A 41,485-nucleotide genomic window follows, 5' to 3' on the forward strand; every position below is an offset into this window, starting at 1 on the left:
CATCCTGTTCGATGTCTCGGAAGAAAATAATGTGCCGTGGAAGCTTATTCTGGAATGTCACTTCCTAGATGATATTCATCGGGTGATCACCCAGAAGCTGGATGAGCTGAAGCAATCCTTCAGGGAACGTGGGAACGGGACCATGTCATCTGCCAGCTCGCGGATCATTCGTTACATTCATCTGCATTTTGCTGAGGATAACTTGTCTGTTCAAGATGTAAGTGATCATATGCAAATGACTGCCTCGCATCTCATCTCGATTTTCAAAGAAGCGACTGGCAAAACCATTAAGCAGTATGTCACCGAATACCGAATGGAAAAGGCGAAGGATTTGCTCCGAAATAATCGATTGAAAGTGCTTGACGTCGCTTCACAGGTGGGGTTTAAAGATGGAGAGCATTTCGCGAAAATATTTCGGAAATCTACAGGGATGACACCTTCCGAGTATCGGGAGCGATGTCAAGTATGATATTCACTTTTATTCAAACGATACGAAAATGGCTGTACAATGCGAAATTACGGCATAAAATCATGGTTACTTATTTGCTGCTGATCATGATTCCACTTGGCTTCTATCAATTCATTGCTTCTGATAAAATGTCAGCCATCATCATTAATCATGTGACATATTCGGCCAAGCAAGGCTTCGACCAAACCTATTCGTTCCTCAGCTACCGCGTACAGCGAATAGCGGAAACGACGAATATTCTGGTTTCGAATACAACCATTTCTGGCATTTTAATGGACACGAGTATCACGGAAAATATTAATCGTGAGCTGCAGGATTACAGCAATCTCAAGCAGCTCCTCCGATCTATGCAGGACAGTCTTGATATTTCTCGGGTCATTCTGTATGTGCCGAAGGCGTTTATTTTCTCCAACGAAACGGAGAATTTCCTGCCCCTCGACCAGACAGTTGGCAGCCCTTGCTTTGCTCGTTTAAACGAACTGCATGCCAAATATTTATGGTGCTCGCCATCGGAATTAGGTTCTCATGCTACCCATGATAACTCCTCCCTCTATGTGGTTAGGAGCATTCTGGATCCAAACAATTATTCAGTGCCCATCGGCCAGCTACGTGTGGATGTACAGGCGGAGACACTGCGCTCCATGCTAAAAAAAGCCAATGTCGTGAAGAAAAGCGCCACCTTCTTAGTCGATCAGAACCATCAGATCGTGCTTGCCTCTGAACCTATGACCCTTACCGACTTTACCCTGCCGGATATGGCCAGCGACGCAGTTACGATGAATTGGCAAAGCAACAATAACTACTATTTATACCGGCAGCTTCCATCGAATTGGGGTATGGTGACAGTCATTCCGTTGGATGAAGTCGTACAGCAGAGCCATGAGCTTCGCAATGACTTGCTAGTTATTTTGCTTATTGTCAGCAGCGTTGCCTACTTGTTAGCCTATCTGCTCTCCTTCTCGGTCACACGTCGCATTTCACAATTGACGAGCCGTTTGCGTGATGTACAGAAAGGCAATCTAATCGCACTGGCTCAAACGCAAGGGAAAGATGAAATTGGAGAGCTGATTCAGACCTACAACTACATGATTGAACAAATAAGCACTATGAATAAGGAGCATTACCGATTAGGACAAGAAGTAAAAAACGCGGAGCTGAAAGCACTCCAATCACAAATTAATCCTCACTTCCTGTATAATACGCTCGACCTTATTAACTGGATGGCTGACAGCGGTCTTAACACGGACATCAAAAAGGTCGTCAAGGCGCTAGCTCGCTTCTATAAAGTCAGCTTAAGCAGCGGGAAAGATATTATTTCGCTTCGCGAGGAATTAAAACATGTTTCTTTTTACGTACAGATTCAGAATATCCGATTTGAAAATAAGATCGATTTTCAGATCCATGTGCCAGAGGAACTGTTAGATAACGCGATTCCGAAGATTACTCTGCAGCCAATTGTAGAAAATGCGATCCTACACGGTATTCTAGGACGTACTCACCGCGAGGGTACGATTACGATTAGTGGCACAAGGGTGAATGATAACATTCACCTGATCATTATGGACGACGGCGTCGGCATGCGCGCTAATCAGGTCGAAGACATCATGACGGGCACGAGCCGCAGCAAAATCAGCGGCAGCGGATACGGCGTCAAAAACGTCATCGAGCGCATTCGCCACTATTTCGGCGAGCCAGCGAATTTGACGTATCGCAGCGTACTCGGCGAGGGCACGGAAGTGGAGATTACGATTCCGGTAACATCGGGATCAGAGATGCAATGATAGAAATAGAAAGAGCCAAGGCAACTGCTTCCCTTGGCTCTTCTTCTATCTATTTCAAATAAAACACTTCACGCATCGGTTGGATTGGCACCGCTTCGCGGAAGTCGAAGGAACCGACGACCATCTTCGAAGTAATCGCATTCCATCGATTACAAGCTTCGCTTTCTGCTAAATAAGCGAAAGCAGCTTCTAAATCATCGCACAAGAAGCAATAAAAAAATTGTGCACCATTTTGAAAGATCGAGTAATCCCTAATCCCAGCTTTCGTGTGCTCTTCCATAATTTCCGGCCATGGAGCCAGATGCATACTCACGTATTCCTCTAAATCTTCTTCACGTATCGTCCATGTCCATGCGAATTTCCCACTACTCGTCATACGGTCACCCTTCCCCATTAACATTCAATCAATTGTACTTTACCGCGACAACATCGTCGCGTCAATAAACATCATCGCCCTAGTATGACTTTGGGACAGCCCCTCTTGTTGCATAATGTTTATTATTCAATTTTACGGGATGCGCCAATGAACCAAACGAGAAAAGCGTAGCATAGTAGTGCAATAAAGCCATAGCCGCCGAACACATCATACTTTGAAGCGAAGTAGCCGAAGCCAAGACCTGCGAGCGTGTGTACTAGATTCTCCCCTAATGACTGGAACGAATCAATCGTTGCTCGCATTGAGGAATTAAAACGGTGATGCAAGTAGCCGGTGGCGATAGGCTCCATCACGCCAGAGAACAAGCAGATGATGAGCATCGCTGTGAGGCCGATGAAATCCTTACTAATGGCAACATAGGTGAAGCCGACGGCGAATACAACCATAATAATGAAAATCAGCGTTCTATAGCTTAACCAACGTATCAGCACGTGTGCCATCAGATTGCCAGGGAGCTGCAGCAGCATGATCGCGGCGGATAACACGCCGAAGTATACAACCGGTATACCCAATCTACTCACGTATAACTGCCAGAACTCTTCGATGTAGCCCATGGCAGCACCTGTCACCATGGCTGAAAGCATCACAAGGGTGACACTTGGATTCGTTCGGAAAAAGCGCAGTGACACAGCGACATATGCCTTAAAAGGAATAACTTCCTCGAGAGAAGTGCTGTCTTCAGCAGCAGGCTCGATCAATAGCAATGAAAGGGCCAGGGCGATCAACGCACTCCCGAGTGATATCCAATAGTTCAGCTCAAGGCCGTATTTACTTGCGAGCAAGCTTCCGCACAAGGCCGCGAGTATTGCAGATACGAAGTCGCAGGCATTCAATCTGCCAAGTTGTTTTTCGAACGAAGAGGCCTTCCCTTGCAGCTTTAAGGAATCGTAAAGCAAAGCATTTTCTGATCCGCTGCTGGCCGATCTACTCACGCCCGCCAAGAAAACGACCAAAGCAAAGTGCCAGAATTCCGTCGCATACAGTAGAATCAGAAACTCGCTGCACCCGAGCAGGCTACTAAGCACAAGCATCTTTTTCCGGCCCCACTTGTCGGCCATAATGCCGGTCGGAACCTCCAGAAGGACAATTGTCAGGGCGTAAATAATTTCGGTATACACGACCATCTGAATGGTCATACCCCGCTCCTCCCAGAAAAGCCTCTCGATGACGTAGGCTGGTATAAGGCTGGAAAAGAAGCGGAGCACATATAGTTTTTGAAGATTGGCTGTGTAGTCCATGAAGGAGCTCCTCTCCTAAATCTGATTGGCTAATTAGGCTCAATCAAATAAGGGGGCGCTCGCGGTGGACTAGCGGTTACGTCTTAGCAAGGGGGTCGTGCGAAAGCAATCATAGTAGGGTCTCTCCTTTCATTCAGATCGTGGTTATCCCCATCATAAGTTGCGATGTGAGGCACGTCAATGTGATTATTTAAGCTGCTCTTTAATGCCTTTTAACGGATTATCATCAGCATGATGTCTGTGTAAATACCATGCAAGCATGCCCATTGAAATAACCGCTCCGGCTAATCCAAGTCCCATGTCTTTTTGAGTATCAAAGACATCACCTTGCAGCCCGACATAATCCACTCCCTTTTGCCCAGCTACAAAAGCAGCCCCCATCTCTATGATTTCGAAACAGGCGCTGCAACTGAAAACGACTGCCGCGGGAATGGCAAATGACCAAAAACCACGCTGTGCGGCGGCCCGGGTTAGCAAATCACGGAATGGATATGCCAAGAACAAACCGAATGCGAAATGAACAACCCGATCGTAGTAGCTTCTCTGGGTATGAAAAGAAGCTTTCAGGCACATGTCGAACGGTGTACCCTGATAGGTATAATGAGCCGCATAAGTATGTAAGCAAAGAAAAATAAACATGAGTAAATAGGAAACGTTAGAGAAACGGAAAACTTTATAAGTAAAAGCCAGAACAAGCACGACGATAACGGGAAGTATGCTCTCCATAAGCCATTGTATCCGGTCCGTGGGTGCGATGGCCGTGAATCCCCAATACACAGCAAACACGAAGATCATCAAGTGCAAAGGCCAATTGCGGGAAAACGGTATGTACGGGTTCGTCAGCATGTTCGTCCGTTCCTTTTACACAGGCTGCTAATCATGTAGAAGTCAACCTTTCTGCTTGTTTGTTTTTTATCTGGATTACATATAACAAAATCCCGTTAGCCATTTTGGCCAATGGGATATTTATGAATGACTTTAGTCTTCTGGTGTACGGTCCAAGTATAAACGAGTCACTGAAGTAGCATCGCCCTTTTCAATATCTTCTTCCGTTGCTTTTTTCTCAAGAGGATCATGCGTGTTCATACCCGGTGCAATCGTCGGCTCGTTATGGTTGGATTGGGACTTGTCTTTCAAATTAATCACCTCCATCAACCATAGTTTGGATAAATATGCCGATTCTATACTTGGACTATAAATTCTTTAAACAATTCCTTGACCTTTAATACGCGGAACGTCGATGCGTTATTTCGGGAAATCTGCGCTTCAAATCAAATAAGAGGAACGTGAATACGTTATTTGATCCATAGGAACGACCCTGAGGCAAAAAACAACGAAATTACGCATCGTCGTTCCTCTTCCTCATGATTTCGGGTGTTTTCATCCAAATAGCGGATCGAAGTTCTTTTGGGCAAATTCTGTACAATAAAGGGCAGAGAAATATAACATCCAAAGTGGCTTTTGGGCATCCCCAACAGGATGGTTGGGGTTAGGGTTGGCTCTCGACAAGCATAGATGTAAAAAGTACATCAAAATTTGTTAAAAGTGACTCATCTGGCGAGTATTCATGCATTTTGTACATCAAATTCAGGCCAAATCTGACCTTCGAGCCTGAATCGGTTAATTTTGATGTAGTTTTTGCAGCTTCTGCCTACCGAAGCTAGTTTGAGCTGAAATCAACTGCACTTTTTGCATGAAAGTTACAAGCTGCGGATGGCTCGGGAGGTTACCTGCTACGGTATAATGGGATACCAGCTTCCGAATGCCGCGGTTGTCGCCGGCTGCAGTTTGCTAGGCGGGCCGCAGCGAAAGCAAAGTTAACTTAATACAGCAATCTCTGCCGTTTCACGGACGAGCGCGTCGAATTGACTAATTGCCTTGGACAAATCAGAACGCTCAGCTGTCAAACAGGCGAAGCCTTCCTGCACGCGTGACTCGAAATCAATTGGAGCCATTTGAAAACGACTGCACTGAGCTACCGCCCCTTTTTCGTTCAGGAGATAAACCCCATTGCATGCAAACAATACTTGAGTCAAACAACTTACGGTCCGAAAGAGATGACCTGCCGCATAAGAAACGTCCTTGCGGCTCAATGCTTTTTTGGCATTCGATACGGAAAATTCAGCTTCCCACATAAACTTCGAGACTGTCGCTTGCCGAAGGGTATCCGGATACTGATCTGTCAACGTCTTCATTTCAGCGACTAGGCCATCTGGATCCCAGAGAGGTCGGCAATACGCCGCTTCTCCCATGTATATGGATGTGCAAAATCCATGAGGATGCCCTGGTTGATAATGGATGTCGATCCGCCCTTGGCGGCAATCGTTGATCACTTCAGTTACGTTCTCAGTATCGCGGTAGAGGAGGTCCATTGAATATCCCCCCACCTTTAACCAGCCGCCGCCGTTAATCCAGGGCCCCCATCCGCCTAGTGGCGTAATTAGTCCACTACGACCTTCGTCGTCTAGTGCCGATGCTAATTTATCAAGAGCCTCTGTGTCGATCGGGTATCCAGATTGGTAGTAGAGTCCAACGTCAATGTCGGATTCCGGTGTTTCTGTACCACGGGCCCGAGATCCGCCCAACACGACTGCCCTTATTCCCGGGACATTACGTAATTGCCCAACAACCGATTCAATTACATCTTTTGCATCCATGTTCCAAAGCCTCCATTCCATATGAAAGCCAGCCCAACAAAATGAAGGGCCAACTCCGACACATGTGTATTAAAACTGTAGGACAAGTATGGTTTGCGGTTCAAGAACTATTTTTTCTTTCCATATCAGATTTCCCTCTGTCTGTTCGAAGGAGACACTTTTGCCGCCAATCATTACACTTTTCACGTCTCGCCCAACTAACAGTCCACTTTCAAAGCTGGACAACCTTAGTTCCCCCATCATTACCTCTAACTCCAGCTGTCCATCACTGCTGCGAAACTCGCCCCAACCATCGTTCAAGCTCCAGAAACAACGAAAATCATCTGCTTGCCATCTCGGGCTAAAGCCGATATGTCCGCCTACCATATCATATTCGAAACCGCTTAGAGCAAGAAGCAGGCCATAGGACGCCATGGAACGAGCATAATTGCTGCCGCATTCGAATTCGTTCCATGGGTTGCGGCGCTCTCCATCATATCGGTCACGGATGGACTTAACGGCACTCAATCCTTCCATTACTAGTCCTTCATAAATCATATGACAAGCAGCTTGATATTCGAACCCATTCATGCATTCGTCTGCATAAGGAACCGGCACTATCGGGCTGTTCTCTTCAGGCCAAGTACAGATCATCAGGCCTGACTCGTCATTCAATCCATAGATGCGGCAGGCGTTCGGAAAATCACGCAAATTCTCGATATAATTATTGTCATAAATCGATTGAACCGCTCGTTTCACTTTCACAGGATCAAGGACATAGCCGAGACCAACAAGATGAGCAAACCATTGACCGAGTACTTGATCTATGCCGCACCCCTCACCAATCTGGTACTTATGTTCTCCTGCCTCATCATTCCAGTACACTTCTTCCGCTCCATATTTTCCTAGGACTGATCGATCTTTGAGATCGACCAACTGATGGAAGTAGCTGCCATTGAACAGATGCTCGTTCGTCCAAGCGGACCCTTTGGCGCAAAGCGCGTCGTACTCTGCCGCAATCTCCTGTTCACCGAGAGCTTTTGCAATCTCTGCTGCCGCCTTCAACGCAGTCAAGTACATGCTCGTCAGCCAAGAATTGGGGCCGAACAATTCCATGTCCAGCGTATGATGCTGGCGCCCTTCCATGACACCGTCCTTGTCAGCATCCCATTGGTCTTCGTTTGTAGGATCCCAGGCATATTCGAGCGCTTTTCGAACATTTGGCCATATCGAGCGCAGCCATTCCGTATTGCCTGAAATTTTCCACTCCCTATAGGACTTAATCACGCCTCCCATTTGACCGTCGGCAGCCGCCCTGAAATTGTTATCACGAGTCGTTCGCTCGGCCGGCAGCATGAGGCGGAACGCCATTTTTCCATTCTCGAACTGGGCGTGTTTGTACTCGATGTTTCGCATCGAACGGGCAAGTGCCGGGAACAAGAAGGCTGTCGCCTGCTCGTAATTCCATACATGCGTGCAGGAACCTTCACATGAGCCTTCGTTCGTATGAACGCCCTCGAAACCGTAAAGTGTCCCGTCAGTCAAACGCAGTACTGTAGGGGATTTTAGGATCGAAATATTGCTGCTAATTGCGTCAATCACAGTGTCGGGAAGTGTAGAACGGAACAGTGTCTCTTGGAACAACCGCGTCTCCTTGTTCAATCGGTCATAGTGTTCCATGATATAATTTGCCGTATCGGTGGAGTCACGGAACACCGTCGAGTAGTAATTTTTCCAAGAAGGTAGTCGGCCGCTATCATCCCCACTGCCTGGATTCCAGAAGTTGACGCAATTCGGAAAGTTCCAGGCAAGCACGAAGCGGAATTTAGCCTTCCCACCAGCCGCTATAGTGCGATGCCCGCTCAGCAGGCCAACATCTTGATGCTTTTCATGCAGCCTTTTCGCATCCAGCTCACGCGGTCCTTCGTAATTTCGCTCCTGAAAGCAGCCTGGCCGACGGAAATCCTTCCAGAATACGGTCAAGTTATCGAACCATCCACCACGATACCAATACGATTGGTAGCTGACGTCATCATTGTCAGTCATCAACGTCAGATCGCCGAATTCCGCTTCATCCGCTTCATACTGTGTGGAAGACATACGGATGGCACTTCGTCCGCCGAATTCCACCGCTTCGTTGACGGCTCCCTGACGAAACGGATTTGACACATTGCCGACCACACTGATCTCCAACTCATCCGCTGACCGATTAGTCACCTCATATTCGAAAATGGCACAAGGTATAGATGAATCCCGATCATTCAGAGGAATGAATGGATTAAAGGCTGTCAGTTTGACCGTGATCGGGTCATCAGCATCGTCGAAGTTCATCTCTGCGAACGGGAATTGTCCACGGAACGATGTATTCGTAAAGTGCGGAAATCCGGCCATGTTTTCCCGTCTGGGTCCGTACCCATAACCCTCGTATTTGCCTTTCCCTTCTCCTGTGTACGGTGCCTGCATATCCCCATTGAGCACTTTGGTCAGTTTGACCTCTCCCTTGCATTCCGCCTTTACGGCAAAGAAAGAGAATCCGTTAAAACTCAGCTTGTTGGGCCGGTTGAAAATCTCCCAATCAATTAGCCGTCCGTTGCCGGCGAGACCGATACTTCCCGTTCCAATCCCGCCAAGCGGAAAAGAGATTTGGCTCGTTTTGGCTCCTGTATACATAAAATCTTTGTCCATACGAAACTGTTCGTTTACTATATTGTTGCTCATTTCTTGGCCTCCTTAAGTTCCTAACTGATTTCATGAATCCTGACAGACACTCACAGTTTAAGTCCACCCGCAGTAATGCCATCAAGCAAGTATTTTTGTCCGAAAATATAAAAGAGCAGCGGAACGATAAGCGACAATGTCACCCCTGCCAGGATAGCTGATAAATTCCCCGTTCCGAACGCTCCCGTTAATGCCGTCATACCGATCGGCAGCGTCATTTTTTCGAAGGAATTTAGAAAAATTAAAGGGCGGAAAAAATCGTTCCAATGCGCGATGAAACTTATTACCGAGGTAACGGCAACCGCCGGAAACGACATGGGAAGGATGACTTTAAGGAAAACCCATAATCGGCTAGCACCGTCCATATAAGCGGCTTCGTCATACGTATAGGATATGGACATCATGGTTTGCCGAATCATGAATATTCCGAACGGGTTGATAAGCCCCGGCAAAATGAGCGCCAAGTGCGTGTCGATCAAGCCTAACTTCGACATCAGAATGAACTGAGGAATGATCGTTACCTGCCCTGGGATCATAAGTCCGGAAAGAAAGACGAGAAAGAGGACGTTGCGTCCCGGAAAAGCAATACGAGAGAAGGCAAAAGCCGCCATGCTTGAGATGAATATATGCCCAATCACGATGATCAAGCAAATTTTCAAACTATTGAAAATAAAATCGGAAAACGGTACCTTTGCGAACACCTCTGCATAGTTGCCGATGTGCCACGCTGTCGGAAAAATGGCAGGCGGCAGTGAGAACGAATCTTTCGGCAGACGTAACGAGGTGGAGAAAATCCAAAGGAAAGGGGTGAGCATGAGAAAAGAGAATACAAGCAAAGCGCCATCCAGTATGATGCGTTCTAGTTTGATTCGCCTCACGGTTCTTCTTGCCGTCCCTGCAACCCGCAGCTTGGTAACCTCCACAAGTATCAACTCCCTTTTAGTCCCGATCGTAATTTACCCACTTATGGCTGATGGAAAATTGTAAGATCGTAACGCACAGAATGATCAAGAACAGACTGAGTGAGAGCGTAGATGCATACCCCATCTCATGATGTTGGAAAGCGACCTCATAGATATACATGTTCACCGAACGCGAAGCATCGCCAGGGCCGCCCCCGGTGATAAGGTACGGTTCATCGAATATTTGAGTTGCACCAATCAGCGTAGTAACCAAAACGAAGAATATGGTAGGGGAAAGCATCGGCAGTGTGATGAAGAAGAATCGCTGCATTTTGCTTGCACCATCAATTTCGGCTGCTTCATAGAGCGGCTCAGGAATGCTTTGAAGGCCGATCAAATAGTAAAGAAATGCATTTCCTATAAATTTCCAAAAACTATAAATCGCAACGGCCAGGTAAACCCACTGAGGCGATTGCATCCAAGGAATCGGGTCAACACCAAACTTACTAAGAAAGTAATTTAGAATGCCGAAGTCCTTGCTGAAAATGAATTGCCAAGCGACGGCGACCGCAGCAGAAGTCGCTAATACCGGGAAATAGAAAATCGTACGGTATAGATATTTCCACCCTTTGGCTATATTCCGGTTAACCGCTAACGCAATTAGCAGCCCGAAAATAACGTGCATCGGCGTTAAAATCGCAACATACTTGATCGTATTGCCATATGTAAGCCATAACCGATCATCAACAAATAAATGTTTAATGTTGTCAAAACCGATCCATTTGGCTGGCGTGATTATGTTGTACTTGGTGAAACTAAGATAAATGGTTGCCACAACCGGTTCGCCGATAAATATAATAAAAAATAGCAAAGCAGGCGACAGAAATAAGAACCCGACAATAATGTTGGACATTTTACGATTGGCTGCCACGTTTGATCCCTCCATGAACCGGGGTGCCGACGGCGATCCGATTGGACCGTCGCCAGCATACCGCGAGTTAGCGTCATTTTTTCAGGATGGCATCGATTTCTTGTTTGGCTTTCTTCATTGCCGTCGCTGCATCGGACTGGTTAGACAGGATCTCCGATACATGCCGATCGAATACTCCCTGGATTTCACCATATTGCATCGGAGCTTCTACCGCCTTGGCAATATCGGCGCTTTCTGCATATACCTTCCAATTCTGCGCCGGTGTCTTCGGCAATACTTCGTTCATGACAGAGATGCGGGTTGGAATAGATGTGTTGGAAAGCGTCGTTTTCTGCGAATAGACGCCGCTGAGGAAAGCTGCGAGTTTATATGCCGCTTCCGGATATTTGGTTGATTTGAGCACAGGGAACGCCCCTGAACCGAAAATAACTTTGTTCGTCTTGAACGTCGGCAAAAACTGTACATCAATGTTCGTGAATTTATTTTTGTCATAGGTGCCGAATGGCCATTTACCTGCTGATATCATGGCAATCTGACCGTTGATCAACATCTGGATTTGGTTATCTTTGGGGTCAGGAACCGGCGCAACTTTATATTTGTAAATTAGGTCCTGAAAAAATTGCATCATCTCGATCGCATTCGGATCATCTAACTTACTCGTGGTCATATCGTCATTCAGAACACTCGCATTATTATTAAATAACCATGCAGACGCTCCAAAATAATAATTAGGAATCGCAAAGCCGAATGTTTTCTTGCCATCCTTCTCCGAGGTCAACTTTTGAGCGTACTGGAGAAAGTCATCCTTCGTCCAGCCTTTATTTGGTACGGATAGCCCGGCTTGCTTGAGAAGATCGGTATTGAAGTGCATAACAACGTTATTCCAGTCCCAAACAAAACCGTACGTTTTATTGTCAATAACGAAAGGCGATTGAAGCTTTGTATGCAGATCACTATAGTTTTCCAAAGCACCGGGATCTGTTTTCATATATGGATCCAGCGGGAGAAGAAGGTCCTGTTTGGCAAACATCTGAATGCCTTCGATGGCTACGCGAATAACGTCAGGCGATTTGCCGCCAGCAATCATTGTCTGAATCTTATTAAAATAATCGGCCCAACCATTGCTGACCACTTCGACCCTCTTCACTGTGATATCGGGGTTTTGCTTGTTGAACTCGGCCAAAATATTCGTAAGTTGTTCATCAGATGCTTCATTCTTGCTCCAGACTAACGTAAGTTCGGCCTTGCCGAGTTTGGTTGCAGTATTATTACCTTCCGAGCTGCATGCGATTAGCGACCACCCAAGAGTAAGAATCAATAATAGGACCCAAGCCTTTTTCATATTCGAGACACCATCCTTTACAGATTGTGGGACGCACTACCGGAACAGCTAGCCCGGTGCAGCCAGATGTCTGTCTATGTTGTTGAATCATGGATCAATTCCGTGCACGTGCACGGAAAAAGCTAAAAAAATTTGTAGCGAAGATAATTACCGATAGGGGCGTCCCCCTCGTCACCGTTCCTGCATCTGAGTGGCAAATTAACAATGTGAGCTCTAATTACGCACATCGTGCACGTGAACGACCTTATCTTATCAAATGCCCTCATGTTTGTAAACGCTTTTATTACAAATTAGTTCCTCTTTCCTATACCTACTCTTTCCTGTATCGTTCACGAGCACGGGTATTGACCAGCCCGCTCTATTAAGCTACGATTAGACCACTAGATCCCATTCTCACGGAGGCCGCATGAACATTACCAGTAAACAAATCGCCGAGCTGTGCGGAGTTACACGGGGAACGGTGGATCGAGCGTTAAACAACCGTCCCGGTATTAATCCGGAGACTCGTGTGAAAATACTACGGGTCGCAGAGGAACTCGGTTACCGCCCCCATTTTTTAGCTCAAAGCCTTGTCAAAGGACATACAAAAACGTTAGGTATCGTGCTGTTTGACATTCATAATCAGATTTTCTCCCAGCTATTCCACGCATTCGAGGCCGAAGCTAGGAAACGGGGATATATCGTCTATCTTGTCCTTTCTAATCGTGACAAGGACCTAGAACTAGAGTATATCAACAATTTGTTAGATCGTAGAGTCGACGGAATCGCACTATTGCCGACCAATTTCAACAAAAAATTTGAAACTCTTTTGACTCGCTCGCGGACACCTATCGTGACATTCGGTAATCGCCTTTCAGGCCTGTTTCCTTATGTTTGGATCGACGACAAGCAAGCTATCCGAGACTCAGTCGCCTTCCTTTCCAGTCAAGGCTATCGGCACTTGATCTACTTAAGTCCGCCTCTGATGCGAAAGGGGAAAGAAAATATTTATGTGCCCGAACAACGATATCTTGGTTTTATCGAGGCATGTGATGAGATCTCAGATATGCAGCATAACGTCATTGCACAGAAAAATTATTTAGCTGAGTTGGAGCAATTGATAGAGAAAACGGACAGCAAAAGCGCAATCTTATGCTCTAGTGACGTGTATGCACTCGAGGTTCTGAAATGGTTGAAATCCCGCAAAATCCGAGTACCTGAACAAATTGGCCTCATGGGTTTTGATAACATTCATGTATTGAAATACATTAATCCCTCACTAACAACAGTTGACTATAATGTGAATGAAATCGGCACTAAACTGGCTGACATACTAATTAATCAAATTAACAATGATGAAGTTCCTGCCGAGACACTTATCGCTCATCATGTCCTTCAGGGAGAATCTGTCACTCTAGGGGCTATCCCAAAAGGGTTATAAATCTTGGGGGGGGGTATCTACCTTAAAGATGGTTACACGTATCCATAAGGAGGACTTCCTCCAGTAGGGGGAGGTCCTTATGGGTCATCGTTGTTCTTAACGGAACGACAAGCCGCTAAAATGGATGAAATGAGCTAAACATTGAAATAGTGGAACGAGAGGGCGTTATTCGAGGATATTGTTGGGACAACCCCATTTCCAGCGTAAAGTGAGTTGTCAACCTGATTAGCTTCAAGAACCATCTGCGAAAGTTTGGCCCTTGGCAGCAAGGGCTTGACGAATCTGATCCAGAGCCTTTGGTCCCATACCATGCAGCTTCATGATCTCGGCCTCGGTGAGCTTGCTAAACTGCTCTAGCCGCAAGTAGCCTGCATTGGCAAGTGCTCGACGAGCTGGACTGCTTAACTTCGGAATGTCAGATTTCTGCTCGTCGATAATTTCCGCATGTTTAGGTTCGATGTTTTTGTTTGGCATATTAAGATCTCCTTTTTGTAGGTCTGTCTATCAACAGCCTTTGCTTAGTTTTTAGTTGATTTTTCAAGTATCTTTTGCAGCGTAGTGTTAATATTCAACAAAGCCATGAAAATGAATCCAAGCATAATAAAAGTAACTATTTCTTGTGTGAAAATCGATACCACCGCTAATATTACTGCATATATCCCATATAAATTATTTTTTGAAAATATCAATTCAAACACTCTCCTCTTATAATAAAATCCACCCAACTATTTTACCGTAATATGGTTGATGCTAGGGGAGCCGCAGCTTTCCTATAGACTCTTGTCTAATAATCAAAAAAGAGCCGCCACGGCAGCTCCTTGATGATGTTTATTTTTTTACACAAATCCTCGTTACTACGAATGGTTGACCAGAAATCCTCTGAGATTCCTCGCTGGCCCAAAACATCGCTGATGGATAACATCAAAGTTCTTTCCCTTTGTCTTATTACCGATTCCCTGCAGCATGCATCTTTTCATTCAATCGCACACTCGCCACAACAGGATAATGGTCCGACGGATAGCGACCATTGTACAGGCTTCTATCGACGTTGATTGAATTCACTTGAATTTCGGGTGTTACGATAATGTAATCTATCGGCTCTCCCATGTCGCCGCCGTTAAAGTCATGCCAGGTGCAGCCTACATCATTGTCCTCGCCATAAGCGTCATAAAGCCCCGCTTGGGTCAGAATTTCGACCACTTTGCTGCTTGGGCCGCAGTTAAAATCACCCGTCAAAATTGCCGGAATCCCGTCTCGGCCGTTCATCGTGCGGATTCGTTCTACTATAAGCTGGATGCCGTTCGTTCTAGCTTCCTCACTCATATGATCCAAGTGAGTATTGAACACGTACCACTCCTGTCCGTCTTGCTGCCTCAGCCGTACCCAGGTACATATTCGCGGACAGCCCGTGTTCCAGCTCAAGTAACCGAGTCGTTCGGGATATTCGGATAGACCGAAGTTCCCGCTCTCGACTGGCTTCAGCAAGCCACGATGATAGAAGATAGCACAATGCTCGTCTTCGTTTCCTCCTTGACGGCCATCACCGAGCCATGCGTAATCCGCTAGCTGCGCCTGCAGATCCTGCAGCATAGTGTGCGTTCCCTCCTGCGTGCAAACAATCCCTGCTCCTGCTTTTTGTATGGCCTCAGCCGCTTCATTGATACGATTCGGCCATGCATTGTTGCCATCCTGCTTGACATTAACCCGCAGGTTAAACGTCATCACGGTTATATCCATTGTTATCCTCCAATAGGGTTACAAATAACCTGCCAACTTCTTAAGAATTTGTGCTTGTTCTGTCGTCATTTTTTTGCCGCTTAAGGCATCCACTTCGTTAAGGAAAGCATGGAGCATACCTTCCTTTGCTTTTAGATTACCTCGCTTCTCCGCTTCCTGCGCATTCAGAAGCTTGCTGCAAAGCCCATTTGCAATCCCCTGGTCGTCCGCCATGAATTGACGAATGAGTTCGCACATCCCGTCATAGGTCACGGAAACCTGGAATGTAAATGTGACGGTACTGGTGTTTCCTGCCCAGTCTGTGGCCGACACTGTAATATCGTGGCTTCCAGGTTCAAACGTAAAGGCAGGTTGCCCAACGAGTGAAGATGAACACGAATTCGTAACCAGTCCGGATAAAGCGTCTGCAGCTGTGCAACCGATATAGACCGCTTGCTGTACAGTATACGAACGTTCGCCTGAGAATTCAATAACCGGCGCCGTTTTGTCGATCCGGATATCCATCGTTCGAGGAATCTCTTTGATACCCGAGAAGTTCGTGGCAGCATACGTTACACTTGTAACCCCTTCTGCAGAAATCGGGAATTGAAGTGATGCTCCCTTTACGGTCGTTTGATCAATCGGCTGTGCCCCCATTGCGGAATAGGAGATAGAGTAGGCATGGTTTGCTTCAATCGTTACGGCAGCATCCTTGTTGATCCAACCGCTTTCGTTCGGTAACGGATTGATGCTTGCGACTGAGATCGGCGGGACTGAATCTTTGACGCTAATGAAAAAATCATCATAATACGCTGATGAAATATTATATCGGCTCGTAACAGCGATTAGACTAGCGTAGGCTGCATTGGCCGGCGCCTTTCCTTTGAGTGTCACCTTCTGCCATTGGGCTAATCTGGATTCGTCCAGATGGATTTCGAGCGTGGAGATCGTCGCGTTGTTCTTGTCAAAGAAGCGGAACATGAATCCCGGTTGACCGGACTCAATGTACAGATTGACACCCGCTTGGTATTCTTCCCCAGGTTTGACCGGAATCTTGTCGCTTTGTACGGCGACGGAAGCAGTACGGAGCTTATCCGTAATCTTCAGGCTTTTGGAGCCTGAGAAGCTGCGCTCGCCGCTGATTTCATACTGGTAATCTGTTCCTGTCGCGAACAAAGAAGTCCAGCCGGGAATGACGCCATTATTTGCATTATCTTCCAATCCGGCGTTGCGGATAGGAACTGGGATGCCCGGTGGCTCCTCCACGATTTCCCCATCTACCTTCATTCGGTATAAAATCGTATTGGTCGCCTGATCGGTAAAGTATAAATTTCCATCCATTCCCAGATCAAACCTTGAAGTGTCCGCCAACGTGCGGAACTCCAACGTTTGCGGATCGATAACAGTCAGTTTGTTATTGAAAAGGACGTAGAGCAGTCCGTCCTCCGACCAGCGAAGCGGATGATGAGCCCATTGGCTGAAATTCAGACTCGGATAGATTTTCTTACTTTTCACAACGTTGTAGGTATTCGGATCTATGGCAAAAATGTATTCGTAAGAGGCGCCCCAGATCAAGCCATCCGGTCCGACGGCCAGATCGCCGATGAAGATCGGTTTCGTCAAACCGGGAACACGGAGTGGGAATTCAGCGATTTTTTGCTCCTTATCGACATCCCATACGAAGATTTTCGCTTCCTCTTCTGTCGGTTCGGAGCCAAGACCGTTCCGGATCGTGGTAGATCCATATATTTTGCCGCTAAGGTAAGCTGTACTGAGTACGCTTTGATTCTGAACAACGTTGCGGTGCACTTTCGTTTCCCCCGTTGCTGGATCATGTACCGTTAAGGAACCGCCTAACGTACCATAACCGGATATTGTGGAAATAAACAGCTTGCCCTGACCGCCTGTGATATTGACAAGCCGCTCCTGATCATCCCCTAACACAGCTAAACGTTTCGGGTTTGTATCGCTCGGCTCTACCGCCAAGTTGTATTCATAAAGGGCGCCTTCCGGGTAAACCCCCATATATACTTTGTTTCCTACAGGGTATACACTGTCCGCTTGACCGATGCTGAAAGGCTTAGCTGTATTATCCGTCAGATTGACAAGAGATGACCGAGCCTGCGAGCCTGTCGTGATTAGCTGTGTTTCTGAGACGCTCTGGAGTCGGTTTACAACCCCAGGAAGTCCAGGAATGACAGGTGGTTTGAGATAAACCTGTTTCGTTTCGATATTCATCAACGTTACGCCGCCGTCATAACGTACCGTTACCAGTGTTTTGCCAGGCAGTTCAGGGTTATTCGGAATCTCCACCCAATCCGCACCGCGCAAGCCTGAAGCATATTCCATTCCAGTCAACGCGACTTCATGCGACGCGAGATCGAAGGTCTTCAGCTTTTTATCGGACATATAGTACAGTTTTCCGTCTAATGAGTCCGTGGCGTGCAATCCCGTTACATTTTCCAATTGGACATCCAGCCAAGCTTCTGTCTGCGTATCGTAGATGTAAGCATCTCCCGGTACCCCACTGCCGTCCGTATATCGGGCAAACAAATAACGGTCATCAATGGTGTCCAAATCATACACCGTATCGTTCTTGACGCTGAGGGAAGCGGCAATATTCGTTTTCACACCCGTTGCCAAATTCACCCTGACGATTTGCTTATGTGCGGTTCCCGCATAGACGTTCCCGCCTTGGTAAGCGATAGAACGTACATATTCTTGATCCAGTGCGCCTATGACTCGGCCGTAATCCTTGGTCATTTTGGAGGCAGGGTCATATTGATATACCTTTCCGCCGGGATATGTCCCCACATAGACACGTCCCTGCTCATCCGTTGTAATACTGTTCGGTACGGATTGCCCATCGAATTGGGCCGCCAGCGTAGGCGTATGTGTCACCGGCGAGTAGCTCCAAAGCTTGGCCCCGCCACCATCAGCTGCTAGGAATAAAGTTCCGTCAGGGGCAACCGTATGCGCCCAGGAACTCTCCGATGGGCCGATTGGAATGCTTCGCAACAGCTTATAATCCTCCAGATCAATGACATTGAGATGTCCCGGCTTCCCTTTGCTCGTCGCATAAAGCACATAATGCCCGTCTTCTCGGCCTACAGTACCGTTAAATACCGCAACCGTATAATTATTCGGAATCAGAAGCTCCTCCGGAGTCCCGTAAGTTTTCTGTGAAAGTCGGCTGCCCTCAGCCGAAACGAAGACTCCGCCCCAACTTGTCAAAGTGATTAATATGATCATCATGAGCACAAAAACACGATACTTGCTGTTTGGCATTACAAAACCTCCTTAGAGTTTTTAGAGATAACTTTCTCTCTCGAAATGTGAGCGTTTTCAATCATACGGATCAGCTTGCTTGTCATTTGCCCTCCTCCCTTTATTTGCAGTTACGCTTTGGGTATTTACTTGTAAGCGCGTTAGCTTCCCTTTTTATATTAAAAGCGCTTCCAACATCCGTAAACAAAACGATTTCCGCCTACTTATATTTTTCTCAGACTTTCCTTCAAAAACAAAAAAAACCTTGTCATATCAAGGTTTTCTGTGTGTGGAGAATGATAAGCAGGTAGAAATTTGTTAAAAATGAGGAATCGCGCAGGCTCTTCTGTCAGCCGATCGTGATCTTCCCCTCCGGGTAACGATAAGCCTCTTTTTTCGGCAATGGCGACAAAGTATATGCCAATGTGACGGGACCAAGACGTCCGACAAACATTAAAATGATGATAAACACCTTACCGAATCCCGAGAGCTGCGACGTTAATCCAACCGACATTCCTGCGGTAGCATACGCCGAAGTAACCTCGAACAAAATGCCTAAGAAATGGAAGTTCTCGGTGATCGAGAGGATCATTGTCGAAAGTACAATTAAGATAAAGGAAAGCAGAGTAAATGTAATAGCTTTATAAATCCGATCCTTCGAAATTCTTCGGTGGAATAGTACAATTTCTTCTCTGCCTCGAACCATTGCGTAAACTGCTCCAACGAGGATTACGAAGGTAGTCACCTTTATCCCCCCACCGGAAGAACCTGGCGCGGCTCCGATAAACATCATGAGAATAATAAAAAACTGCGTAGCTTGCCTCATCGAGGCAATATCGACCGTGTTCACACCAGCTGAACGTGATGACACGGATTGCAGCATCGCGCTGAGCGTTTTGCCTATGGTGGACAACGGCTGCAGTGTGAGGGAATTTGAGTACTCAAACACAAAGATGACCAGTGTGCCTAATAATATCAGAGCGGCGGAGGCGGTTAGGACAACCTTGCTGTGCAGCGTTAGTTTTTTATTCTTAGGGTATGTAAGCAAATCAGAGATAACGATAAATCCAATTCCGCCTAAAATGATAAGCAGCATCGAGACGATGTTAATGAACGGGTCCTCAACATAATGCATCAGACTTCCCAATCTATTAGGTAAACCGCCAAACAGATCGAATCCCGCGTTGTTGAATATTGATATGCTATGAAAAATGCCGAAGTACAACGCTTGGCCGATAGGCATTTCAAAAGACCAGCGAAGTGCGAATAACAGCGCGCCTGCCAGTTCAATATATAACGCATAGATCAACACCTTGCGAATAAGACGGACTATACCTTCCGTTGAATCGTGGTTCATCGCTTCCTGTAAGATGAGACGTTCCTGAAAAGAAATACGGCGGCGGAGTACGAGTGCAATTAGTGTGGACATCGTCATGAAGCCGAGACCGCCAATTTGGACTAGCAAAATAAGAACAATCTCCCCAAAAGCCGATAAATGTGCTCCTGTATTGATCACGGACAGCCCGGTAACACAAGTAGCGGAAGTCGCCATAAATAAGGCGTCAATAAATGTTAATCTGCCTACGCCAACATAGGAAATAGGCATCCATAGTAATACGGCACCGACTAAGATCATCACTATGAATCCGATCGCCATTACTTGAGGCGGACCCCAGCGGAATTTTTTATTGGAATAATTTAACATATAAAGGCTCCATAAGCATATGATAGTGCGATTATTGTATAATCTGGAAGGAACAAAGTAAAGACAGCATGAACAAGATGGCGTGCCCTTAAATAGTCTTATAGAATTTTTTGATAATTATTTCTTCTTTTCATTCGAATTATGGTAAGATATCGTACGATAAGTTTAAGAAGGGAGTTCCAACCGTGTCTCGTATTATTCAAGTAGATGAACGCCCCTCCATAGGCGAAAGTATTCCCCTTAGTTTACAGCATTTATTTGCTATGTTTGGCTCCACCGTGCTGGTTCCTATTTTGTTTCATGTCGATCCAGCTACTATTCTGTTGATGAACGGAATAGGCACCTTGCTTTATATTTTCATCACCAAAGGAAAGATCCCCGCTTTTTTGGGGTCAAGCTTCGCCTTCCTCTCCCCCGTTTTCTACGTCCTCGCTTCCAAAGGTTATAGTTCGGCGTTAGGCGGATTTCTGGTCGTGGGATTGATTTTTACGATCATAGCGTTGTTGATTCGTATCGTGGGGACACGCTGGATTGACGTCGTATTTCCTCCTGCAGCGATGGGAGCGATCGTTGCCGTTATCGGTTTAGAGTTGGTACCTACAGCCGCCTCTATGGCAGGTATTATTCCGCCGGCTAATTTAAAAGAAGCCTGGGTTCCAGATCCTATCGTTATATCGGTCTCTATTTTTACACTTTTGGTAGGAGTAGTAGGCTCCATTGTCTTTCGCGGGCTTTTGAAGGTCATCCCGATTTTGGTAGCCATCGTTGTCGGTTACCTACTAGCAGCAGTGCTTGGCTTGGTGCATATTGGAGAAACATTAGGAGCTGCACAGTGGTTCAGACTTCCTACATTCTACAGCCCAACATTCGATCTGGCGAGTATTCTAATCATCGCTCCTGCCGCTTTAGTTGTCATAGCCGAGCATATTGGCCACTTGATTGTTACCGGGAATATGGTAGGAAAAGATTTATCAAAAGACCCTGGACTTAGTAGATCCTTACTCGGAAATGGTATCTCTACCATGCTGTCCTCCTTAGTAGGCTCAACGCCAAATACAACTTACGGCGAAAACATCGGTGTCATGGCGATTAGCCGCGTATATTCGGTATGGGTTATCGGAGGAGCAGCGATCCTGGCGATTGTGCTCTCCTTTGTCGGGAAAATCTCAGCGTTGATTCAAACCATTCCAACTCCAGTCATGGGCGGCGTTTCCTTGCTGCTGTTCGGTATCATTGCCGCTTCGGGGATCCGCATGCTGGTGGAAACGAAAGTCGATTATTCCAAACCAGTCAATCTGATACTAACAACCGTTGTTCTTGTTATTGGACTTAGCGGAGCAACGCTGAAATTAGAACATTTTGAACTAAAAGGTATGGCTTTGGCTACCATAGTTGCTATTCTGCTCAGCTTGTTCTTCAAGCTGCTAGAGGTTTTTAAGCTTACTAACGACAAGTGATCAAATGGTATAAAGAATGGCTATCCCTACAGTCTTAACAGACCCGAGGGACAGCCATTTTTTATTTTTTTGAATATGAGTCTTCGCTATATCTGCATCAAGCTCTTAAAAACTTGGATGGCATCAAAAAAAGGCTCGCTATACCTACCATCCTCCTGAACTGTCCAACAGGTTGCTAGAACAGAATGTGCAAAACCCCACGATAACATTCTTTTTTTGTCTAAGTTCAACTCTTTAACAAATATATCAATACGCTTCTCAATGACATGTGTTGAATCTCCATTAGGCAATTTATTTAATAAATATTGAATGACATCGTATTCTCTGTCGCCAATCAACCCTTTAGGATCAATCGCTAGCCAAGGTTCCCTAGCCGCCATTAAAATATTGTAATGATGTAAATCGCCATGAAGTAGAAATGGTTTATCCGACATAGCGTTCATTGATCTATAAGTGTCCACTGCTTCTTGCAGTATTTCCTTTGTTATAGGACCGAGACCTTCTGTATTTCTCTTAGAAATATTGATTAATTTCTCTTCCATATGCCTAGTTGTTGGAATGCTAGATGAGTTAGAAGGTACAGGAATCCATAATTTCTTCATTACTTGTGAGGCTATATGTGCAGCTTCCTCCTCGTTTTCTAATGAGGCAAGTGTTTGCCCAGGAATTAAACGCTCAAGAATAAGAATCCCTTTTACGATATCAACATCAATGATTTTAACAATGCCATTCCCATTAAAAAGTTTAAGGGCTGCGACTTCAGCTACAAATTCATCACCTGGAATGACGAGTTTTATCACAACTTCAGTTCCGTCTTTCCGTATGGCAGGAGCCACAAAATTAAAAGATAAATCAAACGGGGGCAACATTTTCATTTGCCAACGCTTTTCGCAATCATAAATAAGCCTGTCAAAATCTCTCAACCATTCTTCGGCTTTCCCCTTATGTACGTCTCTTAATGTTTGAACGAATTGTTTTGGTAAGCTGCTCATTATCTTTGCCCCCACAATAGTCAAATTGTAGTACGATCGATCTCATTATAAGATATATCGTTCAGATTAGGTACTTATCTATATATGAGAATGGTTTCATCTAATATAGGATTTGTTTTTACGTTCATTTTTTATTAAAATAAGTAAATTCGCTAACCATTTTGCAAAGAAGGAACCCATATGCCTTTTCTCAGATTTAAAGGTTTTCAAAAGGATTTCATTGCTTCGATTTCAAGCACCATCATCCAACAATTTTCGAAGTTAACGGGCGTTGTGCAAGAAAAAATAAAAATCGAACTTCTTCTTGTGGAACAATTAAATAACTCTCCCCTATCATTAGAAATATATATGTTCCCAAGAGATCAGGAATTGCATGATAGCATTGTTAAAGAACTCTATACGATTTTAAGTGAGCATGGCTTTGGCGATGTTCATATCTTTTTTATCCTGTTATCCCCTCATTTGTACTATAAAGAAGGACAACCATTAATCACCAATCATTCAGAACCTTTCTTAATAACATGACAATATGGAGTGACAAAAGAACAAGAAAAGGCACGCTTTAAGCGTGCCTTTTCTCTATTTAAACTAAACTGATAAAGCCAAAATCATTTGTGCGTCTCTTCCACGACAGGAAACCAGCCAGGGGCATGCATAATTGCTTGCCACAAAGGTTCCGGAATCACGAGACGCTGTTGATCGTGCTTATTCAGCGTCGTCACGATTTCATTTTCCCGGCCTTCAGCAACCTTTTGGACCCAATCCGGTTCCATGATGAGCTCGCGGCCCAGCGCTACTAAAGCGGAACCAGTCTGTAATACTTCTACGGCCTCGTCCGGCGTACGAACCGAACCAACGCCGATCACTAGTGTCCGTTTGGCAACGGTGTTGACAATCAATTCCAACCTGGACTGACTGTCATCTGCACCGACTCGCGGCTTGGACTGGAAGTCCATTATCGAGACATGAAGGTAATCAAGCTGCTTCTCCGCAAGCACATCCACCAACTTAAGCGTATCATCCATCGTGATGCCGTTCTCTTCCGGCTCCTCCGGTGAAAAGCGATACCCAACCGCAAACGGCTGCTTTGCATGAGCTGTCACAACTCGTTTCACTTCATCCACAATTGCGAGCGGGAAAGTCAGGCGTTTGTTTAAATCCCCACCCCAGCGGTCGTTTCGTTTATTCGTATGCGGGGAGAAAAATTGCTGAATCAAGTATCCGTTGGCACCATGAATTTCCACACCGTCAAAGCCTGCTTCAATGGCTCTTCGTGTCGTTTCACCAAAATCGCGAACGATAGCCTCAATCTCATCTCCTGTCAAAGGTCTAGGTACAACGTTGCCGTTCTGATCTGATGGAACGTCGCTTGCGCTAACGATATCACCACCGGGAACTAGCTCTGGCGGAGCCATGCGTCCACCGTGAAAAATTTGCAGGAGTGCTTTTGCTCCTTGCCCTTTAATCGCGGTAGCAAGCCGACGAAGACTTGGAATCATGTCGTCGGTGTCGCCGCCGAATTCGCCTGCAAAACCTTTACCGTTGCGGGTTACATAGATACAAGCCGTTATGACCATACCGACACCGCTTGAGCGGCGAACATAGTAATTGATCTCAGCGTCTGATACTGTACCATCCTCTTGAGATGACCAATTGGTCATCGGCGCCATAACAATTCGATTTTTCAATTGAATACCGCTTCTTAGGGCGATCTCTTCAAATAATGGTTTGTATTTCGCGTTCATCTGTGCATTCCCTCCATTTCAAATTCTTGATATTAACAGCGAGAAAGAACCATCCATGACGGAAATATTATCTTCAAAAGTAGATCATAATATGAAATAATAGTTAATTTGAACTCAACCAATGGATAATATCTCGTTGATTGTCCTCCGATACCCCATGGTCCGTCGGGTAGGTTCGGAACGTGAACAACGGTGTAAGCTCCTGCAGGTAGGCTGCTGTCTCATGTCCGATACGAACCGGAAATACTGAATCGTATTCACCATGCGAAATAAACACGGATACGTCCTCGATACTTTGCAGCGGGTACTCTATTTTGACAAAGTCGGGAATGTAACCGTTTAATGCGACGATTCCCTTCAATCTATTACCCATCGTCAGTGCAAGTGTCATTGACAGGATCGCTCCCTGGCTGAAGCCGAGTAAATAACGCTGCTCCGCGTCGATAGGATATTTCTCTGTTGCATATTGGATAAAGTCCTGCAGTTTCCGGATAGCCTCGTCAAACGACTCACGAAGAGGCACACCCAAGCTCTTTAACTCGTAATATTGGAAACCCGCCCTTAATCGAAGATCGCCGCGGATTCCGATCACAATAAACTTGTCTGCCAGAGGCTCAATTAAATCAAACATATTCTGTTCATTAGAGCCTCGGCCGTGCAGCGTGAAAATAACAGGATACTTCTTGCTTGGCTCCAGATCGGCAGGAAGATGAACGTCAAATGCGTAATGCCATTTATTCATGATCTTTCCCCCTTCAGATAGTTAAGCGGCAGCTTTACCCTTGTCGAAAAGAACCTTGTCAATCGACAGCGAGCCTGGGCCGGCAAAAATGAAATAAACCGTCAGCATGAGGTAAGCCAAATCCAGCTCATAACCTGCCATTTGCCCGTTTCCTAGTAAACCGAGCGGAAGCTTCATCGTTACGATCGCTCCAAGAAGCATAACTGTGAATAGCACCGAAACATATCTTGTGAAAAGTCCGAGAATCAGCAGGATCCCGCCTATTAATTCAAGCCATCCTGCGATATAAGCCAGGAACCCCGGCGTTCCGGCACTTGCGAACCAAGCTGCCACATTGCCTAGCCCCATTTGGAACTTGCTGATTCCGTGCGCTAAAAATAAAATACCTAAAACTACCCGCATAAGGGTAGCTACCCAAGATGTTTTGACCATGATGATTCATCCTCCAATAATATTAGTAATAAAGATAAAATATTTGTATTAATAATTTACATCAAACCTACTAGCTTGTCAACGGAAAAATTGATAATATAAAATTAAGTTCTGTATTAGTAATATTTTTAAGGGGAAGATTATATGGACATTGGTTCCAGCATCCGGATGATTCGCAAACGGAAAAATATCACAATCGCCCAAATCTGTGAAGAAACTGGCTTGTCTCAGGGATTTATGAGTCAGATCGAAACGAATAAGACGTCTCCTTCGATCACAACCTTGGAAAGTATCGCGAAAGCGCTGAAAGTTCCCCTTGCTTATCTGCTATTGAAAAAAGATGAACGCATGAGTGTTGTCCGAAAAGATGAGCGGAATGTTACGACCAGCGGAAGCGAGCAGCTAAAAGTAGAGCATCTGAGCGCTACAAAGAACATGAGGATGATGATTGTTCAGCTGCCTCCTGGAGCTTCCACTGGGCTAATGCCGCATGCGCATGAAGGCGAGGAGGTTCACGTCGTGCTCAAAGGGACGATTTATGCCTCACAGGGGGAAGATTCTTTTGAACTTCAGGAGGGTGACTCTTTTAGTTGGAATGCTTGTACGCCTCACCTAGTGAAGAATAGTAGTGACGAGACTGCCATTATACTAATTTCCGTCTATAGGGAAACGGAACAGGAAGGTAATTTCATTTCATATTAACAACCAAAAAAATGAAGTCCAATTAGCAACCGCTAATTGGACTTCATTCATGTTCTAGGATTCCGTTAAAATTCTCTTTTGTTCTAAATGATACTATGCGTATCTCATAGCCGAGGACAGATTGCAGCGCTTGAACGTTACCGGCCTTATTCCACATTCTAAATTAAATAATTTATTCATCGTTAAACGCCATATGTGTTTTTTCCTGTTTATAATAATCTAACCTGTCCTGTAAAGTACCTGTATGAAATTCGAACTTATGACCGTCTGGGTCAGTGAAGTAAATAGACCTCTTATCTTTCTCGTCTCTTGGACGACCTGGAAGGATGTTAACATTGAATTTCTTTAGTTTCTCATACAGGTCATCAAAGTCGGCTTCTTCAATTGAAAAAGCAATGTGTGTGTAGGAATGGTTTATTTCATTACGTGGAATATCTTGTTCTACATTCAGGGCAAGCCACATGCCATTCAGATCAAAATAGGCCGTACTTCTTCCTTTAACTAACAGCTTTGCATCAAAAACTTGTTGATAAAACGATATCGAATTCTCTAAATTAGAAACAGAAAATAAGAAATGATTCAAACCTTTAATAGACACCCGATCACCTCGGAATTTATTTATTTTTACTAACCCCAGCTAACTCTTTAATCATCTTCGCCAAATGCTCAATCCCCCATTCAAGCTCATGAAGCTTGGCATAGGCATATGAAATACGCAAGTAACTTCCCGCATTTCTATCATAAACCGAACCGGGGTTCAGCAAAATCCCTGCCTTCAAAGCACGCTCAAACAGCATCTGCATGGGCACATCCACGGTGAGGCAAACCCAAATGTAGAAACCGCCTGCCGGCACTGACCATGAAGCAATCTCCGTAAAATTGGCCTTCAACAACTGAACAGTTAAATCCCGTCTTCGTTTAAGTTGTTCTCTAACATAGACAAGATGCTCTTGATATAAGCCTCTACCAAGCCATTCGGCTGCTGCCCATTGGGATACCGAACTCGAGCCGTAATCGTTCTGCATTTTGATATCAGCCAATCGATCAATAACCGGTTCTGGGGCAACCACCCAACCAATTCTGAGTCCTGGACTTAAGGTCTTCGACAAACTCCCCAAATAGAGGACTAGTGCATTGGGATCCCTAGATTTTAACGGTAAAGGGGGCGGAGCTTCAAACCAAAGCTCCCTATAGGCATCGTCCTCAATGATTGGGAGTCCCTCATCCGCGCAGATTCTCATCAGCTCTTGACGTCTTGGCTCTGACATCAGCGTACTGGTAGGATTATGAAAAGTAGGAATGGTATAAAGCAGCGAAGCGTTATAGCCTTCTTTGTAACGGCTAATCTGATTCGTCTGAATGCCTTCTTCATCCATAGGTAGACCAACTAGCTTAATTGCACTAGATTGAAACACATGGACCGAATACAGATAGGATGGCTTTTCCAAAAGGATGGAAGAACCTCGCTGCAGTAGTCCGATGGATATGAGCTGTAACGCTTGGAGCGAGCCAGATACGATAAGGATATTGGAGGGCGAGGTATGAACGCCAATTCCATGCATGTACGCGGCTACCTGTTCCCGCAAATACTGATTCCCTTTAGGTTCTTCATAGCCCAATGAGAAAGGATTCAATGAACTATTCTCAAAAATCTTTTTCATTTGTTCAGAAGGAAGCAGCTCCGGTGAAAGCTCTCCAGTCCCCAAACGGATAATGCCATCTTGAAATTCCGCACGATTAATATGCTGTATGGCAGGCTGGTTTGGATAATAAGTGCCGGCTTGCACATAAGAGCTCCAGTCAGGGGGAGGTGAAGTAGCTAAAAGGTTCCAAGAGTTATTGATGACTCTAGTCCCCCCTTTGGTGTTCCCCTCCAATAACCCCTCGGCAATCAAATCGCTCAGCGCAGTCACAACCGTACTTCGATTCACATTAAAGCGTTCAGCCAGCGCACGCTGTGAGGGGATTTTGGTCCCAACCGCCCATTCGCCTAACGATATTTTATTTTTAATAAAATCTTTAATCTGACTATATAAAGGGGTTTCCGACGATAAGTCCGGTTTCCATTCCATACTATGATCCTCTCCTAACTAGCTCAAATATAACATTTGGTTGGGTGATATGCCATCCATTTGGAGGGAGACATCCGATTGATTTGCTCTATACTAGTGAAGAATAGTCTTATAGATGGGAGAGATCGTTTTGCTGGAAACTGTTTTACATGGGCTTATTTTAGGTTTTGGGCTCATTCTGCCTGTAGGGGTACAAAATGTTTTCGTATTCAACCAAGGTGCCCGTGGGCCCTCTTACCTTAGATCACTTCCTGTCATCCTCACGGCGTCGGTTTGTGACACGATCCTTATTTTATTGGCAGTCTTAGGCGTTTCTTTCGTCGTATTAACTTTCACTTGGCTTCAAGCTGCGCTCTATGGATTTGGATTCTTTTTCCTGATCTATATGGGGTGGGTACTCTGGAAGAGTAAACCTGGTTCGATGAAATCACAACGGGAAAATGAACCAAAAAAACAAATCCTGTTTGCAGCATCCGTGTCATTAATGAATCCCCACGCTATACTGGATACGATTGGAGTTATCGGTACAAATTCCTTACAATATGTTGGCGGAGAAAAATGGGTGTTCACTGTCTGCGTTATTCTAGTCTCCTGGCTCTGGTTCTTCGGTTTAGCGTTTGCAGGACGCCTAGTGGGTAAGCGTGATCCTAAAGGTCAATTCATTACCAAATTAAACAAGGTTTCAGCTTGTATGATATGGGCTGTTGCTGTCTATATGGGCATGCAATTCATTTAACCGCTTTTTCCCACAAATGAAAAATACTTTCGTTCAATAATGAGCAGGATGTCCTCCGACACCTGCTCATTATTTGTTTCATTCCAACCAAATATCTAAAAAAACTACAAAAAAAACTAAAAACAATGGCATACCTGTGGGTAGAAAGGAGCGCTATACTTAAGGCACACAAATGAAAGCACTTACAAAGATAGAGAGAGGAGGTCCGCTTTACGATGAGAATACTTCGAAAAATTGCTCTCGGTATCGATTCATTTATTGAGTCTGCCGCCCTCATCGGCTTGCTTAGTATGATCATCATCGTCACCGCACAGGTTATGACCCGCAAGCTGTTTGACTTCGTTTTCTTTTGGTCGGAAGAAGTAACCATGCTGCTTCTTGTCTGGTTTTCCTTCATGGGCATTGCGATTGGCTTTCGTGAGAAGCTGCATTTGGGCATCGATTCCTTCACTCACAAGCTCCCAGCCTCCATCAATAAAGTTCTTGATAAAGTCATCGAGGTTGTTATTCTCGCCTTTGGTGCCTATCTCGTGTATTTTGGATGGGACTTCACCGTCATTATGAATGAATCAGAATTACCGGCCACGGGCCTACCTAACAGCACACTGTATGTCATCATGCCGATAACCGGCGTTATGACCTGTGCCTATGCGCTCTTGCAGTTGTTTGGAATCGAGACGAAGCGGCATCACAATATAAAAGAAGGAGGCCCCGAATAATGGATCCGACCATAGCTATTCTCATACTTTGTATCACCTTTGTTGGTCTGATCGTCCTCCGCTTTCCGATCTCATTGGCTTTAGCAGGCTCTTCACTGCTCACCTTACTTTACTTGAAAGTCCCGCTGGCAACCGTGGGTCAAACGATGATTCAGGGGATGAACTCTTACTCCCTCCTGACCATTCCGTTCTTTATTCTAGCCGGGCAAATTATGAGTGAAGGCCAGATGGCACTGCGCCTCATCAATCTCGCTCAAGTTCTCGTTGGAGGCATACGTGGAGGCTTAGCCATGGTCAACTGCGTCGCCTGTATGTTCTTCGGTAACATCTCCGGATCAGCCATTGCTGACGTCTCCTCCATCGGCTCTGTCATGATTCCGATGATGAAGAAGAAGGGCTATGACACCGATTACGCAGTTGGCGTTACGGTCTCTGCCGCCATTCAAGGCGTTGTTGTGCCGCCAAGCCACAACCTCGTGCTTTATTCCCTAGCGGCTGGTGGTGGAATCTCCATCGCTTCCCTTTTCCTAGCGGGCATAGTCCCGGGATTGATCCTATGTGTCTCACTTATGATCACGAGCTATATCATCGCCATCAAGCGAGGTTATACGAAGAGTGAAGCTGTTCCAGTGCGAGAAATTCCGAAGATTGTACGCGATGGCCTGCTTTCCCTTCTGACAGCCGTCATCATTTTAGGCGGTATATTCACGGGATGGTTTACAGCTACAGAAAGCGGCGCATTAGCTTGTTTATACGCTTTTATACTTACCTTTCTAGTGTATCGAGATATTCCCATAAGCCGGATGTGGATTATTCTCCAACGTACATTCCGAACCGTAGCGATGGTCCTCTTCCTGATTGCTGCCTCCGCTACCTTCAGCTGGGTACTAGCCTTTCTCAAAGTTCCCGGCATGTTAACGGATTGGATGCTGGGCATCACTGACAGCCCCATTGTCATTTTGCTGATCATCAACGTCTTGCTGCTTTTACTGGGCGCACCGATGGATATGGCTCCTCTTATCTTAATCATGACGCCTATTTTACTCCCAGTCGTGACGGCCCTCGGCATGGATCCTGTTCACTTCGGCATCATTATGATGTTAAACTTAGGCATTGGACTGCTGACACCACCCGTCGGAACCGTCCTCTTTGTAGGCTCTGCGATAGGAAATATTTCGATTTCTGAAGGCACCAAAGCCATGATGCCGTTCTTTTATGTCATGTGCGTTGTGCTCATGATACTTACCTATATACCTGGTCTTGTCATGTGGCTTCCTAACTTAATGAAATAAGGAAATAACTCAACTAATACGATAAAAAGGGTGAATATTCGATATGAAAATGAAAAGAAAATACATCACGGCTCTAAGTACAGTAATTGGTACTAGTCTCTTGCTTGCAGCTTGCGGTGGCGGCAGTACACCGACGAATAGCGCTTCAACAACAACTCCTGGGGCCGCGAGCCCTGCAGCAGCGACGAAGAAAGCCGATGGTCCTAAACTAAATTTCCGTCTAGCTGAGACACACCCCGCTGACTACCCAACGACGTTAGGCGATAAGAAATTCGCCGAACTCGTCAATCAAGCATCGGATGGGCGCATCAAAATCGATGTATTCCCTGCCTCTCAGCTAGGTGAGGAGAAGGCCGTGATCGAGCAAGTTCAACTCGGCGCTATTGAATTCACACGTGTTAGTACGGGGGCACTTGGCGGGTTCAACAAGCAGTATGAGGTATTCAGCTTGCCCTACATTTTCGATAATGATAATCACCAATGGAAATTCCTAGAAAGCGAGCAAGGAACGAAGCTGCTCGATAGCTTAGAGTCATCACGTATGAAAGGACTGGCGTATTACAGCTCAGGCGCTCGTCATTTCTATTCCAAGAAGCCGATTAAAAGCATAGCCGATCTAAAAGGACTCAAAATACGCGTTATTCAAAACAAGGTCAACATTGATCTCATGAACGCACTTGGCGCGAATGCAACACCAATGCCTTATGGAGACGTCTTCAATGCTTTGCAAACAGGTGTCATCGATGCCGCTGAAAATAACTATCCGAGCTATTTCTCTTCCAATCATTTTCAACAAGCCAAAAATCTCATTCTTGACCAGCACCAACGGGTGCCTGAAGTGCTTTTGATTTCTAAAGTAGCTTGGGATAAGCTGTCTGCTGACGATAAAGCACTTATTAAAAAGGCTGCTATTGAATCCGTCAAAACGCAAAAAGCAGAATGGGATAAATTCGAGAAGGATTCGGAAGCCAAAGTGAAAGCAGCGGGTGTTACGATTACGGACGTATCTGACCTGGGGCCATGGCAAGATGCCGTTAAGCCTGTTATCGAGAAGTATCGCAATGACTACAAGGAAACGTTAGAAGCTATCGAGAAAGCTAGAAAATAGCCATTCAAAACAAAGTAAAAAAGGACATTCTTAAGGGGTGCAATCTCCCCCTCAAGTGTCCTTTTTCACTTGACTTCATTTGGCTTCATCCAGCCTTCCGCCACATTTCCTATATTCCAACGGGGAGCAGCCTATCAGCTTTTTGAACGTACTGCTGAAGTAAGAAATATCCCCGTAACCAAGTCGTTCCGCGATCTCAGAAACACGTAAAGACGTTTTTATCAGCAGCTTCTTCGCTTCCTCCATGCGCATTTCAATGACATAATCGACGAACTTGCCTCCCGTTTGCTGCTTAAAGAGTTGGCTTAAGTAGCTGGGGTTCAAATGGACCAAAGCTGCGGCATCGGTTAAGCTGATATCTCTGGATAAGTTCGAACCGATAAACTGCTGCACTTGTTCAACGACTGACAATTCGTCCGTTCCCATTAGCGGGGAATCCGCCAACCGCCTCGCTGTCTTCGTCGTCCGGTCTTGCATCCATCGGCCCAAACAATCTGCCATCGCCTCCATTTCCACTGGCTTCAGCAAATAGTCCTTCACCCCATAGCGTATCGCTTGCTGCGCTAACTGAAAATCGTCATACCCGCTAACTAGGATTAAATTGGCTGATACCTGTGCCATCTGCTCCGCCAAAGCAATGCCGTCCATGATCGGCATCTTTACATCCGAAATAACCAAATCAGCTCCGTGCTTCTGCAGCGCATCCATAGCCTCCAAACCGTTCGCGCATTCCTGCACGATTTCGAAAGGAAGCTTTGTTTGTTCCACGGCTTTCCGAAGCACGACACGAACCCATCTTTCATCGTCCACGAGAATGACTTTGTACATGACCCACTACCTCCCTTCCTCTCTGTGAGGCTTCAGCGGCAGCTTGATTCTCACCAGAGTTCCTGCATCTGCACTTTCAAGCTCCAGACCATAAGCGTCACCAAACAGATAAGAAATACGCCGATGTACATTGACGATGCCGATCTGTGATACCGCCGTCACCATGTCCTTCTGCAGCAAATCGAGCTGTAAGGCACGGAGTTTCGCAGCTGGAATTCCAACACCACTATCCTGAATCTCAACAACAAATTGATGATCATTTATTTGAACAGCTGAAATGACAATATGAACAGGCTGTGCACTCGTTTCAATGCCATGTATGACACAATTTTCAACCAAGGGCTGTAATGCGAACTTCGCAATGATTTGACCTTCTGCCCATTCAGGGATCTGGAATTCATAGGTGAGTTTATCCTCAAACCGATATTTCTGAATCCGTAAATACATATCGCATATCTGAATTTCCTGCTGCAAGGAGATCGTTGCCCCAGCATGATTCAAATTGTAACGCAGTAGACGAGCAAGGGAAGCAACAAGCACAGAGATGTCGGTCATATCCTTTTCTAGTGCCATCCCTCGCACCGTTTCTAAAGCGTTCATGAGAAAGTGCGGATTAACCTGCGATTGCAGCACTTTCAGTTCTGTCTCTTTTTGGCGCAGCTGAAGATCCTTCTCTCGGAGCTGTGAGTAGTAAATTTCATCGAGCAGTACCTGAAGCTTTTCGACCATTTTATTAAAATCGTTCGTTAGCTGCCCGATCTCATCCTTGGATTCGATATCCACACGAGCCAGAAAGTCGCCCTCTTTCACTCTTTTCATGAAAAATTGCAGCGCCCTTACAGGTCGAACGATACTCGTAGCAAAACCAATCCCAATCAAATAGGCAATCAATAATGTGGCAATGACCGTCCACCAAATCGTTCGCCGAATATACTCGGTTCCACGTGTCAATTCTTCTTCAGGGATCGTTGTCACCAACCGCCAATTTAAATAGGATGACAGGCTGAAGGTGTAGAAAGGCTTATCTCCTGTTTGCGCTTGGTAAGATCCGCTTTCCTGCTGTAAAATCCATTCTAATTGATCCCAAGCCGCCAAATGACCAATTTCCGTGTACTCAGGTGAATAAATATAACGCCCGTAGGAGTCGAGAATAGATAAATACCCTGTTCGGCCAATTGTAACCCGCTCAGCAATCTCTTGAATCCGTTTGAAGTTGATTTCCATAATTAGCGTTGCAACTGGCTCCAATGTATTGGGACTCACTAAGCGCTTCACGATGGAGAGAACAGGCACATATTCCAGTTCATAGCGCTGAGAAGGCGGTCTGATGATCAACATAATATCACTGTTGGAGGGTACACTGGCAAACCATGGCTCCTGTATTAATTGCAGCGCCGGGGTCACATTTTTGTTCATGCTTGTATCCAAGACTGTCTGGTTTTCCATAACAAGCATGATCCGAGAGATGTCAGATCGGGAGTAAGCGGTATCGTTCAAAAGCTGCATCATGGGCTCGCGAATGCCAGAATTCTTCACTTCCTGTTCGCTTGTCATCCTTAGAAACTGCTGCATCGAAGGATGATTCTGCATGCGAATCGAGTCGATCTCGAAATCTCGAATATAGTATTCAATATGCAGCTTGACTTGCTCAATGATTTGCTTGTTACTCAAATTGGCTTCCTCACGCAGCACTTCGGATGATTTCTGGTAAGAAATCAGCCCAACCACAAGCAGCGGAATGACAACCAGCATAGCCGAATAGACGAGCAGTTTCACTGTCAATGGACGATCACGCAAAAATAAGCTTCTGTAGAACCATATCCAAGCTCTACGACCTCTTCTACTCATGTTCAGCCTCCATTCCGCCGAATTTGTAAACGTATTCAATTCTTAGGAAAGAAAAACCAGTTGCATGCGCAACTGGTTACCGTTTTACAAGATCTTCGCGAATCGGTGTGAAGACATCTAACAATGCGGATTCTTCTAATGCTGTAACACCATGCTTGGCGTTACTTGGTATGTATACCGTCTGACCTTGCTCGATAACGGTCACAACACCATCTATAGTAAACTCAATTTTTCCTTTTAAGCAATAGGACATTTGTTCATGCACATGGCTGTGTTGGTAACCAATGGCTCCTGGCTCGAAATGAACCTCCATCATCATTAAACCAACCTCAGCTTTCAGAATACAGCGTTGAACGCCTGGCTCGGCTGCTTCCCATACGCCAATATTAGACATCTGACTTTCCCCTTCCCTAATTAAACGATCTAACGAAAAAATAAAAGGACCGCAAGCGGTCCTTCACTTACTTTTTTTATTATATCTGAAAAGCACCTAAATGAACATACTTGAATCTAAACGAACATTAAGAGTTAACGGCTGCGCGATCCTTCCCTTTGTCCGCTTCTCCTGCATTTTTATTCGCAGCTTCACGATCCTGCTGCATTTCTTCCACCGTTTTCACCTTCAAGCGAGCTGCACCTTCATAGCTGCGCGTAGGAACGAGGTTCCCAGCTGCGAGACGTTGTTTCGCTTCGGCAATTGCCGTGCCATATTGTGGCAGCCATGCCTCTTGTGCGACCAACATTTCATCGACCATCTGCCAGATTTCTTTGGGATTGCAGACGGCTCCTACGAGCGGATCCATTATAAACGCTTGACGAAGCAGCTTATCATCGCCATGCACGGCCGCTTCCACAGCAAGCCGCTGCACAGAAATACTCACATTGCACACCGCTGCCGGTCCAAGCGGCAGGTCCCCAACATGCGGCATCGAGATGCCGTTGCGATCTACATAGCCTGGTGCTTCGATAATCGCATCATCAGGCAGATTCGAGATGACACCGTTATTGACTAAGTTGAAATGTCCGCGATACACGCGTCCTGTCTCAAGACCCTCAATAATATAGGAGCCATGCTCTTCACTGCGTTTCTCGGCTGCGTAAACAAATGCCTTATCCTTCATCCAGTTCGGAAACTCCGTTTCGAACCAGTTGCGTCCCTCCGTGCAAACACGCAGATAGCCGCCTGTTTCTCCATTTATCCAGCTGCCCATGTCGATCCAATCTTGGATTTCGCTAGCACGCTTTCGGTACCAAGGCACATACTCGCTCAGATGTCCGTTGGATTCTGTACTATAGTAGCCAAAGCGACGCAGCATATCAATACGCACTTTCTCTGTTCGCGTGAACTCCGGATGGTTCTCGAAGGCTTCAAGTAGACCGCCTGTCAAATCTTGACCGTTGTGTCGGATCTGTACATACCACGTTTGGTGATTGATGCCTGCGCAAATAATGTCTACTTCCTTTTTCTCCAAGCCGTATACTTCAGCGATTTGTTTATGCCCATGCTGAACACCGTGACATAGACCAATCGTCCGCACACCGCCGTACTTGTTACAAGCCCAAGTCAGCATGGCCATCGGATTCGCATAATTTAACAGCAGCACATCAGGCGCAGCCACTTCCCGAATATCTTGGCAAATGCGAAGCATTTCCGAAATGCCGCGCTGACCATACATAATGCCGCCTGCACATAGCGTGTCACCCACACATTGGTCAACGCCGTATTTCAGCGGAATATCCACATCGGTAGCAAAAGCCTCCAGACCTCCCACACGAATCGTACACAAGACATACTTCGCATCTTTCAATGCTTCTCTACGATCCGTTGTAGCTTGAATCTCTATTTTCAATCCATTTTCTCGAATATCTCTTTGGCACAGCTCGGTAACCATATCTAAATTATGTTGATTAATGTCTGTAAAAGCGACTTGAATATCGTGAAATTCAGATACTGCTAACAAATCTCGAAGTAATCCGCGTGTAAATCCAATACTTCCTGCTCCAATAAAAGCTACCTTAAATGACATATCTATCGTCCTCTCTATCGTTTAATCTACAATTCACATTGTATCAAGCGCGAAAGAGAAAACGTTATCAAATTCCTAACTTCATCGGAGATGATTTGTCAAAAATTCTAACTTTTTTCTGGATATCCCCACTTCTGAGTATCCATTGATTTACGATATTCCGTAGGGGTTAAATCTGTATAATCTTTGAAAAGCATATGAAAATACTGTCGGCTCCCAACCCCGATATAATCACAAATTTCTGAAATCGGCACATCGGTTTCCAGCAGCAGCATTTTGGCTTTTTCCATTCGAATCACGGTTAAATAAGCCATAAGGGTTTGCCCCGTTAACGATTTGAAAATCCGCTGTAAATACCCGGGGTGTAAATTTACGACTCCAGCAATATCCTTCACTTGAATGTCGCGGTCATAGTTCTGATGCAAATAATCCATGCTCTGTTTCACATACCACTCACTTTGTGCCATGCCGCTGCTTTCTGCTTCTTGCCTAAGACGCGCAATACGAATGAGCAGTTGAGCGATGAGCAATTGAACCATCGTTTCACTTTTGGCTGCAGCTTTATCCAGTTCAAGCACCAAGCTTTTCATAATGTGGTAAACCTCATCGGGGTCGCGCAGTACCAAATAAGGAGATTTGACCTCCAGTAAAGAAGCCAATAGCTTGTCTTCAGCAGCCAGTTGATGAATAGATGGAAACACACCCTTTTGCTGGGCGAAGCGGAACTCTACATTTAACATTCTACAGGGGGCAGCCTCGTCAACGATCAATCGATGGGAGACATTTGCGTCCATAATAATGAACTCTCCCTTTTTGAGACTAACACTCTCGATATGTGTAGGCAGTGTTTGGATTTCAATGTCGCAGAAACCTTGTATGGTATACATAATTTCTACCGCATCATGGCGATGAAAGGACATATAGAAACCTTGCCATTGTTTAAAATAATACGCCATCACCTGAGGATGGCAGTGATGCTCGGTTAAGAAGGCGGGGAAAAGGCTACCGCTTTTCTGCATGTGAATCTCCTTTCTCCCAAGAGGAAGTCCTTATCTCTGAAGGAGTTTTACCTGTTTGCTGCTTTACCAATCGCGCGAAGTGGTAACTGGTTTGGAACCCGCTTCGCTGAGCAATTTCCGATATCGATAAACCCGTATGGACTAGTAACTCCATAGCACGCAGTACACGGTAGTACCACACATATTTAATTGGCGTCGTTTGCTCGTATTTACGGAAAAGCCGGACCAAATGCTCATCTGAAACTCCCGCATGCGCGGCTATTAGGGGCAGACTCAAGTTTTCTTTAAATGTTTGATGAATGTATGATTTGGCAAGTAAAACAGAAGGATGAATGTCTTGCTGCAGCTGCGCTGTGGACAGTTCGGATAGAAACAATTGAATCGCTGTGTGACCGAGACTTCGCATGACAGTTCCTGAATCTGCATGCTCGGATCGGATCGATAGCATAAGGTCTGTTATTCGGTTCAAATGTTCAGAAATTGGGAGGCTAAACGGAACCTGTTCCAACGCTTTCACTACATCCACAGATAATGGTTGGACGCTTACGGCTACCCAACGATGCCAGCTTTCATGTTCATCCGCAAATGTAAAATGCTCAATGTGCCCAGGCTTCAGAAGTGCCACATTGCCGGGCTCCAGTCGGAAGAGAACGCCATCAATGGTCACCTCCATAGAACCAGTATGTAATAGAACAAGCTGAATATCTTGTTGGATGCGAGGACCATACCTACCGCCCAGTGGATATACAATCGTACCGACTGTCGCGGAATCGATATGATTAAAACTAAGATGTTCCAACGGATTTGCCATGTGCCTTCATCTCCAGTAAAGCTGTGTCATCATTAAGGCAATTGTAACCGCCTGTAGGTAAAAAGAAAATCCCTTCGTATGGAAGGGATTTGGCACCATATTTATCTTTTAAACAAAACCGGAAAATACTCATTTGCAAAAGCCTGACCGTGATAAGGGCGCGGTCCTAGCAAACGGGAATTGTCATGACGTTGCACGCCTGCGCGATAGCTGGTGCCACCCGGCATCAGATGCGCGACGACAGACATACGAGGCTCATTCGTCTTATTCGCGCCGGACCCGTGGAACGTAAGAGCGTGATGAAAGCTTGCCTGACCTGCCTTCAGAATGCAGGGCTCCTCGACCCATTCGCGGCCTGCCGCATATTTGTTCCTAAGCTCCTCCATGTTCGGATCGAAGAACGTGTTGCTATCAGGTATTAGTCCCCACTTGTGAGAGCCGAGAATGGTCATCATTCCGCCGTTGGTTAGGTCCGTATCCTGAAGCGCGATCCATACGGTTATCATATTCGGATTGCTGGAGCATTGCCAGTAGCCGTAATCCTGATGCCAGCCAACGTTGCCAGACTTCGTCTCCTTGTCGCCAACACCTGGTTTATAAATAACCTGATCGTGCCACAGCCGAATTTCATCGGTCTCCAGCAAATCAGCTGTAAGCTCACCGATAAACGGATCCGTGACGGTGCTTCGGATCTCGTCATTGATCCACCATCCATTATCTAGCTTGCGTAATGCATCAGGGTTCGAGTTCGGACGGTAATGGTTCATCGGAAGCCCATCGCCATCGTAATCGCCTGTCCAAACCCGTTCATGCGCATGTCGCAACCGCGCGATTTGATCATCGTCCAGCAGCTTCGGAGATATCCAATACCCGTCGCGATTGAATGTATCCTTATCCTGAGCCGTAATTTTGTACGTTCTCTCTACTTGCAAAGTCATCGTAAATTCCTCCTTATACGTCTTGCTTCCATCATACTTAATCCCAAGTTTGTTGACGTTCATGGAGCTACAAAGTAGTATGAGAAACATATAAGACAAATAAGAACATCCGAACAATGAGGAGGCCCTCCCCTTGCCTGCGAAACAAAGTCCACGCTGGACTTACGACATCAATACAGAAGATTGCATACCAGGAGTTCCGGAATTGCTCCTTTTCGGCTTCGATGAGATTAGGTCGGCTCTGCCCCTTTCCTATCATAAGCATGCCGGGTACGAATTTGTTTTGGTTGAACGGGGTAAAGCCAGCTGGGAGCTGGACGAGCACGTCTATGAGACAAAAGCAGGTGACGTGTTTCACACAAGTCCAGGCGAGATTCATCGCGGCGGCTTCAACGTGATTGAGCCTAGCCGATTCTGGTGGTTCATCGTCACACCACCGCATTCGGAAGGCTGGTTGCGCTTGCCGCAAGATGAAAGTGAAGGCTTCAGACTTGCATTAGAGGTACTGCCCAGAGTTACCCACACAGGATTGCAGGCCGTTGACGACATTAGAAAGTTGCGAAATGCGCTAAATTCCAACAGTCCATTACGAACCTCAGCTACCCGCCAAGCGCTGCTTGGGTTGCTACTTCGAATTCTTCAGCCTAATCAACAAATGGTTTCTCTCGCTGATGATCTATTACGTCAATTGGATGCACTGATTGGCCGGATCGAGAAAAGACCGCAATGGCGCCCCGCCATCGAAGAAATGGCTGATTTTGTCCGGATCAGTCCCTCCCACTTCTTCCGCACTTTCCAGGAATACACGGGGCTCCCGCCAATGGTATTTATTGAACGTGCACGAATTAAAAGAGCTTGCGGACTGCTGGTAGCAGGCACGGATACTGTCACAGAGATTGCTAATGAATTGGGTTACGCGTCCAGTCAACATTTTGCCACCGTGTTTAAACGCATTACAGGCATGACCCCAATCCAATGGAGAATGAATCAAACTAAAAATGAGACCGTCGATTCATTCGTCTGATCTAGCTCTACATTGAGGTGTCTTAAATCGGGATCAATCGTCATATATACTGGGTTGAGGTTGCTAGATGAATGAAGGAAGGAATGAATCCATGTTCGCGGTTTTATGATAGTGATGTTGCAAAAAGTGCAACAATTGCTGCCTAAATCTCGCCTCTTTCCCTTCGTTGTTGCATTATCGGCTAGGCCCCCTAATTCCGGAGTCTTCCCGTTAAAAAAACCAATTTTCGTAAGATTGCTTCTATTTGCAAACAATTACATCGCTTTATAGAATATCGATCGGTCCTCCAGTGTCATCACCCATTGGGAGAACTGAGTTGGTGGCATCCGTTTTAAGCTACCGTGCATTTTGCGGTTATTGTAGAAGTCCATATAATGATCAAGCGCTTCATAAGCTTCATCAAACGTCATGAAATCCCTTTTCCCGATCAAA

At 45.7% G+C, this 41,485-nt stretch carries 39 protein-coding genes (1 of these 39 cut by a window edge); 12 read left to right on the top strand and 27 right to left on the bottom strand.

Annotated features, from left to right (window positions below; translation table 11 throughout):
- Together AC58UU_RS08985 and AC58UU_RS08990 are read left to right on the top strand one after the other, a co-directional pair.
- A protein-coding gene (locus AC58UU_RS08985) for a response regulator (RefSeq protein ID WP_497314810.1) crosses the window boundary here: on the top strand, positions 1 to 469 show its 3' portion. The gene continues 1,106 nt to the left of window position 1, outside the view; the window shows 469 of its 1,575 coding nt (coding positions 1,107–1,575); its start codon lies beyond the left edge, outside the window; its stop codon occupies positions 467 to 469.
- Positions 466 to 2,250 carry a cache domain-containing sensor histidine kinase gene (locus AC58UU_RS08990; protein WP_497314812.1) on the top strand — a complete coding sequence of 595 codons (1,785 nt, stop codon included), beginning with the start codon at positions 466 to 468 and terminating at the stop codon, positions 2,248 to 2,250. Before AC58UU_RS08985 ends, AC58UU_RS08990 begins: the two co-directional genes overlap by 4 nt.
- A gap of 49 nt (positions 2,251 to 2,299) precedes the next feature.
- On the opposite strand, the gene AC58UU_RS08995 is transcribed toward AC58UU_RS08990, so the two are convergent.
- From AC58UU_RS08995 to AC58UU_RS09010, 4 genes are all read right to left on the bottom strand, one after another.
- Positions 2,300 to 2,626, bottom strand: a complete 327-nt coding sequence (locus tag AC58UU_RS08995) for an L-rhamnose mutarotase (protein ID WP_497314813.1) — start codon at positions 2,624 to 2,626, stop codon at positions 2,300 to 2,302.
- 122 nt (positions 2,627 to 2,748) lie between these two features.
- Positions 2,749 to 3,924, bottom strand: a complete 1,176-nt coding sequence (locus AC58UU_RS09000) for an MFS transporter (RefSeq protein ID WP_497314815.1) — start codon at positions 3,922 to 3,924, stop codon at positions 2,749 to 2,751.
- A 186-nt stretch (positions 3,925 to 4,110) separates the two neighbouring features.
- Positions 4,111 to 4,770: a DUF2238 domain-containing protein gene (locus AC58UU_RS09005; RefSeq protein WP_497314817.1), complete on the bottom strand. Its 660-nt coding sequence runs from the start codon at positions 4,768 to 4,770 to the stop codon at positions 4,111 to 4,113.
- A 132-nt stretch (positions 4,771 to 4,902) separates the two neighbouring features.
- Positions 4,903 to 5,061 carry a hypothetical protein gene (locus AC58UU_RS09010; protein ID WP_171643649.1) on the bottom strand — a complete coding sequence of 53 codons (159 nt, stop codon included), beginning with the start codon at positions 5,059 to 5,061 and terminating at the stop codon, positions 4,903 to 4,905.
- A gap of 552 nt (positions 5,062 to 5,613) precedes the next feature.
- Here AC58UU_RS09010 and AC58UU_RS09015 point away from each other — a divergent pair.
- Positions 5,614 to 5,745, top strand: coding sequence for a hypothetical protein (locus AC58UU_RS09015; protein WP_497314819.1), 132 nt, complete (start codon positions 5,614 to 5,616; stop codon positions 5,743 to 5,745).
- On the opposite strand, the gene AC58UU_RS09020 is transcribed toward AC58UU_RS09015, so the two are convergent.
- From AC58UU_RS09020 to AC58UU_RS09040, 5 genes are all read right to left on the bottom strand, one after another.
- Positions 5,742 to 6,581, bottom strand: a complete 840-nt coding sequence (locus AC58UU_RS09020; protein WP_497314821.1) for a nucleotidyltransferase domain-containing protein — start codon at positions 6,579 to 6,581, stop codon at positions 5,742 to 5,744. The genes AC58UU_RS09015 and AC58UU_RS09020 overlap by 4 nt on opposite strands.
- A 69-nt stretch (positions 6,582 to 6,650) precedes the next feature.
- Positions 6,651 to 9,278 carry a GH116 family glycosyl-hydrolase gene (locus AC58UU_RS09025; protein WP_497314823.1) on the bottom strand — a complete coding sequence of 876 codons (2,628 nt, stop codon included), beginning with the start codon at positions 9,276 to 9,278 and terminating at the stop codon, positions 6,651 to 6,653.
- Positions 9,279 to 9,328: 50 nt separating this feature from the next.
- Positions 9,329 to 10,201, bottom strand: coding sequence for a carbohydrate ABC transporter permease (locus AC58UU_RS09030; protein WP_497314825.1), 873 nt, complete (start codon positions 10,199 to 10,201; stop codon positions 9,329 to 9,331).
- A gap of 16 nt (positions 10,202 to 10,217) precedes the next feature.
- Entirely contained in the window at positions 10,218 to 11,111 is an 894-nt protein-coding gene (locus AC58UU_RS09035; RefSeq protein WP_497314827.1) for a carbohydrate ABC transporter permease, read from the bottom strand.
- A 73-nt stretch (positions 11,112 to 11,184) separates the two neighbouring features.
- Positions 11,185 to 12,453, bottom strand: coding sequence for an ABC transporter substrate-binding protein (locus AC58UU_RS09040; protein ID WP_497314829.1), 1,269 nt, complete (start codon positions 12,451 to 12,453; stop codon positions 11,185 to 11,187).
- A 406-nt stretch (positions 12,454 to 12,859) separates the two neighbouring features.
- On the opposite strand from AC58UU_RS09040, the gene AC58UU_RS09045 reads away from it, so the two are divergent.
- Positions 12,860 to 13,873: a LacI family DNA-binding transcriptional regulator gene (locus tag AC58UU_RS09045; protein WP_497314831.1), complete on the top strand. Its 1,014-nt coding sequence runs from the start codon at positions 12,860 to 12,862 to the stop codon at positions 13,871 to 13,873.
- Positions 13,874 to 14,104: 231 nt separating this feature from the next.
- On the opposite strand, the gene AC58UU_RS09050 is transcribed toward AC58UU_RS09045, so the two are convergent.
- The 4 genes from AC58UU_RS09050 to AC58UU_RS09065 all read right to left on the bottom strand — a co-directional run bounded on the left by AC58UU_RS09050 (position 14,105) and on the right by AC58UU_RS09065 (position 20,561).
- Positions 14,105 to 14,347 (bottom strand): helix-hairpin-helix domain-containing protein, encoded by a 243-nt coding sequence (locus AC58UU_RS09050; protein ID WP_497314833.1) that lies wholly within the window; start codon positions 14,345 to 14,347, stop codon positions 14,105 to 14,107.
- A gap of 471 nt (positions 14,348 to 14,818) precedes the next feature.
- Positions 14,819 to 15,610: an endonuclease/exonuclease/phosphatase family protein gene (locus AC58UU_RS09055; RefSeq protein ID WP_497314835.1), complete on the bottom strand. Its 792-nt coding sequence runs from the start codon at positions 15,608 to 15,610 to the stop codon at positions 14,819 to 14,821.
- Positions 15,611 to 15,628: 18 nt separating this feature from the next.
- On the bottom strand, positions 15,629 to 18,877 hold the full coding sequence (locus AC58UU_RS09060) for a hypothetical protein (protein ID WP_497314837.1): 3,249 nt from the start codon (positions 18,875 to 18,877) through the stop codon (positions 15,629 to 15,631).
- 328 nt (positions 18,878 to 19,205) lie between these two features.
- Complete coding sequence (locus tag AC58UU_RS09065) at positions 19,206 to 20,561, bottom strand: TrkH family potassium uptake protein (RefSeq protein WP_497314839.1); 1,356 nt, start codon at positions 20,559 to 20,561, stop codon at positions 19,206 to 19,208.
- Positions 20,562 to 20,746: 185 nt separating this feature from the next.
- Here AC58UU_RS09065 and uraA point away from each other — a divergent pair, with 185 nt between their 5' ends.
- Positions 20,747 to 22,018 carry a uracil permease gene (gene uraA / locus AC58UU_RS09070; protein WP_497314841.1) on the top strand — a complete coding sequence of 424 codons (1,272 nt, stop codon included), beginning with the start codon at positions 20,747 to 20,749 and terminating at the stop codon, positions 22,016 to 22,018.
- 86 nt (positions 22,019 to 22,104) lie between these two features.
- Here the strand turns inward: uraA and AC58UU_RS09075 are convergent, their stop codons facing one another.
- A complete protein-coding gene (locus AC58UU_RS09075; RefSeq protein ID WP_497314843.1) occupies positions 22,105 to 23,010 on the bottom strand; it encodes an aminoglycoside phosphotransferase family protein in 906 nt (301 codons plus the stop codon).
- 180 nt (positions 23,011 to 23,190) lie between these two features.
- Between AC58UU_RS09075 and AC58UU_RS09080 the strand changes: the two genes are divergently transcribed.
- Positions 23,191 to 23,535, top strand: coding sequence for a DUF1904 family protein (locus tag AC58UU_RS09080; protein ID WP_171642032.1), 345 nt, complete (start codon positions 23,191 to 23,193; stop codon positions 23,533 to 23,535).
- Between the two features lie 83 nt (positions 23,536 to 23,618).
- Here the strand turns inward: AC58UU_RS09080 and AC58UU_RS09085 are convergent, their stop codons facing one another.
- The 3 genes from AC58UU_RS09085 to AC58UU_RS09095 all read right to left on the bottom strand — a co-directional run bounded on the left by AC58UU_RS09085 (position 23,619) and on the right by AC58UU_RS09095 (position 25,929).
- A complete protein-coding gene (locus AC58UU_RS09085) occupies positions 23,619 to 24,755 on the bottom strand; it encodes an NADH-dependent flavin oxidoreductase (protein ID WP_497314845.1) in 1,137 nt (378 codons plus the stop codon).
- Between the two features lie 103 nt (positions 24,756 to 24,858).
- Positions 24,859 to 25,497, bottom strand: a complete 639-nt coding sequence (locus AC58UU_RS09090) for an alpha/beta hydrolase (RefSeq protein WP_497314847.1) — start codon at positions 25,495 to 25,497, stop codon at positions 24,859 to 24,861.
- Positions 25,498 to 25,518: 21 nt separating this feature from the next.
- On the bottom strand, positions 25,519 to 25,929 hold the full coding sequence (locus tag AC58UU_RS09095; protein WP_497314849.1) for a DoxX family protein: 411 nt from the start codon (positions 25,927 to 25,929) through the stop codon (positions 25,519 to 25,521).
- Between the two features lie 144 nt (positions 25,930 to 26,073).
- Between AC58UU_RS09095 and AC58UU_RS09100 the strand changes: the two genes are divergently transcribed.
- On the top strand, positions 26,074 to 26,631 hold the full coding sequence (locus tag AC58UU_RS09100; RefSeq protein WP_497314851.1) for a helix-turn-helix domain-containing protein: 558 nt from the start codon (positions 26,074 to 26,076) through the stop codon (positions 26,629 to 26,631).
- A 172-nt stretch (positions 26,632 to 26,803) separates the two neighbouring features.
- Here AC58UU_RS09100 and fosM read toward each other — a convergent pair whose 3' ends face one another.
- Together fosM and AC58UU_RS09110 are read right to left on the bottom strand one after the other, a co-directional pair.
- The gene (gene fosM / locus AC58UU_RS09105) at positions 26,804 to 27,229 is read right to left on the bottom strand and encodes a FosM family fosfomycin resistance protein (protein ID WP_497314853.1); all 426 of its coding nucleotides are present in this window, start codon (positions 27,227 to 27,229) and stop codon (positions 26,804 to 26,806) included.
- Positions 27,230 to 27,245: 16 nt separating this feature from the next.
- Positions 27,246 to 28,703 (bottom strand): aminotransferase-like domain-containing protein, encoded by a 1,458-nt coding sequence (locus tag AC58UU_RS09110; RefSeq protein WP_497314855.1) that lies wholly within the window; start codon positions 28,701 to 28,703, stop codon positions 27,246 to 27,248.
- 130 nt (positions 28,704 to 28,833) lie between these two features.
- Between AC58UU_RS09110 and AC58UU_RS09115 the strand changes: the two genes are divergently transcribed.
- From AC58UU_RS09115 to AC58UU_RS09130, 4 genes are all read left to right on the top strand, one after another.
- Positions 28,834 to 29,439 (top strand): LysE/ArgO family amino acid transporter, encoded by a 606-nt coding sequence (locus AC58UU_RS09115; RefSeq protein ID WP_497314857.1) that lies wholly within the window; start codon positions 28,834 to 28,836, stop codon positions 29,437 to 29,439.
- A gap of 215 nt (positions 29,440 to 29,654) precedes the next feature.
- A complete protein-coding gene (locus AC58UU_RS09120) occupies positions 29,655 to 30,158 on the top strand; it encodes a TRAP transporter small permease (protein ID WP_497314859.1) in 504 nt (167 codons plus the stop codon).
- Complete coding sequence (locus tag AC58UU_RS09125; RefSeq protein ID WP_497314861.1) at positions 30,158 to 31,450, top strand: TRAP transporter large permease; 1,293 nt, start codon at positions 30,158 to 30,160, stop codon at positions 31,448 to 31,450. Before AC58UU_RS09120 ends, AC58UU_RS09125 begins: the two co-directional genes overlap by 1 nt.
- A gap of 43 nt (positions 31,451 to 31,493) precedes the next feature.
- Complete coding sequence (locus AC58UU_RS09130; protein WP_497314863.1) at positions 31,494 to 32,558, top strand: TRAP transporter substrate-binding protein; 1,065 nt, start codon at positions 31,494 to 31,496, stop codon at positions 32,556 to 32,558.
- A 75-nt stretch (positions 32,559 to 32,633) separates the two neighbouring features.
- On the opposite strand, the gene AC58UU_RS09135 is transcribed toward AC58UU_RS09130, so the two are convergent.
- The 7 genes from AC58UU_RS09135 to AC58UU_RS09165 all read right to left on the bottom strand — a co-directional run bounded on the left by AC58UU_RS09135 (position 32,634) and on the right by AC58UU_RS09165 (position 40,029).
- Positions 32,634 to 33,386 (bottom strand): response regulator transcription factor, encoded by a 753-nt coding sequence (locus AC58UU_RS09135; RefSeq protein ID WP_497314865.1) that lies wholly within the window; start codon positions 33,384 to 33,386, stop codon positions 32,634 to 32,636.
- 6 nt (positions 33,387 to 33,392) lie between these two features.
- Complete coding sequence (locus AC58UU_RS09140; protein WP_497314867.1) at positions 33,393 to 35,234, bottom strand: sensor histidine kinase; 1,842 nt, start codon at positions 35,232 to 35,234, stop codon at positions 33,393 to 33,395.
- Between the two features lie 76 nt (positions 35,235 to 35,310).
- Positions 35,311 to 35,628, bottom strand: coding sequence for a cupin domain-containing protein (locus tag AC58UU_RS09145; RefSeq protein WP_171642082.1), 318 nt, complete (start codon positions 35,626 to 35,628; stop codon positions 35,311 to 35,313).
- A 127-nt stretch (positions 35,629 to 35,755) separates the two neighbouring features.
- Entirely contained in the window at positions 35,756 to 37,261 is a 1,506-nt protein-coding gene (locus tag AC58UU_RS09150; RefSeq protein ID WP_497314870.1) for an alpha-glucosidase/alpha-galactosidase, read from the bottom strand.
- A 107-nt stretch (positions 37,262 to 37,368) separates the two neighbouring features.
- Positions 37,369 to 38,280 carry an AraC family transcriptional regulator gene (locus AC58UU_RS09155; protein WP_497314872.1) on the bottom strand — a complete coding sequence of 304 codons (912 nt, stop codon included), beginning with the start codon at positions 38,278 to 38,280 and terminating at the stop codon, positions 37,369 to 37,371.
- Positions 38,264 to 39,091 carry a helix-turn-helix transcriptional regulator gene (locus AC58UU_RS09160; RefSeq protein WP_497314874.1) on the bottom strand — a complete coding sequence of 276 codons (828 nt, stop codon included), beginning with the start codon at positions 39,089 to 39,091 and terminating at the stop codon, positions 38,264 to 38,266. The genes AC58UU_RS09155 and AC58UU_RS09160 overlap by 17 nt, the downstream gene beginning before the upstream one ends.
- Positions 39,092 to 39,192: 101 nt before the next feature.
- Entirely contained in the window at positions 39,193 to 40,029 is an 837-nt protein-coding gene (locus tag AC58UU_RS09165; protein WP_497314875.1) for a phytanoyl-CoA dioxygenase family protein, read from the bottom strand.
- 133 nt (positions 40,030 to 40,162) lie between these two features.
- Here AC58UU_RS09165 and AC58UU_RS09170 point away from each other — a divergent pair, with 133 nt between their 5' ends.
- A complete protein-coding gene (locus AC58UU_RS09170) occupies positions 40,163 to 41,053 on the top strand; it encodes a helix-turn-helix domain-containing protein (RefSeq protein WP_497314877.1) in 891 nt (296 codons plus the stop codon).
- 254 nt (positions 41,054 to 41,307) lie between these two features.
- Here AC58UU_RS09170 and AC58UU_RS09175 read toward each other — a convergent pair whose 3' ends face one another.
- Complete coding sequence (locus tag AC58UU_RS09175; protein WP_497314910.1) at positions 41,308 to 41,463, bottom strand: hypothetical protein; 156 nt, start codon at positions 41,461 to 41,463, stop codon at positions 41,308 to 41,310.
- Positions 41,464 to 41,485: the final 22 nt, after the last annotated feature.

Source organism: Paenibacillus sp. JT22N1, assembly GCF_059692155.1.

Coding starts and splice junctions, on each gene's coding strand:
- AC58UU_RS08990 (WP_497314812.1), top strand. CDS start 466: ATGATATTCACTTTTATTCAAACGATACGAAAATGGCTGTACAATGCG.
- AC58UU_RS08995 (WP_497314813.1), bottom strand. CDS start 2,626: ATGACGAGTAGTGGGAAATTCGCATGGACATGGACGATACGTGAAGAA.
- AC58UU_RS09000 (WP_497314815.1), bottom strand. CDS start 3,924: ATGGACTACACAGCCAATCTTCAAAAACTATATGTGCTCCGCTTCTTT.
- AC58UU_RS09005 (WP_497314817.1), bottom strand. CDS start 4,770: ATGCTGACGAACCCGTACATACCGTTTTCCCGCAATTGGCCTTTGCAC.
- AC58UU_RS09020 (WP_497314821.1), bottom strand. CDS start 6,581: ATGGATGCAAAAGATGTAATTGAATCGGTTGTTGGGCAATTACGTAAT.
- AC58UU_RS09025 (WP_497314823.1), bottom strand. CDS start 9,278: ATGAGCAACAATATAGTAAACGAACAGTTTCGTATGGACAAAGATTTT.
- AC58UU_RS09040 (WP_497314829.1), bottom strand. CDS start 12,453: ATGAAAAAGGCTTGGGTCCTATTATTGATTCTTACTCTTGGGTGGTCG.
- AC58UU_RS09045 (WP_497314831.1), top strand. CDS start 12,860: ATGAACATTACCAGTAAACAAATCGCCGAGCTGTGCGGAGTTACACGG.
- AC58UU_RS09050 (WP_497314833.1), bottom strand. CDS start 14,347: ATGCCAAACAAAAACATCGAACCTAAACATGCGGAAATTATCGACGAG.
- AC58UU_RS09055 (WP_497314835.1), bottom strand. CDS start 15,610: ATGGATATAACCGTGATGACGTTTAACCTGCGGGTTAATGTCAAGCAG.
- AC58UU_RS09060 (WP_497314837.1), bottom strand. CDS start 18,877: ATGCCAAACAGCAAGTATCGTGTTTTTGTGCTCATGATGATCATATTA.
- AC58UU_RS09065 (WP_497314839.1), bottom strand. CDS start 20,561: ATGTTAAATTATTCCAATAAAAAATTCCGCTGGGGTCCGCCTCAAGTA.
- AC58UU_RS09075 (WP_497314843.1), bottom strand. CDS start 23,010: ATGAGCAGCTTACCAAAACAATTCGTTCAAACATTAAGAGACGTACAT.
- AC58UU_RS09080 (WP_171642032.1), top strand. CDS start 23,191: ATGCCTTTTCTCAGATTTAAAGGTTTTCAAAAGGATTTCATTGCTTCG.
- AC58UU_RS09085 (WP_497314845.1), bottom strand. CDS start 24,755: ATGAACGCGAAATACAAACCATTATTTGAAGAGATCGCCCTAAGAAGC.
- AC58UU_RS09090 (WP_497314847.1), bottom strand. CDS start 25,497: ATGAATAAATGGCATTACGCATTTGACGTTCATCTTCCTGCCGATCTG.
- AC58UU_RS09095 (WP_497314849.1), bottom strand. CDS start 25,929: ATGGTCAAAACATCTTGGGTAGCTACCCTTATGCGGGTAGTTTTAGGT.
- AC58UU_RS09100 (WP_497314851.1), top strand. CDS start 26,074: ATGGACATTGGTTCCAGCATCCGGATGATTCGCAAACGGAAAAATATC.
- AC58UU_RS09110 (WP_497314855.1), bottom strand. CDS start 28,703: ATGGAATGGAAACCGGACTTATCGTCGGAAACCCCTTTATATAGTCAG.
- AC58UU_RS09120 (WP_497314859.1), top strand. CDS start 29,655: ATGAGAATACTTCGAAAAATTGCTCTCGGTATCGATTCATTTATTGAG.
- AC58UU_RS09125 (WP_497314861.1), top strand. CDS start 30,158: ATGGATCCGACCATAGCTATTCTCATACTTTGTATCACCTTTGTTGGT.
- AC58UU_RS09130 (WP_497314863.1), top strand. CDS start 31,494: ATGAAAATGAAAAGAAAATACATCACGGCTCTAAGTACAGTAATTGGT.
- AC58UU_RS09135 (WP_497314865.1), bottom strand. CDS start 33,386: ATGTACAAAGTCATTCTCGTGGACGATGAAAGATGGGTTCGTGTCGTG.
- AC58UU_RS09140 (WP_497314867.1), bottom strand. CDS start 35,234: ATGAGTAGAAGAGGTCGTAGAGCTTGGATATGGTTCTACAGAAGCTTA.
- AC58UU_RS09145 (WP_171642082.1), bottom strand. CDS start 35,628: ATGTCTAATATTGGCGTATGGGAAGCAGCCGAGCCAGGCGTTCAACGC.
- AC58UU_RS09150 (WP_497314870.1), bottom strand. CDS start 37,261: ATGTCATTTAAGGTAGCTTTTATTGGAGCAGGAAGTATTGGATTTACA.
- AC58UU_RS09155 (WP_497314872.1), bottom strand. CDS start 38,280: ATGCAGAAAAGCGGTAGCCTTTTCCCCGCCTTCTTAACCGAGCATCAC.
- AC58UU_RS09160 (WP_497314874.1), bottom strand. CDS start 39,091: ATGGCAAATCCGTTGGAACATCTTAGTTTTAATCATATCGATTCCGCG.
- AC58UU_RS09165 (WP_497314875.1), bottom strand. CDS start 40,029: ATGACTTTGCAAGTAGAGAGAACGTACAAAATTACGGCTCAGGATAAG.
- AC58UU_RS09175 (WP_497314910.1), bottom strand. CDS start 41,463: ATGACGTTTGATGAAGCTTATGAAGCGCTTGATCATTATATGGACTTC.